This is a genomic window from Streptomyces sp. CB02056 (assembly GCF_001905545.1).
Taxonomy (GTDB): domain Bacteria; phylum Actinomycetota; class Actinomycetes; order Streptomycetales; family Streptomycetaceae; genus Kitasatospora.
Map to the genome: position 1 here is coordinate 1 of NZ_LIPD01000018.1, position 57671 is coordinate 57671.

51 protein-coding genes (1 of these 51 running past the window's edge) are annotated in these 57671 nt (G+C 73.1%); 16 read left to right on the forward strand and 35 right to left on the reverse strand.

The features are described 5' to 3' along the window. Positions 1-426: 426 nt before the first annotated feature. The 3 genes from AMK13_RS35030 to AMK13_RS35040 form a co-directional block, all read right to left on the reverse strand. Positions 427-1230 carry a DUF3710 domain-containing protein gene (locus AMK13_RS35030; protein ID WP_049657098.1) on the reverse strand — a complete coding sequence of 268 codons (804 nt, stop codon included), beginning with the start codon at positions 1228-1230 and terminating at the stop codon, positions 427-429. 69 nt (positions 1231-1299) lie between these two features. Then, positions 1300-1767, reverse strand: a complete 468-nt coding sequence (gene dut / locus AMK13_RS35035) for a dUTP diphosphatase (RefSeq protein ID WP_049657091.1) — start codon at positions 1765-1767, stop codon at positions 1300-1302. Further along, positions 1764-2342: a PaaI family thioesterase gene (locus tag AMK13_RS35040; protein ID WP_049657100.1), complete on the reverse strand. Its 579-nt coding sequence runs from the start codon at positions 2340-2342 to the stop codon at positions 1764-1766. Before AMK13_RS35040 ends, dut begins: the two co-directional genes overlap by 4 nt. Positions 2343-2476: 134 nt before the next feature. Here AMK13_RS35040 and AMK13_RS35045 point away from each other — a divergent pair, with 134 nt between their 5' ends. Further along, positions 2477-2926, forward strand: coding sequence for a DUF3093 domain-containing protein (locus tag AMK13_RS35045; protein WP_049657093.1), 450 nt, complete (start codon positions 2477-2479; stop codon positions 2924-2926). 269 nt (positions 2927-3195) lie between these two features. Here AMK13_RS35045 and AMK13_RS35050 read toward each other — a convergent pair whose 3' ends face one another. The 4 genes from AMK13_RS35050 to AMK13_RS35065 form a co-directional block, all read right to left on the reverse strand. Beyond that, complete coding sequence (locus tag AMK13_RS35050) at positions 3196-3495, reverse strand: DUF4193 domain-containing protein (protein WP_030285479.1); 300 nt, start codon at positions 3493-3495, stop codon at positions 3196-3198. Positions 3496-3967: 472 nt separating this feature from the next. Next, positions 3968-4951 carry an acyl-ACP desaturase gene (locus AMK13_RS35055; protein WP_074005648.1) on the reverse strand — a complete coding sequence of 328 codons (984 nt, stop codon included), beginning with the start codon at positions 4949-4951 and terminating at the stop codon, positions 3968-3970. A gap of 229 nt (positions 4952-5180) precedes the next feature. Continuing rightward, positions 5181-6479, reverse strand: a complete 1299-nt coding sequence (locus AMK13_RS35060) for a sensor histidine kinase (RefSeq protein ID WP_074005649.1) — start codon at positions 6477-6479, stop codon at positions 5181-5183. Positions 6480-6552: 73 nt separating this feature from the next. Next, positions 6553-7206, reverse strand: coding sequence for a response regulator transcription factor (locus AMK13_RS35065; RefSeq protein ID WP_049657097.1), 654 nt, complete (start codon positions 7204-7206; stop codon positions 6553-6555). A gap of 444 nt (positions 7207-7650) precedes the next feature. Here AMK13_RS35065 and AMK13_RS35070 point away from each other — a divergent pair, with 444 nt between their 5' ends. After that, on the forward strand, positions 7651-7836 hold the full coding sequence (locus AMK13_RS35070) for a hypothetical protein (protein WP_030057688.1): 186 nt from the start codon (positions 7651-7653) through the stop codon (positions 7834-7836). 188 nt (positions 7837-8024) lie between these two features. On the opposite strand, the gene AMK13_RS35075 is transcribed toward AMK13_RS35070, so the two are convergent. Both AMK13_RS35075 and AMK13_RS35080 read right to left on the reverse strand, forming a co-directional pair. Beyond that, the gene (locus AMK13_RS35075; protein WP_079272792.1) at positions 8025-8843 is read right to left on the reverse strand and encodes an inositol monophosphatase family protein; all 819 of its coding nucleotides are present in this window, start codon (positions 8841-8843) and stop codon (positions 8025-8027) included. 78 nt (positions 8844-8921) lie between these two features. Continuing rightward, a complete protein-coding gene (locus AMK13_RS35080; protein ID WP_074005650.1) occupies positions 8922-10064 on the reverse strand; it encodes a ferrochelatase in 1143 nt (380 codons plus the stop codon). A 131-nt stretch (positions 10065-10195) separates the two neighbouring features. On the opposite strand from AMK13_RS35080, the gene AMK13_RS35085 reads away from it, so the two are divergent. After that, positions 10196-11464, forward strand: coding sequence for an MFS transporter (locus tag AMK13_RS35085; RefSeq protein ID WP_074005651.1), 1269 nt, complete (start codon positions 10196-10198; stop codon positions 11462-11464). A gap of 103 nt (positions 11465-11567) precedes the next feature. Then, on the forward strand, positions 11568-12890 hold the full coding sequence (locus AMK13_RS35090) for a D-arabinono-1,4-lactone oxidase (RefSeq protein ID WP_074005652.1): 1323 nt from the start codon (positions 11568-11570) through the stop codon (positions 12888-12890). On the opposite strand, the gene AMK13_RS35095 is transcribed toward AMK13_RS35090, so the two are convergent. Then, positions 12887-13768 carry a hypothetical protein gene (locus tag AMK13_RS35095; protein ID WP_074005653.1) on the reverse strand — a complete coding sequence of 294 codons (882 nt, stop codon included), beginning with the start codon at positions 13766-13768 and terminating at the stop codon, positions 12887-12889. The genes AMK13_RS35090 and AMK13_RS35095 overlap by 4 nt on opposite strands. 517 nt (positions 13769-14285) lie before the next feature. On the opposite strand from AMK13_RS35095, the gene sepH reads away from it, so the two are divergent. Then, positions 14286-15368 (forward strand): septation protein SepH, encoded by a 1083-nt coding sequence (gene sepH / locus AMK13_RS35100; RefSeq protein ID WP_074005654.1) that lies wholly within the window; start codon positions 14286-14288, stop codon positions 15366-15368. A gap of 56 nt (positions 15369-15424) precedes the next feature. Here sepH and AMK13_RS35105 read toward each other — a convergent pair whose 3' ends face one another. Further along, positions 15425-16303 carry a sulfurtransferase gene (locus AMK13_RS35105; RefSeq protein ID WP_107418948.1) on the reverse strand — a complete coding sequence of 293 codons (879 nt, stop codon included), beginning with the start codon at positions 16301-16303 and terminating at the stop codon, positions 15425-15427. A gap of 251 nt (positions 16304-16554) precedes the next feature. Between AMK13_RS35105 and AMK13_RS35110 the strand changes: the two genes are divergently transcribed. Continuing rightward, positions 16555-17298: a VOC family protein gene (locus AMK13_RS35110; RefSeq protein ID WP_338016380.1), complete on the forward strand. Its 744-nt coding sequence runs from the start codon at positions 16555-16557 to the stop codon at positions 17296-17298. 11 nt (positions 17299-17309) lie between these two features. On the opposite strand, the gene AMK13_RS35115 is transcribed toward AMK13_RS35110, so the two are convergent. The 4 genes from AMK13_RS35115 to AMK13_RS35130 all read right to left on the reverse strand — a co-directional run bounded on the left by AMK13_RS35115 (position 17310) and on the right by AMK13_RS35130 (position 22767). Then, positions 17310-17966 carry a thymidine kinase gene (locus tag AMK13_RS35115; protein WP_074005657.1) on the reverse strand — a complete coding sequence of 219 codons (657 nt, stop codon included), beginning with the start codon at positions 17964-17966 and terminating at the stop codon, positions 17310-17312. Between the two features lie 61 nt (positions 17967-18027). After that, positions 18028-19215: an alkaline phosphatase family protein gene (locus tag AMK13_RS35120; protein ID WP_074005658.1), complete on the reverse strand. Its 1188-nt coding sequence runs from the start codon at positions 19213-19215 to the stop codon at positions 18028-18030. Positions 19216-19259: 44 nt separating this feature from the next. Continuing rightward, positions 19260-19859 (reverse strand): DUF5998 family protein, encoded by a 600-nt coding sequence (locus AMK13_RS35125; RefSeq protein ID WP_049653318.1) that lies wholly within the window; start codon positions 19857-19859, stop codon positions 19260-19262. A gap of 91 nt (positions 19860-19950) precedes the next feature. After that, complete coding sequence (locus tag AMK13_RS35130; protein WP_241853168.1) at positions 19951-22767, reverse strand: bifunctional acetate--CoA ligase family protein/GNAT family N-acetyltransferase; 2817 nt, start codon at positions 22765-22767, stop codon at positions 19951-19953. Between the two features lie 227 nt (positions 22768-22994). On the opposite strand from AMK13_RS35130, the gene AMK13_RS35135 reads away from it, so the two are divergent. Next, positions 22995-23276: an HPr family phosphocarrier protein gene (locus AMK13_RS35135; protein ID WP_049653316.1), complete on the forward strand. Its 282-nt coding sequence runs from the start codon at positions 22995-22997 to the stop codon at positions 23274-23276. 88 nt (positions 23277-23364) lie between these two features. On the opposite strand, the gene AMK13_RS35140 is transcribed toward AMK13_RS35135, so the two are convergent. From AMK13_RS35140 to AMK13_RS35150, 3 genes are all read right to left on the reverse strand, one after another. Then, the gene (locus AMK13_RS35140) at positions 23365-24558 is read right to left on the reverse strand and encodes an RtcB family protein (protein WP_074005660.1); all 1194 of its coding nucleotides are present in this window, start codon (positions 24556-24558) and stop codon (positions 23365-23367) included. Positions 24559-24879: 321 nt separating this feature from the next. After that, positions 24880-26244 (reverse strand): M16 family metallopeptidase, encoded by a 1365-nt coding sequence (locus tag AMK13_RS35145; RefSeq protein WP_074005706.1) that lies wholly within the window; start codon positions 26242-26244, stop codon positions 24880-24882. Positions 26245-26264: 20 nt separating this feature from the next. After that, positions 26265-27614, reverse strand: coding sequence for a M16 family metallopeptidase (locus tag AMK13_RS35150; RefSeq protein WP_074005661.1), 1350 nt, complete (start codon positions 27612-27614; stop codon positions 26265-26267). Between the two features lie 297 nt (positions 27615-27911). On the opposite strand from AMK13_RS35150, the gene AMK13_RS35155 reads away from it, so the two are divergent. From AMK13_RS35155 to AMK13_RS35180, 6 genes are all read left to right on the forward strand, one after another. Further along, positions 27912-30362, forward strand: coding sequence for a DNA gyrase/topoisomerase IV subunit A (locus AMK13_RS35155; RefSeq protein WP_074005662.1), 2451 nt, complete (start codon positions 27912-27914; stop codon positions 30360-30362). A 189-nt stretch (positions 30363-30551) separates the two neighbouring features. After that, complete coding sequence (locus tag AMK13_RS35160) at positions 30552-30857, forward strand: type VII secretion target (protein WP_107418945.1); 306 nt, start codon at positions 30552-30554, stop codon at positions 30855-30857. Positions 30858-30864: 7 nt separating this feature from the next. Beyond that, a complete protein-coding gene (locus AMK13_RS35165; RefSeq protein ID WP_074005664.1) occupies positions 30865-32115 on the forward strand; it encodes a hypothetical protein in 1251 nt (416 codons plus the stop codon). 12 nt (positions 32116-32127) lie between these two features. Next, positions 32128-33186 (forward strand): hypothetical protein, encoded by a 1059-nt coding sequence (locus AMK13_RS35170; RefSeq protein WP_074005665.1) that lies wholly within the window; start codon positions 32128-32130, stop codon positions 33184-33186. Positions 33187-33205: 19 nt separating this feature from the next. Next, positions 33206-33943, forward strand: coding sequence for a hypothetical protein (locus AMK13_RS35175; RefSeq protein WP_074005666.1), 738 nt, complete (start codon positions 33206-33208; stop codon positions 33941-33943). A gap of 38 nt (positions 33944-33981) precedes the next feature. Next, on the forward strand, positions 33982-34884 hold the full coding sequence (locus AMK13_RS35180; protein ID WP_049650779.1) for a sucrase ferredoxin: 903 nt from the start codon (positions 33982-33984) through the stop codon (positions 34882-34884). A 57-nt stretch (positions 34885-34941) separates the two neighbouring features. Here the strand turns inward: AMK13_RS35180 and AMK13_RS35185 are convergent, their stop codons facing one another. The 3 genes from AMK13_RS35185 to AMK13_RS35195 are packed head-to-tail and all read right to left on the reverse strand — an operon-like array spanning position 34942 to position 37755. Beyond that, the gene (locus AMK13_RS35185) at positions 34942-36003 is read right to left on the reverse strand and encodes an ABC transporter substrate-binding protein (RefSeq protein ID WP_074005667.1); all 1062 of its coding nucleotides are present in this window, start codon (positions 36001-36003) and stop codon (positions 34942-34944) included. 35 nt (positions 36004-36038) lie between these two features. Then, entirely contained in the window at positions 36039-36956 is a 918-nt protein-coding gene (locus AMK13_RS35190) for an ABC transporter permease (RefSeq protein ID WP_369808280.1), read from the reverse strand. Next, positions 36946-37755, reverse strand: coding sequence for an ABC transporter ATP-binding protein (locus tag AMK13_RS35195; protein ID WP_049650781.1), 810 nt, complete (start codon positions 37753-37755; stop codon positions 36946-36948). The genes AMK13_RS35190 and AMK13_RS35195 overlap by 11 nt, the downstream gene beginning before the upstream one ends. Before the next feature lie 269 nt (positions 37756-38024). On the opposite strand from AMK13_RS35195, the gene AMK13_RS35200 reads away from it, so the two are divergent. Together AMK13_RS35200 and AMK13_RS35205 are read left to right on the forward strand one after the other, a co-directional pair. Beyond that, the gene (locus tag AMK13_RS35200) at positions 38025-39620 is read left to right on the forward strand and encodes a sensor histidine kinase (protein ID WP_074005668.1); all 1596 of its coding nucleotides are present in this window, start codon (positions 38025-38027) and stop codon (positions 39618-39620) included. Beyond that, positions 39620-40306, forward strand: a complete 687-nt coding sequence (locus tag AMK13_RS35205; protein ID WP_074005669.1) for a response regulator — start codon at positions 39620-39622, stop codon at positions 40304-40306. The genes AMK13_RS35200 and AMK13_RS35205 overlap by 1 nt, the downstream gene beginning before the upstream one ends. A gap of 95 nt (positions 40307-40401) precedes the next feature. Here the strand turns inward: AMK13_RS35205 and AMK13_RS35210 are convergent, their stop codons facing one another. The 6 genes from AMK13_RS35210 to AMK13_RS35235 form a co-directional block, all read right to left on the reverse strand. Beyond that, entirely contained in the window at positions 40402-42183 is a 1782-nt protein-coding gene (locus AMK13_RS35210; protein ID WP_234348313.1) for a solute symporter family protein, read from the reverse strand. Continuing rightward, positions 42180-42629 (reverse strand): DUF485 domain-containing protein, encoded by a 450-nt coding sequence (locus AMK13_RS35215; protein ID WP_181970691.1) that lies wholly within the window; start codon positions 42627-42629, stop codon positions 42180-42182. Before AMK13_RS35215 ends, AMK13_RS35210 begins: the two co-directional genes overlap by 4 nt. Positions 42630-42949: 320 nt before the next feature. Next, the gene (locus AMK13_RS35220; RefSeq protein WP_049650785.1) at positions 42950-43642 is read right to left on the reverse strand and encodes a response regulator; all 693 of its coding nucleotides are present in this window, start codon (positions 43640-43642) and stop codon (positions 42950-42952) included. Then, positions 43639-44814, reverse strand: coding sequence for a sensor histidine kinase (locus tag AMK13_RS35225; RefSeq protein ID WP_074005707.1), 1176 nt, complete (start codon positions 44812-44814; stop codon positions 43639-43641). Before AMK13_RS35225 ends, AMK13_RS35220 begins: the two co-directional genes overlap by 4 nt. Before the next feature lie 30 nt (positions 44815-44844). Beyond that, entirely contained in the window at positions 44845-45330 is a 486-nt protein-coding gene (locus AMK13_RS35230) for a CcdC protein domain-containing protein (RefSeq protein WP_049650786.1), read from the reverse strand. 155 nt (positions 45331-45485) lie between these two features. Continuing rightward, positions 45486-47597, reverse strand: a complete 2112-nt coding sequence (locus AMK13_RS35235) for a DNA gyrase/topoisomerase IV subunit B (RefSeq protein ID WP_049650787.1) — start codon at positions 47595-47597, stop codon at positions 45486-45488. Positions 47598-48135: 538 nt separating this feature from the next. Between AMK13_RS35235 and AMK13_RS35240 the strand changes: the two genes are divergently transcribed. Then, complete coding sequence (locus AMK13_RS35240; RefSeq protein ID WP_049650788.1) at positions 48136-48369, forward strand: DUF7455 domain-containing protein; 234 nt, start codon at positions 48136-48138, stop codon at positions 48367-48369. Positions 48370-48680: 311 nt separating this feature from the next. On the opposite strand, the gene AMK13_RS35245 is transcribed toward AMK13_RS35240, so the two are convergent. The 8 genes from AMK13_RS35245 to AMK13_RS35280 all read right to left on the reverse strand — a co-directional run. Further along, positions 48681-49481, reverse strand: a complete 801-nt coding sequence (locus AMK13_RS35245; protein WP_049650795.1) for a S1 family peptidase — start codon at positions 49479-49481, stop codon at positions 48681-48683. Between the two features lie 301 nt (positions 49482-49782). Next, positions 49783-51435: an RNA polymerase sigma factor gene (locus AMK13_RS35250; RefSeq protein WP_074005670.1), complete on the reverse strand. Its 1653-nt coding sequence runs from the start codon at positions 51433-51435 to the stop codon at positions 49783-49785. Positions 51436-52050: 615 nt separating this feature from the next. Continuing rightward, positions 52051-52983, reverse strand: coding sequence for a FadR/GntR family transcriptional regulator (locus AMK13_RS35255; RefSeq protein WP_074005671.1), 933 nt, complete (start codon positions 52981-52983; stop codon positions 52051-52053). A gap of 189 nt (positions 52984-53172) precedes the next feature. Then, complete coding sequence (locus AMK13_RS35260; protein ID WP_074005672.1) at positions 53173-54078, reverse strand: hypothetical protein; 906 nt, start codon at positions 54076-54078, stop codon at positions 53173-53175. A 3-nt stretch (positions 54079-54081) separates the two neighbouring features. Beyond that, on the reverse strand, positions 54082-55698 hold the full coding sequence (locus AMK13_RS35265; protein WP_074005673.1) for an ATP-binding cassette domain-containing protein: 1617 nt from the start codon (positions 55696-55698) through the stop codon (positions 54082-54084). 337 nt (positions 55699-56035) lie between these two features. Next, positions 56036-56314, reverse strand: a complete 279-nt coding sequence (locus AMK13_RS35270) for a hypothetical protein (RefSeq protein WP_074005674.1) — start codon at positions 56312-56314, stop codon at positions 56036-56038. Between the two features lie 207 nt (positions 56315-56521). Next, positions 56522-57280 (reverse strand): NUDIX hydrolase, encoded by a 759-nt coding sequence (locus AMK13_RS35275; RefSeq protein WP_074005708.1) that lies wholly within the window; start codon positions 57278-57280, stop codon positions 56522-56524. A gap of 191 nt (positions 57281-57471) precedes the next feature. Next, positions 57472-57671, reverse strand: the final stretch of a protein-coding gene (locus AMK13_RS35280) for an amylo-alpha-1,6-glucosidase (protein WP_241853172.1). The gene runs 1927 nt beyond the window's last position; only the last 200 of its 2127 coding nucleotides appear in the window; the start codon falls outside the window, past its right edge — the gene reads right to left on this strand; it ends in the stop codon at positions 57472-57474.

Below are 57671 nucleotides of genomic sequence, written 5' to 3' on the forward strand. Positions count from 1 at the left end.
ACACCCGCGTTGAGCGGCACGGCAACCACCGGAATAGGGCGGCCCCGCGCACTGCGTCCTCGCTAGTGTTTGTTTCAAAAGGAATCTCCAACCCCAGGAAACCCTGAGGCCGGGGATGTCAACATATCTGGCGTTGACTTTTGGCACGCTGTTGAGTTCTCAAGGAACGGACGCTTCCTTCGGACCGCCTTCCAGCGGACCCTCCGGGCTTCGTTCTTTCGTGTTTCCAGCTTATCAGATGTTTTCCGCTCCGTTTTCCGGAGTTTCATTCATCGGATTCACTTTCCGCTTTGCCGCCCCGGTCTCCCGCGGCGACTCCGGAACTGTACGGGCACCGGCACGTCACATGCAAATCGCCCCTGCCCGGGCTCCCGGGCAGGGGCGATCAGTGCCGATCAGGGCCGGCCGGAGCCGGCCCGAGCCGGGTCAGCGAACCTCGGTGATCTCCGGGCCGCGCGCGAACGGGTCGAGCGCGGTACCGCCGAAGCGGTTCTCGCCCTCACCGGCGGCGGCGGTCGCCCCGCCACCGTCGGCGACCATCTGGGCGTCCTCGGGAAGCTTCAGGACGATCGGGTCGCGGGGAGCCATCGGGGACTCGCCGCGCACGACGACCGTCTGCCGGAAGACCTGCTCCAGGATCCCGGCCATCTCCGGCTGCACGGCGGCCTGGCCCGAGATCACGCCGCGCAGGAACCAGCGCGGACCGTCGCAGCCGACGAACCGCACCAGCTGCACGCCCTGGGTGCCGTCCGGCAGCTGCACGGGGACCCGGGCGCGGAGGTGCCAGCCGAGCGGGCCCTCCTCCTCCTCGATGAGGCCGCCCTGCGAGGTGATGCCGTTGGCGATCTCCTCCCGGACCTCCCCCCAGATGCCCTCCGACTTCGGGGCCGCGAAGGCCTGGAGCTGGATGGCGCTGTTTCCGAGCACAAGGGTTGCCGCCACGATCGCGTCACCGGCGACCTCGACGCGCAGCTCCATGCCCTCGACGCCGGGGACCAGCAGACCCCCGAGGTCGACGCGCCCCTCCTCGGGGTTCTCCAGCTCGGAGTGGTCCCACGGACCGTCCGGCCGGGGGGCCGGCGGCAGGCCGACCCTGTCGGCCGGGTCCAGCTCGGTCACGTTCTCGCTCTCGGCGGAACCTTCGACGTCATCGGCCGTCTCGTCGGCGCTGATGGCGTCGTCGGCGAGCTGCTCGACAGCGTCCTCGCTCTTCTGGCGACGACGGAACACGGTCACTGCCCTTCCCGGTCCAAGACCGATGCGAATGCCTGCTCGGCTTCCTGCGAGGCCGCGGGCATGCTAGACCGCGGCATGGCCGCCGGTCGACCCGAACCCGCCCTCGGCGCGTGCCGACCCAGGCAGCTCCTCCACCTCGTGGAAACGGGCCTTCTCGACCTGCTGGATCACCAGCTGGGCGATTCGGTCCCCTCGGCGGAAGCTGACCCCCTCGCGCGGGTCCAGATTGACGACGATCACCTTGATCTCTCCACGGTACCCGGCATCGACCGTCCCCGGGGCGTTCACGAGGGCAACACCGCAACGAGCTGCCAGGCCCGACCGGGGGTGGACGAAGGCCGCGTAGCCGTCCGGCAGGGCGATGGCGATGCCGGTGGGCAGCATGACCCGCTCGCCGGGGGCCAGCTCCGCGTCGACGGTGGTGCGCAGGTCGGCACCGGCGTCCCCGGGCTGCGCGTAGGCGGGCAGCGGCAGCTCGGGGTCGATGCGCTTGATCAGGACGTCCAGCTGCGGGCGGGGGGTGTCGCTCAAGGGTTCACCTCAAAGGCTCGTGCGCGCTTCATCAGATCCGGGTCGTCGAGGACCTTCTCGATGTCCTCGGGACGACCGTGCGTGGTGAAGTGTTCCAGCTTTACCTGGATGAAGAGGGCCTGGGACCGGACGGCGACCGGCCCGTCCGGTCCGCCGATCCGCGCCTCCGCGGCGCTGTAGATCTTGCGGCCGTGCACGCCGGTGATCCAGGCGCGCAGGTGCAGCACCGAGTCGACGGGCACCGGGCTGAGGAAGTCGGTCTCCAGCCGGCCGGTCACGGCGGGGGCGTGCAGCAGCCAGTTGAGCGTGCCGAGGGTCTCGTCCATGGCGGTGGTCAGCAGGCCGCCGTGGGCCAGGCCGGGGCCGCCCTGGTGGGCGTCGCGGACGGCGAACTCGGCGGTGACGTCGAGTCCCTCGCCGGCGACCGCGTCGATCCGCAGGCCGCCGGGGTGCTGCGGGCCGCAGCCGAAGCAGTGCTCGTAGTGGGAGCCGAGCCGGGTGCCGGGGGCGGGCGCCTGGGGGTGGCGCTCCGGCAGGACGGCGTCCGGCGGCGGGGTGGTCGGGGACGGCGGTATGGCGGGCGCCGGCCGGTCGGTGGGGGTGCTGGGGGCTGTCGTACCGGTCACGGGGCCCCAGCCTACCCAGGGGTAGCGGGCCTCCGGTGGGGGTGGCGTCCCGGGCCGGACGTCAGGGCGACCACAATGGAGGCATGTACGACGAACGCCTCACGGTGCCGCGCTCCTGGTGGCTGCTCCCGATCGCGCTGGGTCTCACGTTCGCGCTGATCCTGATCCGGGTCAGCGGTCCGGCCGCGCTGATCGGACTGGTGGTCGGCATCGCCGCCGGCGCGGTCGCGATCAGCAGCTACGGCTCGGCCCGCATCCGCGTGGTCCAGGGCTCCCTGGTGGCCGGCCCGGCCCGGATCCCGGTGGACGCGCTCGGCGACGCGCAGGCGCTGAGCCCCGCCGAGGCGGCGGCCTGGCGCGGCCGGAAGGCCGATCCGCGCGCCTTCATGCTGCTGCGCAGCTACGTCCCGACGGCGCTGCGGGTCGAGGTGACCGATCCGACCGACCCGACGCCGTACCTCTACCTGTCGACCCGCTCGCCGATGAAGCTGGCGGAGGCGCTGGAGGACGCCCGGCGCGGCGCCCGCACCTGAGGCGGACCGGGCCGGGCCGCGAGGCGGTCGGGCCCGGACACGAGCCGGACGGAAGAGGCCGGACAAACGGAGAGGGACGGTTCCGCTGCTGCGGGACCGTCCCTACGACTTTGTCCTGACCGGTCGACCGGCCGACTCCGTCCTCCCGGGCCCGTCCAGACGGACGGTGCCCGGACCTGCCGTCCGGCCCCGCTGCCCGGGGCCGGAAGGAGCGGTGTACCGGTCCCGCGGGCGCAGCCGCGGGCACCGGGTCCTGTCCGCCGCGGTGCTCAGGCGCCGCAGTCCCGGCAGATCGGGTTGCCGTTCTTCTCGCTGTAGAGCTGGCTGCGGTGGTGCACGAGGAAGCAGCTCATGCAGGTGAACTCGTCCGCCTGCTTCGGCAGGACACGGACGGCGAGCTCCTCGTTCGAGAGGTCGGCACCGGGGAGCTCCATGCCCTCGGCGGCGTCGAACTCGTCGACGTCGACAGAGCTGCCGCCCTTGTCGTTCCGCCGAGCCTTGAGCTCCTCGATGCTGTCTTCGTTGAGCTCGTCGTCGGTCTTGCGTGGGGTGTCGTAGTCGGTTGCCATTTTTCGCTCTCCCCCTCCGGGTTGTGCGGTGTGTGCGGTATCTCCAGCGCACGTAACGCATGGGAGGTCGGTCTTGTGCCCGACCCGAGGCGGAGATTTTGCCTTACTTCAAGCCCTGTTACTCAATCGACACTCAGCCCGGGCTCCATCGGGGTGATCCCCAGGGCTGTGGAAGGCCTCACGCTGGGCCATCACCAGCCTTCCGGGGACCCGGTAAACCGACCACGCACAGTGAGCACAATCGGTGTGGATGTCTGGGGAATCCCTTGTCCATCAGGGATGCCGACCGATTCCGCGGACCGACCGGTGACCGGAATCCGGTCACGGACGGCGATCGACACCCCTGATCAGGTGATCACTCTCCGGGGTTGCCCGGAATCGTGGAGCGACACGGTGTGAGCTTGGTCACGTTCAGAATCATCCAGGGCAAACCGCGGGAAATCCACCCACTCCGACCGCTCGGTCCAGCATCTCAGCCGGCGTTCTTCCGGGCCTCCCGGCGTGCCAGCAGGGCCGCCTGGCGCTCCTCGAACTTCCGGGCCTGGCCGTCCAGCCCGTCGAGGAAGACGCCCAGCTCGTTCTGCGCCAGCAGGCCCTCCGGGCCGAGCCCGCCGATCTCCATCACCTTGAGGTGGCGCAGCACCGGCTGGAGCACGTCGTCGTGGTGGATGCGCAGGTTGTACACCCCGCCGAGGGCGATCTGCGCGGCGGCGCGCTCGAAGCCGGGGATGCCGTGGCCGGGCATCCGGAAGTCGGTGACCACGTCGGCGACGGCCCGCATGGCCTGGTCCGGGGCGATCTCCAGGGCGGCCTTCAGCAGGTTCCGGTAGAAGACCATGTGCAGGTTCTCGTCGTTGGCGATCTTCGCCAGCAGCTGCTCGCACAGCGGGTCGCCGGCGTACCTGCCGGTGTTGCGGTGCGCGATGCGGGTGGCGAGCTCCTGGAAGGCCACGTACGCGACGGAGTGCAGCATGCTGTGCGCGTTGTCGGACTCGAAGCCCTCCGACATGTGGCTCATCCGGGCCCGCTCCAGCTCCACCGGGTCGACCGCGCGGGTGGCGAGCAGGTAGTCGCGAATGGCTATTCCGTGCCGGCCCTCCTCGGCCGTCCAGCGGTGCACCCAGGTGCCCCAGGCGCCCTCGCGGCCGAACATGGTCGCGATCTCGTGGTGGTAGCTGGGCAGGTTGTCCTCGGTCAGCAGGTTGACCACCAGCGACACCCGGCCGACCGGGGTCACCTTGGAGTGCTCCAGCGACCAGGCCTCGCCGCCCAGCACGCCGTCGAAGTCGCGGCCCTGGCTCCACGGGACGAACTCGTGCGGCATCCACTCCTTCGCCACGCCCAGGTGGCGGTTGAGCTCCTTCTCGACGACCTCTTCGAGGGCGAGGATCAGCCGCGCGTCGGTCCAGCCGCTCGCGACGAGCGGGGAGCTGCTCTGCACAGGGGCGATGGTCACGGTGGTGCTCCTGAGGGGACGGCACGCGCTGGGACGGGCGCGCTGGACGGGGACACGTCGTGGACCCGTCGGCGGGGCGCCGACGGACTCACCTACGGTTGCGTAGGTTACGACACCGTAAGTTGCTCGGGCCGGAAAAGACAAGCCGCCCCCGCCAGGCCTTATGTCGTCTTGACGGGCCTGGCGGGGGCGGCTGGAAACGGTCGCCCGTGGAAGGGGCGTTCGACCCTTACGGCGAGGGGATGCGGACCCTCATGGTGAGGCCGCCGCCGGCGCGCGGCGTGGCCTCGATGGTGCCGCCGTGGGCGCGCACCACCGAGCGGACGATGGACAGGCCGAGCCCGACCCCCTTGTCGCTGCGGGTGCGGTCGGCGCCCTTGACCCGGCGGAACGGCTCGAAGATGTGCTCCAGCTCGTACCCGGGCACCACCGGGCCGGTGTTGGAGACCACCAGCTCGCCGCCGCCGGGCACCGCGGTGGTGGCCAGCTCGACCCAGCCGCCCGGGGTGTTGTACCGGACGGCGTTCTGCAGCAGGTTGAGCGCGAGCCGCTCCAGCAGCACGCCGTTGCCGGCGGCCATCGCCGGATCGAGCTTCGAACGCAGCTCGACCTCGCGCTTGTCGGCCTCGCCCCGGGTCTGCTCCAGCGCCCGGGTGGCCACCTCGGACAGCTCCACCGGGCGCCGGTCGGTCAGCTCGTTCTCGCTGCGGGCGAGCAGCAGCAGGCCCTCGACGAGCTGCTCGCTGCGCTCGTTGGTGGCCAGCAGGGTCCTCCCCAGCTGCTGGAGGTCGGAGGAGGTCGCCGGGTCGGAGAGCTGGACCTCCAGCAGGGTGCGGTTGATCGCCAGCGGGGTGCGCAGCTCGTGCGAGGCGTTGGCGACGAAGCGGCGCTGGGAGTCGAAGGAGCGGTCCAGCCGGTCCAGCATGCCGTCGAAGGTGTCGGCGAGCTCCTTGAGCTCGTCGTCCGGGCCGTCCAGCTCGATCCGGCGGTGCAGGTCGGAGGAGGCCACGTCGCGGGCGGTGCGGGTGATCCGGCCGAGCGGGCGCAGGACCCGGCCGGCCATCGCGTAGCCCGCCGCGAAGGCGATCACGGCGAGGCAGAGCAGCATGGTCAGCGACTTGCGCAGCAGGGTGTTGAGCGCGGAGTCGGAGCGCGCCAGGAAGTCGGCGGCCTGCAACTGGTTGTAGCTCGTGCTGTTCATCGTGGAGTGGACGCCGTCCGGGCCGGTGACCTGGATGCTGCCGTCGAAGACCAGGTTGCGCGGTGCCAGGTACGAGACGGCGTCCTGGAAGAACACGTACATCAGCAGCAGCAGCACCACGCCGGCCATCAGGAACATCCCGCCGTAGAGCAGGGTGAGGCGCATCCGGATGGTGGGGCGGAAGGGGAACCAGGCGAGCATGCCGTCGCCGGGGACGTAGGGCCCGGGGCGGTGGACGCGCGGCGGGGTCAGGGGCTTCGGCGGGACGGCACGCGGGCCGCCGGCGGGCGCGCCGGAGGCCCCGCCGGCCGGGGGCGGGGTGGTCATGATGGTCCTCTCGGGGCGTCCGCCGGGGCGGGCGCTTACGGCGGGGAGTCTCGGGGTGGGCGGACTCCGGTCGTCAGATCCGGTAGCCGGAGCCCGGCACGGTGACGATCACCGGCGGGTCCCCGAGCTTGCGGCGCAGCGTCATCACGGTGACGCGCACGACGTTGGTGAACGGGTCGGTGTGCTCGTCCCAGGCCTTCTCCAGGAGCTGCTCGGCGGAGACGACGGCACCGCCGGCCCGCATCAGCACCTCCAGGACGGCGAACTCCTTGGGGGCGAGCTGGACGGTGCGCCCGTCGCGGATCACCTCGCGCCGGCCGGGGTCGACCGAGATGCCGGCCCGTTCCAGCACCGGGGGCAGCGGGATGGTCGCGCGGCGGCCCAGCGCCCTTACCCGGGCGACGAGTTCGCTGAAGGCGAACGGCTTCGGAAGGTAGTCGTCCGCGCCGATCTCCAGGCCCTCGACCCGGTCGCTGATGTCGCCGGAGGCGGTCAGCATGATCACCCGGGTGGCCAGGCCCTGCTCGACCACCTTGCGGCAGACGTCGTCCCCGTGGACCAGCGGAAGATCGCGGTCCAGGACGACGACGTCGTAGTCGTTGACCGCGATGCGCTGGAGCGCGGCCTCCCCGTCGTACACAACGTCGACGGCCATCGCCTCGCGGCGCAGACCGGTCGCGACGGCCTCTGCAAGCAGCTGCTCGTCCTCGACGACGAGAACCCGCACGGTCGTTGTCCCTTCTCCAGGCCGGCCCCGGAAGCGGACGCACGGCTCCGACGGTGCCTCCATCCTGCCTGGTCGAGCGGTAAAGCAGCGATAAGCTGCCCCTCGGGCACGGAACCCGGGTCCGCGGCGGTCACTGTTCGCATCCGCACCACTCCGCTTGGACTGTGACACGGGCAACTTTCTCGCGCCGAAAGGTTTCCCCGCCCTGGGGGCGGGGAGGACAGCTGCACACCCGCGATCTGGCTGACGGCCGATCGCACCCACCCGCCGTGCGTTCATCCGCGCCGGCCCTGGGGCTGGGACATCACCGGGAGCGGCCGAAGGGCCGTCTCCGCACCCGTCCGGACTGCCACCACCTTCCGGCCTGGGTGCTTTCACCGGCTGGACCTTCCCCGGGGCGGAGAGCGCACGACCGTGCACGTCCGACACAGTAAGGGGGCCCGTATGGACGCCTTCAAGGCCGGAATCCTGCAGCGCATAGCCAACGCCGAGCAGGACCTGCACCGCGCGATCGAGGCCGGGGACGAGTTCCTCGCCGAGGTGGAGCAGTCCGAGCTGGACGACCTCCGCCGACTCGCCGCCGAGCACGGCGTGGACACGGTGCTGGAGCGCCACCGCACCGCTGCCTGACCCGTCCGGCACACCGACCCGTCGCCGGACCTCCGGCACCAGCGGCCCTACGGGGGCCGTGCGAAACCCAGGCCCTGGCATCCCCCGTATGTCAGGGCTCTTCGCATGCCCGGGGGCCTTCGCCCCGGGCCCGTCGCACGTCCGGGCCGTCCCGCCGCCGGGTTCCGGCGGCGGGACGGCGGAACCGGTCAGTCCGCCCAGGCACGCAGCGCGGCCAGCCGCTCCTGGAGCGGCTGGTACACGCCCGGAGCGGCGGCCACGGTCAGCTCGCCGTCCGGCCCGTGCCCGGGCCGGCCGCCGACCAGGGCGCCGGCCTCGGTGGCGATCAGGCAGCCGGCCGCCCGGTCCCAGGGGGCCAGGCCGCGCTCGTAGTAGCCGTCCAGCCGCCCGGCGGCGACGTCGCACAGGTCCACCGCGGCCGCCCCGCCCCGGCGGATGTCCCGCACCTCCGGCATCAGCGCCAGCAGCACCTCGGCCTGCCGGACCCGCACCGGCTGGACGTAGTTGAAGCCGGTGGCGATCAGCGCCTGGCCCCAGGGCGGGGCCGGGCGGGCCGAGAGCGGGCGGCCGTCGAGGCGGGCGCCGCGGCCCAGGACGGCGTGGAACAGCTCGCCGCGGGCCGGCGCGTACACCACGCCGACGACCGCCCGGCCGTCCACCTCGGCGGCCACGCTGACCGCCCAGGAAGGCAGCCCGTAAAGGTAGTTGACCGTTCCGTCGAGCGGGTCCACGACCCAGCGGACCCCGCTGGTGCCCGGCCGCTCGGCGCCCTCCTCGCCCAGGTAGCCGTCCTCGGGGCGGCGGTCGGTGATCAGCTCCAGGACGAGCTTCTCGGAGGCGAGGTCCATCTCGGTGACCACGTCGACCGGACTGCTCTTGGTACCGGCCACGCCGAGGTCGGCCGGGCGGCCGTCGCGCAGCAGGGCGCCGGCCTGCCGGGCCGCGTCCAGGGCGACCTCCAGCAGGTCGTCGAGGAGGCCGTCGTCGGGCAGGGCGGGGGTGGGCACGGGGGTTCTCCTCCGGGGCGACGGGACGAGCGGGACGGGCAGGACGGGCGGGACGGGTGGAGCGGGCGGGACGGGCGGTCAGCGCTCGGCGACGGCCGGGCGCGGGGCCCGCGGGTTGGGGCAGCAGGCCACCGCGCACACGTCGTGGCTGGGGCCGAGGGCGCCCAGGGCGCAGCGGGTCGCCGGCTCGCCGCGCTCGGTGGCGGCGCGCTCCAGGACGAGCTCGCGCACGGCGGCGGTGAACCGGGGGTCGGCGCCGACGGTGGCGGCGCGGGAGACCGGCAGGCCGATCTCCGCGGCCTTGGCGACGGCCTCGGTGTCGAGGTCGTACTTGACCTCCATGTGGTCGGAGACGAAGCCGATCGGGACCATCACCACGGCGGGCGCGCCGTCGGCGTGCTGGGCCTCCAGGTGGTCGCAGATGTCGGGTTCCAGCCACGGGATGTGCGGGGCCCCGCTGCGGCTCTGGTACACCAGCTCCCACGGCCGGTCGGCCACGCCGGTGCGCTCGGCCAGCGCGGCGGCGATCAGCCGGGCCACGTCCAGGTGCTGGGCGACGTACGCGCCGCCGGGCTCGCCGCGGGCCGGGTCGTCCGGGGCGCCGGAGGACTCGGCCATGGAGTGCGGGATGGAGTGGGTGGTGAACGCCAGCCGGGCGCCGGCGCGGACGGCCTCGGGCAGCTCGTCCAGGGCGGCCAGGGCGGCGTCGACCATCGGCTCGACGAAGCCCGGGTGGTTGTAGAAGTGCCGCAGCTTGTCGACCCGCAGGGCGGGCCCGCCCTCCTCGGCGAGCGCGGCCAGCGCGTCGGCCAGGTTCTCCCGGTACTGGCGGCAGCCCGAGTAGCCGGCGTACGCGCTGGTGGCGAGCACGGCGATCCGGCGGTGCCCGTCGGCGGCCAGCTCCCGCAGGGTGTCGACCAGGTAGGGCGCCCAGTTCCGGTTGCCCCAGTAGACCGGGAGGTCCAGCCCGTGCTCGGCGAAGTCCTCGCGCAGCGCGGCGAGCAGCTCGCGGTTCTGCCCGTTGATCGGGCTGACCCCGCCGAACATGAAGTAGTGCTTGCCCACCTCCTTCAGCCGCTCCTTGGGGATGCCGCGGCCGCGGGTGACGTTCTCCAGGAACGGGACGACGTCCTCGGGGCCCTCGGGCCCGCCGAAGGACAGCAGCAGCAAGGCGTCGTACGGGGCGGCGCCGGACGGGGAGGGTTTGCGCGCGTCGGACATGGAACCGATCCTGCCACTGAGGGACCGGGCACCGTCGCCGGGGCCGCGCGAGTGCCCGGAAAATACCGTTTGCCAACGTACGTAAGCTGTGTTTGCCAGCCTTGTTCCTTACTCCCCCGCCCGGAGCTCCCGTGCTGTCCAGCTACCGCCAGATATTCGCCTCCCCCGGCACTCTGGCCTTCTCCACCACCGGCTTCGTCTCCCGACTGCCGATCTCCATGACCGGGATCGGCATCGTGACCATGCTGTCCCAGCTCCGGGGCTCCTACGGGGTCGCCGGCCTGGTCTCGGCCTGCCTCGCGGTCTCCGCCGCGATCCTCGGCCCGCAGGTCTCCCGGCTGGTGGACCGGCACGGCCAGCGCAGGATCATCGTCCCCGCCATGGCGCTCACCATCGTCGCCGTCACCGGCCTGCTGCTCTGCGCCCGGCTGGAGGCCCCGGACTGGACGCTGTTCGTCTTCGCCGCCGGCATGGGCGTGATGCCGAGCACCGGCGCGATGGTCCGCGCCCGCTGGGCCCACCTCTACCGCGAGGACACCGGCAAGCTGCACACCGCCTACTCCTTCGAGGCCGTGGTCGACGAGGTCTGCTTCATCGTCGGCCCGATCCTCTCCATCGGCCTCGCCACCTCCGTCTTCCCCGAGGCCGGCGTGCTGCTCGCCGGGATCTTCCTCGCCGTCGGCGTCCTGCTGTTCGCCGGGCAGCGCTCCACCGAGCCGCCGGTCCATCCGGCCGCCCGGCAGGAGGGCGGCTCGGTCATCCTCAACCGCGGCCTCCAGACGCTGATCCTGACCTTCGTCGCCACCGGCGCGATCTTCGGCTCGGTCGAGGTGGTCACCGTCGCCTACGCCGAGGCCCAGGGCCACAAGTCGATCTCCAGTGTGATCCTCGCCCTGTGGGCGCTCGGATCCTGCCTGGCCGGGGTCGTCTTCGGCACCCTCAAGCTCACCGGCTCGATGGCGGTCCGCTTCCTCGTCGGCGTCCTGTTCATGGCCGTCAGCATGGTGCCGCTGCTGCTGGTCGCCCACGCGGTGCACGGCATCGGCGGGCTGGTCGTGGTCGGAGCCGCGCTGCTGGTCGCCGGCATCGCCATCTCCCCCACCCTGATCACCGCGATGGCCCTGGTCGAGCGGCTCGTCCCGGCCGCCCAGCTGACCGAGGGCATGACCTGGACCACCACCGGCCTGGCCCTCGGCGTCGCGGCCGGCTCCTCGGCCGGCGGCTGGGTGATCGACGCCTCCGGCGCCGCCGCGGGCTACTGGGTGCCGCTGGCCGCCGGCCTGCTCGGAGTGGTCGCCGCCCTCGCCGGCCTCGGCCGGCTGCGCGCCGGCCTGACCGCCGAAGCCGGCGCCGGGACGGCCGCCGAAGGGGCCGGACGGACCGTAGACGCCGAACGGTGAACTGACTAGCCTCGCCCTACCCACGGGGCTACCCATGGGTAGGGCGGCTGCGCCGCCCCGGACCGCGCCGAACCCGTTCGGCCACGGAGCAGGAGGCAGCGCAATGCCCCAGGCCAGTACCGCGACCCCCACCCGGTGGACCAACTGGGCCGGCAACCAGAGCGCCCGGCCCGCCCGGGCCGCCGCCCCCGGCACCGTGGAGGAGCTGGCCAGGGAGATCCAGCGGGCCGCCGAACAGGGCCGCACCGTCAAGGCCGTCGGATCCGGCCACTCCTTCACCTCGATCGCCTCCGCCGACGACGGCGTCCAGATCCGCCCGCACGCGCTCACCGCCGTCCGCGAGATCGACCGCGAGGCCGGCACCATCACCGTCGAATCCGGCCTCCCGCTGCACCGGCTCAACCGCGTCCTCGCCACCGAGGGCCTCTCGCTGACCAACATGGGCGACATCGAGGTCCAGACCGTGGCCGGCGCCACCAGCACCGGCACCCACGGCACCGGCCGCGACTCCGGCTCGCTGGCCGCCCAGATCCGCGCGCTGGAGATCGTCCTCGCCGACGGCACCGTCCGGCACTGCTCCCCCACCGAGAACCCCCGGCTCTTCCAGGGCGCCCGGCTCGGCCTCGGCGCCCTCGGCGTGATCACCGCGCTCACCTTCGGCGTCGAACCGGCCTTCCTGCTCACCGCGCACGAGCAGCCGATGGGCTTCGACGAGGTGCTGGAGCGCCTGGACGACCTCACCGCCGTCAACGAGCACTTCGAGTTCTACTGGTTCCCGCACACCGACCGCTGCTCCACCAAGCGCAACAACCGCAGCCAGGGGCCGGCCGCCCCGCTGCCCCGGTTCAAGGAGTGGCTGGAGGACGACTTCCTCTCCAACACCGTCTGGGAGGGGGCTTGCCGGGTCGGCCGGCGCTTCCCCGGCTCGATCCCCTCGATCGCCTCGCTGGCCAGCCGGGCCTGGTCCGAGCGCAGCTTCACCGACACCGCGTACAAGGTGTTCACCAGCCCGCGCAAGGTCCGCTTCGTGGAGATGGAGTACGCGGTGCCGCGCGCGGCCGTCGGCGAGGTGCTGCGCGAGCTGAAGTCCCTGGTCGAGCGCTCCGACTGGAAGGTCGGCTTCCCGGTCGAGGTGCGCTTCGCCCCCGCCGACGACCTCTGGCTCTCCACCGCCTCCGGCCGGGACAGCGCCTACATCGCCGTCCACCTCTACCGGGGCACCGCCGACCAGGGCTACTTCACCGGCGTGGAACAGCTGATGACCGCCCATCAGGGACGGCCCCACTGGGGCAAGCTGCACACCCGCGACGCCGCCTACCTGGCCGACGTCTACCCGCACTTCGGCGACTTCACCGCACTGCGCGACGAGGTCGACCCGCGGCGGCTGTTCGGCAACGACTACCTGCGCCGGGTGCTGGGCGACTAGGGCGTCGCCGCGTTGTTCCCGTCGGCCGGCGGCGGGGCCACCGGCGCCTTCGCCGGTTCGTTCGCCGGGGCGCTGTTCGGCGCCGTCGGCTGCGGGGTCGCTCCGCCGGTGGGCTTCCCGCCGCCCGCCGACGGGGAGGCGCCGGCCGACGGGGTCGCGGTCGGGCCGGCCGAGGGCGAGCCCGTCCCCGCGCCGGTGCTCGGCGTGTCGACCGGCTCCCGGCCCGGCCGGGTGGTCGACGGGGCGGAGGCGCCGCCGGAGGGCGCGTTGTCCTGCCCCTGCTTCCCGTTCCCGCCCGGGGACGGCCGCTCCGGCGGGGCGTCCTGTTGCCGGGAGGACTTGGGCGCCACCGAGCCGCCGAAGGACGTGCCGTTGCCGGACTCGCCCTTGACCGTCGCCGACACCGGCTGCCCGGTGGCCAGTTCGAACACCACGATCGGCGTCATCGCCAGCACGAAGACCAGCCCGGACACCGCCGCGTACGTCTTCCAGCCCCACCGGCGACGCGCCCGGACCACCTGCGGCTCGTTCCACTCCGAGGTGATCACCGGCGGCTGCACCCGCGTCTGCGGCAGCTCGGACTCGACCGGCACCTGGCGCAGGGTGTTGGCGGCCTGGTTCGGCCCCCGGTCCACCGCCTCGCGCAGCTGCTCGCCGGTCCGCTTGAAGATGTGCTGGAACACCGCGCCGCCGGTGGTGGCCCCGATGCTCACCACGGCGGCGCCCAGGATCGTGCCGTACACCCCCAGTTCGGAGGCCAGCAGCGCACCCACCACCGTGGCCAGCGCACTCGCCGCGACCTGAGCCACACTCAGATCGATGCGCCTGCGCTCCTCCTTGGCCTTGCCGCCCTCCTCGGCGGGGCTCCGCTCCGGCATCAACATCCCTCGGTCCCTACGGCTGTTCTTCGTACAAGGCTCTCCATCTTGCCCAAAGAAGGACACAAGGGACGAAAATGCGGTTCTCGGCGCCCGGATTGTGTGAAGATGATCACCGTCCGTCCGGCGGTGGTCCGCCATCGGGGGAGCACGCTCTTGAGATTCCCGTGAATCGCGGGAGACTTGAGCGGCGAGCCGCCCCTGTGGATGCCACGAATGGAGTACTGTTCGTAAAGCCCGAGCCTTGGGTCGACTTGTCGACTGCGCCCCCACCGGCAGCTTGACAAGGAGACACGGACCGGGCACGCACGGCGACGCCCGTCCCGGATCGTCGCGTTCACTGCGCGTGCGAGGACGGCCGGGACACCCAGGCGCGACGTCAACCGATGGCGTGGCAAAAAGGCAACCGTGCCACAGCGGCGTGCGCGGGCGTAAGCCCGACACGCCGGGGAACTCAGCAAGGTTGTGGCCAGTCGCGAGTGGGCAGGCCACACTCAGTACGGGAGCAGCGACGCAGGTGACGTCGGCAGGCACCACCCGGGAGGTAACCGTGCCCGAACTGCGGGTTGTGGCCGTCAGCAACGACGGCACACGGCTGGTGCTCAAGGCTGCCGACAGCACGGAGTACACCCTTCCCATCGACGAACGGCTACGCGCCGCCATCCGTGGCGACCGGCCGCGCCTCGGCCAGATCGAGATCGAGGTCGAGAGCCACCTCCGCCCCCGGGACATCCAGGCGCGGATACGAGCCGGTGCCTCCGCGGAGGAGGTCGCCCAGGCCGCCGGGATCTCCGTCGACCGCGTCCGCCGCTTCGAGGGCCCGGTGCTCGCCGAGCGCGCCTTCATGGCCGAGCGCGCCCGCAAGACCGCCATCCGCCGCAACGGCGAGTCCCCCGGCCCGCAGCTCGGCGAGGCCGTCGCCGAGCGGCTCGCGCTGCGCGGCGCCGAGAAGGAGACCGAGCGCTGGGACTCCTGGCGGCGCGACGACGGCACCTGGGAGGTCATCCTCTCCTACCGGGCCGACGGCGAGGGCCGCAGCGCCTCCTGGACGTACGACCCGCCCCGGCGCCTGGTCCAGCCCAACGACGACGAGGCCCGCGCGCTGATCGGCGAGAACGTCGAGCGCGAGGAGGAGTCGGTCTTCCCGTTCATCCCGCGGATCGCCCGGCTCCCCCAGGACCGGCCGCCCCGCCCGATGATCGACCGGCCCTCGGCCGACCGCATCATGTCGTCCCGCGAGGTCCGCGAGTCGCGGGAGGCCACCGCCGACGCCCGGGACTCGCTGACCAGCCTGCTCGACGTGGTCCCCGCCTTCCGCGGCGACCTCGCCGTCGGCGCCCCCGCCCCGATCGAGCCGGTGCCCGCCGAGGTCGCCGAGGAGACCGAGGAGTCGGCCGCGGCAGCCGCCGCCCCGGCGGTCGGCGCGGGCTCGGCCTACGCCGACATCCTGATGCCGCGCGCCGTCGCCCCGCACCGCGAGCGCCTGGTCGGCACCACCGACCGGCAGGCCGAGGCGGACGGCGTCCGGCCCGGTCGCCGGGCCACCGTGCCCAGCTGGGACGAGATCGTCTTCGGCAGCCGGCGCAAGAAGCAGGAGTAGCGACGCCGAAGGGGCGGGAGGCCCGGCCTCCCGCCCCTTCGGCATGCCCGGGGAGATCAGCCCGGCTGGTCGGTGACCGCCACCGGCCGCGCCCCGTCGCTCGACCACTCGCTCCACGAACCCGGGTACAGCGCGGCCGGCAGGCCCGCCACCTCCAGCGCCAGGACCTGGTGCGCCGCCGTCACGCCCGAGCCGCAGTACACCGCCGTCTCCCGCTCCCCCGCGCCCAGCCCACGGAACCGGGCGGCCAGCTCGGCGGCCGGCCGGAACCGGCCGTCCGGGCCCACGTTGTCGGCCGTCGGCGCCGAGACCGCGCCCGGGATGTGCCCGGCCCGCGGGTCCACCGGCTCGGTCTCGCCCCGGTAGCGCTCCCCGGACCGGGCGTCCAGCAGCAGGCCGCGGCGGGCCCAGGCCGCGGCGCCGTCCCCGTCCACCGTCGGCAGCTGCCCCGGCACCGGCTTGAAGTCGCCCTCGCCGGACTCCGGCAGCTCGGCCGTCACCGGCAGCCCGGCCGCCTGCCAGGCCGCGAAGCCGCCGTCCAGCACCCGGACGTCCCGGTGCCCGGCCCAGCGCAGCAGCCACCAGGCCCGGGCCGCCGCCATCGAGGCCGCGCCGTCGTACACCACGACCGGGCGCCCCGCGCTCACCCCGAAGCGGCGCATCGCCGCGCCGAACTCCTCCGGGTCCGGCAGCGGGTGGCGCCCGCCCCGGCCGGGGGCGCCGGGCGGGGCCGCCAGGTCCCGGTCCAGCTCCACGAAGTGGGCGCCGGGCAGGTGGCCGGCCCGGTACTCCTCGGCCGCGGTCGGGCCGCCCGGTGCGGCACCGACCAGCTGGTAGCGCACGTCCAGCAGCACCGGCGGCAGCGCGGAGGCCAGCGCCTCCCGCAGCCCGGCCGCGGAGATCAGCGGGGAACCGTCGTTGTAGGTGGTGGTCATGGCGGCCATTGTCGCGCAGCGCCGCCCCGGCGGCGGGTGATCGGGATTCCCGCCGCCCCCGGACCCGACGGAATCCGACGCGAATCCGGCGGGAAACCGCGGGACACGCCCGACCCGTCGCTCTTTGTGGGGTCTTTGCCGGACTTTCCGCGCGGCCCGAGGGTTGGGCGCCCGCCAGGGTGGAAGCATCACCCTCGCGCGCGAGGATTTCCGTGCGCCAACCACCCACGAGGAGGCCCGCATTGCCCGCGGTGGAACTCCGACTGGCCCAGGGCACGCCCTGCTGGGTCAGCCTGCTGACCGACGACCTGCCCGGCGCCCGCGCCTTCTACGGCGCCCTGCTCGGCTGGACGTACACGCCCGGGCCCGGCCAGCTCGGCGACTACGTCCGGGCCGAGCTCGACGGGGCACCGGTGGCCGGCCTCGGCGTCTCCACCGCCACCGGCTTCCCGGTGCAGTGGACCACCTACTTCGCCGTGGACGACGCCGACCGCACCGCCCAACTGGTCCGCGAGTGCGGCGGAACCGTCGCCGTCGGGCCGCTCCAGGCCGAGCGCGCCGGGCGGATGGCCATCGCCGCCGACGTCTCCGGCGCGGTCTTCGGCCTCTGGCAGGGCGAGGAGCACCTCGGCCGGGAGGCCGGCCGCGAACCGGGCGCCCCGGCCTGGGCCGAACTGCTCACCCCCGACGCGGAGGGCGCCGCCGGCTTCTACTCCACCATCCTCGACCGCCCGGTCCGCTCCGGCCCGGAGGAGACCGCGCTGCTGGTGAACGGGCGGCCGGTCGCCGGCATCCGGCACCGCGCCGAGCTGCGCGGCCACCCGCCGCGCTGGCGCACCCACTTCGTGGTCCGCGACGCCGAACTGACCGCCCGGCACACCCTCGGACTCGGCGGCCGGGTCCTGGTCGAACCGCACGACACCGCCCGCGGCCGCGCCGCCCGGCTGGCCGACCCGCAGGGCGGGCACTTCTCCGTCCTGGAGGTGCTTCCCTAGGGCCCCGGCTCTCAGGCCTGCTGCTCCTCGAAGGGCAGCACGTCCGGGGAGAGCACCGAGGCGTGCGCCGTCGCGGCGGTCAGCCGGCGGCGGTGGTGGCGGCGGCACAGCACCTCGTAGCCGACCTCGTCCCGGTCCACCGAGATGTCGCCGATCACCACCTGGGCGCCCTCGACCACCATCACCCCGCCGACCGTCCGGGCGTTGTGGGTGGCCCGCGCGCCGCACCAGCAGAGCGCCTCGACCTGGAGCACCTCCACCCGGTCGGCCAGCTCGATCAGCCGCTGCGAGCCCGGGAACAGCCGGGTGCGGAAGTCGGTGGTGATCCCGAAGGTGTAGACGTCGATGTCCAGTTCGTCCACCACCCGGGCCAGCTGGTCGACCTGCTCGGCGGCGAAGAACTGGGCCTCGTCGCAGATCAGGTAGTCCACCCGGCCGCCGGCCGACAGCCGGTGCACCACGTGCGCGTGGAAGTCGAAGTCGTCCGTCACCTCGACCGCGTCGGCGCGCAGGCCCAGCCGGCTGGAGATCGTCGCCGCGCCCGCCCGGTCGTTGCGGGTGAGGATCACGCCCTGCCGGCCGCGCGCGGTGTGGTTGTGGTCCATCTGCAGCGCCAGCGTCGACTTGCCGCAGTCCATCGTGCCCGAGAAGAACACCAGTTCAGCCATGGGTGGAGCAAGGGCCTTTCACATCAAGGGAATTCGGGCGCAGAAGAGTCGATCGAGCGGCTCAGCCGCGGACTTCGAGCAGCGGCACGAACTGCTCGACCGGGGTCATCGAACCGTGCAGACCGATCATCGCGGACTCGCCGGGCTCGTTGCGGGAGGCGGTGATCGCGATGTCGTCGCGCGCCGCGGCGACCACGTCGCCGATCCGCGCGTACACCCGCTCGTCCACGGCCGGGCCGAACCAGCCCGCCGCGATCGCCTGGTCCCGGGTGGCCACCCACATCCGGTCGCCCAGCACCTCGCTCCAGACCGCGTGCACGTCGGCCGCGGCCCCCGGCACCGCGTACACGTGCCGGGCCCGGCCCTCGCCGCCGAGCAGGGCGACGCCGGCGCCCAGCTCCCAGTCCTCGTCGAAGTCGATCCGGTCCTCCGGGGCGATGTCGATCATGCCGTGGTCGGCCGTCACGTACATCGCCGAACGCGGCGGCAGCTGCGCGGCCAGCCGGCGGGCCAGCCGGTCCACCGCGTCCAGCGTCATCCGCCACTCGTCCGAGTCCACGCCGAAGCGGTGGCCCGCGCCGTCCAGCTCGCTGACGTACGTGTACACCAGCGCCCGGTCGTGCTCGGCCAGCCAGGAGGCCGCCAGGTCCATCCGCTCCTCGCCCGTGGTGCGGCCGAGGAAGGTGCCGCCGGACAGCGCCACCCTGGTCAGCGGGGTCTGGGCGAACAGCGGGGAGGAGACCTGCGCGGTCGCCACCCCGGCCTGGTGGGTGCGCTCGAAGACCGTCGGGTACGGCTGCCAGGCGTGCGGCTCGGTCGGCGGCTGCCAGCGCAGCTGGTTCATCAGGTAGCCGGCGCCCGGCACCGCCACCGTGTACCCGGCCAGGCCGTGCAGGCCCGGCGGCGTACCGGTGCCGACCGAGGCCAGCGAGGTCGCCGTGGTGGACGGGAAGCCCGCGGTCAGCGGACGGCCGCGGCCCCCCATCGAGCTCCCGGCCAGCGAGGACAGGAACGGCGCGTACTCGGGGTGGCGCAGCAGCAGCTCCCAGCCCAGGCCGTCCACCAGGAACACCACCACCCGGTCCGCCGGGGCGATCGGGAGCGTCGCGGTGAACCCGGGGACGCCCAGCCCCGCCGCCACCGAGGGCAGCAGGTCGCACAGCGAACCACTGCCGTACGGGGGCGCGGGGGCCGTGGCCGGGTCAAGGATCTCGAAGGCGTCGTAGCCGTCGGCAGGAACGAAGGACATGGAACCGGATTCGTAGCGGTGCGGTCGGTCGGAAGCGGCGGAACTCAGACCCGCGGGCCGGTGCTGATCGTCGCGTCGGACAGCGCCCGGGCGAACACCAGCGCCTGGGACACCGTCTCCGGGCCGTCGCCGGCCTCGCTCACCCGCAGGGAGAGGTCGTCGGCCGTGGCCGAGCCGGTGTAGCCGTGGTCGGCCTCGCAGTTCGGGTCCGAACAGCCGGCCGGCTCCAGGTCCAGGCGCTGCACCGCGCCCCAGCCGATCGTCAGCACCACCTCGCGCGGCAGGGTGCCCGGGGTGTACGTCTCCGGGTTCGCCACCATCCGGCTCACCACCACCGAACCGATCCGGTCCAGCCGGACGCTCTCCGTCGAGGTCGTCGCGAACGGCACCGCCGGGCTGCCCTCGGCCCCGGACTGCTCGTCCGTGTGGCTCACCACGAACCGGGTCGGGGTGAGGACCAGCACCGTGACGTGCCGCCGCACCTCGTTGGCGTCGAAGGTCGTCTCCTGGTGCACCAGGTAGGAGCTGATCGGCTCCGGGCCCACCGCGGACTCGACCGCCTCGGACACCAGGGCCGGGTAGTAGCCGCTGCGCTCGATAGCCGAGCGCAGGTCCTGAGTGGTGGTGGTACCGGTCTTCGCCATATCTCCATCCTGGCATGGTCCGCCGACGAAGCGGGCGGCACGGCGCCGAGCTTCGGACAACAGCGCCCGGGCAGGGCGCAACCAAGGAAGGTTACAGCGTGCTCATCGCGCGCGGGCCCAGATCGCTGCGGACCGGCAGCGGCGCCACCCGCACCCGCGCCCCCAGGATCGCCAGTCCGTGCGGGGCCACGACCACCGGTTCGAGATCCACCGAGGCGATCTCCGGCACGTCGTCCACCAGCTGCGACACCCGTAGCAGCAGTTCCTCCAGCGCGTCGGTGTCCACCGACTCGGCGCCGCGCCAGCCGAACAGCAGCGGCGCCGCCCGCACCTCCCGGATCAGCCCGGCGACGTCCTGGTCGGTGGCCGGAACCAGTCGGTGCGCGGTGTCGCCCAGCAGTTCGGCCGGGGCGCCGGCCAGGCCGAAGGAGAGGATCGCGCCGACCGCCGGGTCCACCGTGGCGGCGATCACGGTGTCCACGCCGCGCGGCGCCATCCGCTGGACCACCAGCTCGGCCTGCGCGGCGCCGCCGAGCAGCGCGTCCAGCTCGCGGTGGGCGCGGCGCAGGCCCGCCTCGTCGGTCAGGTCCAGCCGGACGCTGCCCAGGTCGGGGCGGTGGCGCAGGTGCGGGGCGGTCGCCTTGAGGGCCACCGGGTAGCCGAGCGCCGCGGCGGCCGCGACGGCGGCCTCCTCGTCCGGGGCCGCCCGCACCGGCGAGACGTCGATCCCGTAGCGGGCCAGCAGCTCCTGCGCCTCGGCCTCGGACAGGGTGATCCGGGCGCCGCCGGGCTGGGTGCGTGCGGCGACGGCGGCCCGGGTGCTCAGCGCCGCCTCCACCAGCCGGCGGGCGCCGGGCTCGTCGATCCGGTCCAGCTCGGGGACGCGCGCCGTCTCCTCCGCCGCGGCCGTGCGGCGGCGCCACTGCGCGTAGTGCACGGCGTGGGCGAGGGCGTGCACAGCCCGCTCGGGCGCCGCGTACGCGGGGATGCCGCCGGGGCGCAGCCGGACCGGCAGGTCGGTCAGCGCCAGGTGGGTGAGCACCAGCGGCTTGCCCAGCTCCCGGGCGCGGCCACCGGCTTCGAGCAGCGCGGCGGCGATCTCCGGGTCGTCCGAGCCCATCGCGGGGTCGTCCTCGCCGGTCAGCCGGCCGCCCATGAAGGCGTGGGCGGAGGTGCCGATCGGCGGGATGGCGACGGCGATCACCGCGTCCACGGCCGGATCGGCGAGCGCGACGTCCAGGGCGATCCGGAAGTTCTCGCCGGTCGCGGCGGTGGTGAGGTCGACGGGCGTGCACGGGCGCAGGCCGGCGCTCAGCAGGGCGTCGTAGGTGAGCAGGCCGAGCGAGTCGGAGTTGCCGACCACCGCGACCCGGTTCCCCGGCGGCAGCGGCTGCTGGGCCAGCAGCTCGCCGGTGTCGTACAGCTCGGTGATGGTCGACACCCGGATGACGCCCGCCTGCTCGAACAGCGCGTCCACGGTGGCGTCGCGCAGGCCGGTGGCGGTGGCGGGGACGGCGTGGCCGGGCGGCAGGCTGCCGGTGTGCCGGGCGCCCTTGACCACCACGACCGGCTTGACGGCGGCCAGCCGGCGGGCGATCCGGGTGAACTTGCGCGGGTTGCCGAAGGACTCCAGGTACAGCAGCACCACCTGGGTGGCCTCGTCCTCGGCCCAGTACTGGAGGAAGTCGTTGCCGGAGACGTCGGAACGGTTGCCGACCGAGGCGAAGGAGGAGACGCCGAGGCCGCGCTTGTGGGAGGCCTCCAGCAGGGCCACGCCGATCGCGCCGGACTGGCAGAAGATCCCGAAGCCGCCGCGGCCGGGCAGGCGCGGGGCGAGCGAGGCGTTCAGCGGGCGCCCGGGGTCGGTGTTGATCAGGCCGAAGGCGTTCGGGCCGATCACCCGCATGCCGGCCGCGCGGGCCTGGCGGACCAGCGCGCGCTGCCGGTCCCGGCCCTCCGGGCCGGTCTCCGCGTAGCCGGCGGTGACCACCACCAGGCCCTGCACCCCGTGGGCGCCGCACTCGGCGACGGCGGCCGGGACGGCGCCCTCGGGGACGGCGATCACCGCGAGGTCCACCGGCCCTGGAATGTCCAGAATCGAACGGTGGACCGGGACGCCGTCCAGCTCGGTGCCGGGCGCGGCGTTGCGGTTCACCGCGTACACCGGGCGGTCGGCCGGGGCCTCGTCCCCCAGCAGGTCGCGCAGGATGGCCCGGCCGACGGTCTGCGGGGTGCGGGAGACCCCGATCACCGCCACCGAGCGCGGGGTGAGCAGGCGCTGCACCGAGCGCGCCTCGGCGCGGTGCTCGCGGGCGCGCATCACGGCGAGCGAGCGGTCGGTCTGCTCCAGGTCGAACTCCAGGTGCACCACGCCGTCGGCGAAGCTGCGGTGCTGGGTGTAGCCGGCGTCCGTGAAGACCTTCACCATCTTCCGGTTCTCCGGCAGCACTTCGGCCTGGAAGCGGCGGATGCCGCGCTCCTGCGCGACCGCCGCGATGTGCTCCAGCAGGGCGGAGGCCACGCCGCGGCCCTGGTGGGCGTCCTGCACCAGGAAGGCCACCTCGGCGTCGGTGCCGGTCTCGGAGGGGCGCCCCTCCGCGTCGATCCGGTCGTACCGGACGGTGGCGATGAAGCGGTCCCGGACCACCACCGCGAGGCCCACCCGGTTCACGAAGTCGTGGTGGGTGAAGCGGCGGACGTCCTTGTCGGAGAGCCGCGGATAGGGGGCGAAGAACCGGAAGTACTTGGACTGGTCCGACACCTGCCCGTAGAACTCCACGAGCCGTCCGGCGTCGTCGGGGGTGATCGGCCGGATCCGGGCCGTACCTCCGTCACGCAGCAGGATGTCCGCTTCCCAGTGCTGCGGATAGTCGGGTTGCGCGGGCTTCGCCACCGCGGGGTCTTCCACATTCGTCAGGTTATCCGGCGGCGAGCCGAATGGCGCCGGGCGCGTGCTCACGGCAGGGTGGACAGGGCCGTCGACCGGGGTTTATGCCCCGAAAAGAAACAATCACAAGTCCTGAACGCTGCGGTTCCCAGGGGCCGCCTGCGTGCAACACTGGTCTAGACAACATGGCCGTTTCCCCCCGCTCACCGAGCACGGCCGTGACCAGCTTCACCGGAAAGGCACGTCTCATGGCTGAGCGCCGCGTCACCATCGGTTGGGCCGAGGGCCTGCACGCCCGTCCCGCCTCCGTCTTCGTCCGGGCCGTCACGGCCACCGGCGTGCCGATCACCATCGCCAAGCCGGGCGGCAACCCGGTCAACGCCGCCTCCATGCTCGGCCTCCTCGGCCTGGGCGCCCAGGGCGGCGACGAGGTCATCCTCGCCTCCGACGCCGAGAACGCCGACGACGCGCTCGACCGCCTCGCCAAGCTCGTCTCCGAGGGCCTCGACGAGCTCCCCGCCGCGGCCTGAGCCTCGCAGCACGCACCCGATCGGGGTGCCGCCGGATTCCGGCGGCACCCCGATCGGCTTTCCGGCCGCCGTGCTCCGGCCGGCCTGGTCAGCCCTTGACGCAGACGACCTGCTTGAGGTGCGCGACCACCTCGACGAGGTCCTTCTGCTGCTCGATGACCTTCTCGATGTTCTTGTAGGCGCCCGGGATCTCGTCCACCACGCCGCCGTCCTTGCGGCACTCCACGCCCTTGGTCTGCTCGACCAGGTCCTGGGTGGTGAACCGCTTCTTCGCGGCGTTGCGGCTCATCTTGCGGCCGGCGCCGTGCGAGGCCGAGTTGAACGACGACGCGTTGCCCAGGCCGCGGACGATGTAGGAACCCGTCCCCATCGAGCCGGGGATGATCCCGAGATCGCCGGAGCCGGCCCGGATCGCGCCCTTGCGGGTCACCAGCAGGTCGACGCCGTCGTACCGCTCCTCCGACACGTAGTTGTGGTGGCAGCTGATGACCTCGTCGAAGGTCACCCCGGCCTTGGTGAACTCCCGACGGACGACGTCCTGGAAGAGCGCCATCATCAGCGCGCGGTTGAGCTTCGCGTACTCCTGGGCCCAGAACAGGTCCTGCCGGTAGGCACCCATCTCCGGGGTCTTCGCGAGGAAGACCGCGAGGTCCTGGTCGATCAGGCCCTGGTTGTGCGGCAGCGAGCGGGCGACGCCCATGTGGTGCTCGGCCAGCTCCTTGCCGATGTTGCGCGATCCGGAGTGCAGCATCAGCCAGACCGCATCAGTCGTATCAACGCACAGTTCTATGAAGTGATTTCCTCCGCCGAGCGTCGCCATCTGCTGCATCGCCCGCCCGCGCCGCCACTTGACGTCCTCCGCGATGCCGTCGAAGCGCTGCCAGAAGTCGTCCCAGCCCGCCGTGCGGAAGCCGTGCAGCTTGGACGGGTCCACCGGGTCGCTGTGCAGGCCGCGGCCGACCGGGATGGCCCGCTCGATCTCGCGGCGCAGGCCGGAGAGGTCGTCCGGGAGGTCCTCGGCGGTGAGCGAGGTCTTCACCGCGCTCATCCCGCAGCCGATGTCGACGCCGACGGCCGCCGGGCAGACCGCGTCCTTCATGGCGATGACGGAGCCGACCGTCGCGCCCTTGCCCAGGTGGACGTCGGGCATCACGGCGAGGCCGTGCAGCCAGGGCAGCGAGCTGATGTTGCGCAGCTGCTGGAGGGCCTGGCCCTCGACGGTGGCCGGGTCGGTCCACATCCGGATCGGGACGCGGACGCCGGGTACCTCGGTGTACGACATGGGTGAACGACCTCCAGGGGTCGGGTGGTTCGGGGAAGGTGGTGCCGCGCGAGGAATCCCGGCGCGGCTCGGGGAAGTTCAGGGGGGTGGGGCTCAGGCGCCCGGGGCGACGGTGCAGGGGGAATACGGCCTCGGGGAGCGTCGTATGGCTTGCTCGACCCGCATGGTGACCGCCTCCCTTCCTTCGTCGCATTTCGCACGTGCTGTGCGTCGGGGAACATCTATCCACGGAACGGGCGCGGCCCGCAACGGATTTAAAAACGCGTCCGGCCCGGCGGAGCGGATGCTCCACCGGGCCGGAGGGTGTTCCGGGAGGGGCCGTCAGCTGACGACGGTGACCTCGCCGATGCCGAGCGCCCGCACGTCGTCGGCGATCACGGCGGCGTCGCCGACCAGGACGGTGACCAGGCGGTCCGGCGGGAAGGCCGCGACGACCGCCTCGGTGGCGGCGGCGGTGGGCAGTTCGGCGAGCTGCCGGTAGACCTCGGCCTGGTAGTCGTCCGGCAGGTACTGCTCGACCTGGTCGGCCAGGGTGCCGGCGACCGAGCCCGCGGTCTCGTACTTCAGCGGGGCGACGCCGACCAGGAACTGCACGGCCTCGTCGCGCTCGGCGTCGGTGAGGCCCTCGGCGGCGAGGGTGCGCAGGATGACCCAGGTGTCGGCCAGCGCGGGGGCGGTGGAGGCGGTGTCCACCGAGCCGCTGATGGCGAGCATGGCGCGCCCGCTGCCGTCGGCGGCCGAGCGCAGCGGCTGGGCGAAGGCGCGCACGCCGTAGGTGTAGCCCTTCTCCTCGCGCAGGACGCGGTCGAGGCGGGAGGTGAGGGTGCCGCCGAGGCAGTAGGTGCCGAGGGTCTGGGCGGCCCAGACCGGGTCGTGGCGGTCGGGTCCGATCCGGCCGATGAGCAGCTGGGTCTGGACGGAGCCGGGGCGGTCCACGATGACGACGCGGCCGTGGTCGTCGCCGGTGACCGGGGCGTGGACGGACGGCTCGGCGGCCGTTCCGGTCCAGGTGCCGAGGGTGCTCTCCAGCAGCGCGGGCAGGTCGACGCCGGTGAGGTCGCCGACCACCACGACGGTGCTGGTCGCGGGGCGCACGTGGCCGTCGTAGAAGGCCTTGACGGCGGCGCGGTCGATCGACTTGACGGTGTCGGCGGTGCCGGCGCGGGGCCGGGAGAGCCGGTCGGCGGCGTCGAAGAGCTCGGCGTACAGGGCCTTGGCGGCGCGCCGGGCGGGGTTGGCCTGCTCGTGGACGATCTCGTCCAGGCGGTTGGCGACCAGCCGCTCGATCTCCGCCTCGGGCAGGGCCGGGGCGCGCAGGGCGTCGGCGAGCAGGGACAGGCCGCGCTGGAGCCGGGAGGCGGGGACCTCCAGGGAGATCCGGATGCACGGGTGGTCGGCGTGCGTGTCGAGGGTGGCGCCGGCGCGCTCCAGCTCGGCGGCGTACTCCTCGGCGCTGAGGGTGTCGGTGCCCTCGCTGAAGGCGCGGGCGAGGATGCCGGCGACGCCGTCGAGGCCCTCGGGCTCGGCGGCGAGCGGGACGTCGAGCAGGACCTCGACGGCGACCAGCTGCTGGCCGGGCCGGTGGCAGTGCAGGACGGTGATGCCGTTGCCGAGGGCGGCCCGCTCGGGGGCGGGGAAGTCCCAGGGGCTGGGCGTGCCCGGCCGGGGCTGCGGGTGGAAGGTCATGGCGGGGACGTAGTCGGTGCTCATACGGCGGCACCCTCCTCTTCGGAAGCGGCGTCGGAGTCGGCGTCGGTCTCGGCGGCGGCGGTCGGCTCGTAGGCGAGGACGGCCCGGTTGTCGGGGTGGAGCCGGGCCTTGGCGATGGCCTGGACCTCCTCGGCGGTGACGTCGAGGACCTTGGGGAGGGCGTCGTTGAGCAGCTCCGGGTCGCCGAACAGGACGGCGTAGCGGCACAGTTCGTCGGCCCGGCCGGCGACGGTGGTGAGCCGGTCGAGCCACTCGCGCTCGATCTGGGCCTGGGCGCGTTCGAGCTCCTCGGCGGTGGGGCCCTCGGCGGCGAAGCGGGCGAGCTCCTCGTCGACGGCGGTGCCGATCTGCTCGATGGTGGCGTCGCCGGAGGTCTTGACGTCGAGCCAGCCGAGGCTGGGGGCGCCGGCCAGCCGCAGCAGGCCGAAGCCGGCGGCGACGGCGGTGCGGTCGCGGCGGACCAGCCGGTTGTAGAGGCGGCTGGACTCGCCGCTGCCGAGGATGGTGAGGGCGAGGTCGGCGGCGTCGGCCTCGCGGGTGCCGTCGTGCGGAAGGCGGTAGGCGGCCATCAGGGCGCGGGAGGGGACGTCCTCGTGGACGTCCTCGCGGATCTCGCGGCCGATCGTCTCGGGGAGCTCGCCCGAGCGCGGGGGCTGCTTGCCGTCGTGCGCGGGGATGGAGCCGAAGTACTTCTCGACCCAGGCGACGGTCTGCTCGGGGTCAATGTCGCCGACGATCGAGAGGACCGCGTTGTTGGGCGCGTAGTACGTCCGGAAGAACGTCCGGGCGTCCTCCAGGGTGGCCGCGTCGAGGTCGGCCATGGAGCCGATCGGGGTGTGGTGGTACGGGTGGCCGTCGGGGAAGGAGAGCGCGGTGAGCTTCTCGAAGGCGGTGCCGTACGGGACGTTGTCGTAGCGCTGGCGGCGCTCGTTCTTGACGACGTCGCGCTGGTTCTCCATGGACGTCTCGTCGAGCGCGGCGAGCAGCGAGCCCATCCGGTCGGCCTCCAGCCAGAGCGCGAGCTCCAGCTGGTGGGCGGGCATGGTCTCGAAGTAGTTGGTGCGCTCGAAGCTGGTGGTGCCGTTGAGCGAGCCGCCGGCGCCCTGGACGAGCTCGAAGTGCCCGTTGTTGGTGACGTTGGCCGAGCCCTGGAACATCAGGTGCTCGAAGAGGTGGGCGAGGCCGGTGCGGCCCTTGACCTCGTGCCGGGAGCCCACGTCGTACCAGAGGCAGACGGCGGCGACCGGGGTCAGGTGGTCCTCGGAGAGGACTACGCGCAGGCCGTTGGCCAGGCGGTGCTCGGTGATGGCGATGCCTCGGCTGGAGGCGGGGGCCGGGTTGGCCATGCGCTCGGGTCCTTCCCGTCGTCGATGTCGGGGGTTCGTGTGGCGTCCCCCATTGTGGTGCAACGTGCGGGAGCCGTGTTCGTGTCCGCGCGGACGGGGCCGTTCGCCAGGGGCGGAAGAGGGCCGCTGACCGGGAGTGTCGGCCCGAGGGTCCACAATGGGGGCGCCGCGCCCTGTCGACGGCGCCCGGTTGACGGGTCCGGCGGCGGGACGGTGCGGAGACGAGCGACGACCGCCCCCCGGCGTTCGGCGACCGACCGAGACACAGCCAGCGACACGTAAGGGAGCCCCGCCGCGATGGCCCGCCGCAGTTCGCAGACCCCGCCGCCCGGAGACTTCGAGGAGCGGATCCTCGACGTCGACGTCGTGGACGAGATGCAGGGCTCCTTCCTGGAGTACGCCTACTCGGTGATCTACTCGCGTGCACTGCCCGACGCGCGGGACGGCCTGAAGCCGGTGCACCGCCGGATCCTGTACCAGGCCAACGAGATGGGCCTGCGCCCGGAGCGCGCGCACGTGAAGTGCGCCCGCGTGGTGGGCGAGGTGATGGGCCGGCTGCACCCGCACGGCGACCAGTCGATCTACGACTCGGTGGTGCGCATGGCGCAGCCGTTCTCGATGCGGCTGCCGCTGATCGACGGGCACGGCAACTTCGGTTCGCTGGGCAACGACGACCCGCCGGCCGCGATGCGCTACACCGAGTCGCGGCTGACGGCCGCCTCGATGGCGATGGTGGAGTCGATCCACGAGGACACCGTCGACTTCGGCCCCAACTACGACGGCAGCGAGCAGGAGCCGCTGGCGCTGCCGGCCGCGTTCCCCAACCTGCTGGTGAACGGCGCGACGGGCATCGCGGTCGGCATGGCGACGAACATGCCGCCGCACAACCTGTCCGAGGTGGTGGCTGCGGCCCGTCACCTGATCAAGCACCCGAACGCGGACCTGGACACGCTGATGCGGTTCGTGCCCGGTCCGGACCTGCCGACCGGCGGGCGGATCGTGGGCCTGTCGGGCATCCGGGACGCGTACGAGTCGGGCCGCGGCACGTTCAAGATCCGGGCGACGACGACGGTGGAGGCGGTGACGGCCCGCCGCAAGGGCATCGTGGTCACCGAGCTGCCGTACAACGTCGGCCCGGAGAAGGTCATCTCGAAGATCAAGGACCTGGTCAACGCGAAGAAGCTCCAGGGCATCGCGGACGTCAAGGACCTGACCGACCGCGAGCACGGGCTGCGGCTGGTCATCGAGGTGAAGAACGGCTTCGTGCCGGAGGCGCTGCTGGAGCAGCTGTACAAGCTGACGCCGCTGGAGGAGACCTTCGGCATCAACAACGTGGCGCTGGTGGACGGGCAGCCGCTGACGCTGGGGCTCAAGGAGCTGCTGGAGGTCTACGTCGACCACCGCTTCACCGTGGTGCGCCGGCGCAGCGACTTCCGCCGCCGCAAGCGCGAGGAGCGGCTGCACCTGGTCGAGGGCCTGCTGGTGGCGCTGCTCGACATCGACGAGGTCATCGCGATCATCCGGTCGAGTGACAACGCCCAGCAGGCGAAGGAACGCCTGATGGAGCACTTCTCGCTGTCGGAGACGCAGACCGCGTACATCCTGGACACCCCGCTGCGGCGGCTGACCCGCTTCGACCGGGTCGAGCTGGAGCAGGAGAAGGAGAAGCTGACCTCCGAGATCGCGGACCTGACCGAGATCCTGGAGTCGGACACCAAGCTGCGCAGCGTGGTGTCGTCCGAACTGGGCGCGGTGTCCAAGCAGTTCGGCACCGAGCGGCGCACGGTGCTACTGGAGGCGGGGGCGGTGCCCTCGGCCGCGCTGGCGGTGCCGCTGGAGGTCGCGGACGACCCGTGCCGGGTGCTGCTGTCGTCGACGGGCCTGCTGGCGCGGACGGCGGACGGCGAGCCGTTCGAGGAGTCGGAGAAGCGGGCGAAGCACGACGTGATCGTCTCGGCGGTGCACGCGACGGCACGGGCGGACGTCGGCGTGGTCACGTCCGCGGGCCGGGTCCTGCGACTGCCGGTGATCGACCTTCCGGCGCTGCCGCCGACACCGTCGCCGACGCTGGCGGGCGGGGCCGCGGTGGGCGAGTTCCTGCGGCTGGAGGACGGGGAGCGGGCGCTGGCGCTGACCACCCTGGACGAGTCCTCGCCGGGGCTGGCGCTGGGCACGCTGCAGGGCGTGGTGAAGCGGGTGGTGCCGGAGTGGCCGGCGAACAAGGACGAGTTCGAGGTGATCGCCCTCAAGGAGGGTGACGAGCTGGTGGGCGCGGTCGAACTGCGCACCGGCGAGGAGGACCTGGTCTTCATCGCCTCCGACGCCCAGCTGCTGCGCTACCCGGCGGGCCAGGTGCGTCCGCAGGGCCGCCCGGCGGGCGGCATGGCGGGCATCAAGCTGTCGGACGGCACGCGGGTGCTGTCCTTCACGGCGGTGGACCCGGCGGCGGACGCGGTGGTGGTCTCGGTGGCCACGGCCACGGGCACGCTCTCCGACGGCGAGCAGACCAGCTGGAAGGTCACCCCGTTCGAGCAGTACCCGCGCAAGGGCCGCGCCACCGGCGGCGTGCGCTGCCAGCGCTTCCTGCGCGGCGAGGACGCCCTGGCCTTCGCCTGGGCCGGCGCCGCCCCGGCCCGCGCCGCCACCGCCAAGGGCGCCCCGGTCGACCTGCCCGAGCGCGACCCGCGCCGCGACGGCTCCGGCACCCCGGTCACCACCCCGATCGCGGTGGTCGCCGGCCCGGCGTAGCGGCTCCCGCCCGAGCGGAGGGGCACCGGACATCGTCCGGTGCCCCTCCGCTTTTTCGTGCCCGCCCGGCCGGGATTGCGGAACGGCGATCTCCAATTCCCGGTCATGGCCTGAACTTTGCCCTCCCATGGGTTAGGTTCACCGAACAGGTGCTCCACACCGCGTCACAATCCTTGGGGGGATGGGGAGTTGACCGATCAATTCAAGATCGACATGGACCGGATGAGAACGGTGTCCAAGCAACTCGACGAATGCGCCAAGCGCATGAAGACGGTCGCCAAGAGCCTGGAGAACGCCGGGATCGCCCGCCAGACCGGCAACGCGTGGCTCGACTCGGCATGCCTGGGCTTCGAACGCCACTGGCACGGAGCGATGGGTCGGATGGGCAAGCTGGCCCACAACCTCCACGAGGGCCTGGACGAATCACTCAAGGCCTACACGGACAACGAACAGGGCGTCGCGAAGGCCTACAGCGCAGCCGGCAGCAGGGACTGACTCCACCATGGGTGACAAGAACTGGCCGGGCCTCGGCTTCTGCCCGGCCCCGGGGGACCTGGCGGGCATCGCCAAGATGTACGCGGACGTCGACGCCGTAGCCCGGGAACTGGAAGAACTGCGGAGCGCACTCGCCGGCATCGGCTCCGACGGCGGCGCCTGGGAGGGCGAGGCGGCCCGCAAGTTCGCCGACAAGCTGGGCCAACTGCCCAAGTACCTCACCCAGGGCCACGAGTCGATGGCCGCCTGCTCGCGGGCCCTCAAGGCCTGGCACACCCAGCTCTCCGGCATGATCACCACCGGCCGCACGATGGAGGCCGAAGCCGTCGAGCTGCGCACGCGGCTGGCCGACACGGACGGCCAGGTCACCTCCCTCGGCAACACCCTGAAGGGCTACGCGCAGAACGGCGGGCAGACCGCCGACAACGTGATCAACCGCGCCCAGGCGCAGTTCGACGCGGCCCGGGAGGCCAGCACCCGCTGCCACCACCAGCTCGACGAGGTCATCAAGCGCGCCCACAAGCAGCTGGAGGACCACCGGCACAAGGCCGAGGCCGCCGCCAAGGCGATCGTGGAGGCGTCCCGTCACCACCCGCCGGACCCGGGCCTGTTCAAGCGGATGCTGGACAACGTGAAAAAGGCCTGGAACAAGTCGTTGGACTTCCTGTCCGACCATGCCGACATCCTGTCCATGATCTCGGCCGGACTGACGATCGCCGCGCTGTTCACCCCGTTCGGTCCGGTGCTGGTCGCCGGGGCCGTGCTGACGAGCGCGGGCGCGCTGAGCGGGCACGGCATCGCCAAGCTCCGTGGCAAGGACGTGTCGTGGATGACCCTCGGGCTGGACTCGTTGGGCTTGATCCCCGGCTACGGGCTGGTCAAGGGCTTCGCCACCGCCGCCAAGGGAACCCGGGCCGCGAACGCCGGCGGCAGCGCGCTCGCCATGGCCAGGCTTCCGATGTCGACCAAGGCCGTCACCACGTGGATACCCAAAGGCGCGAGCTGGCTCAGCCAGTCGGAAAGGGCGCCCAATGTCGCCCGCGTCTTCTCGGACAAGGTCGCGTCCCGCTTGTCGGCGCTCGATCCCGCGAAGGTCACGGCCAGTGCGAAGGCGGCCTCGATCGTCTACGGCGCGTACAAGCAAGTGGACAAAGCGATCGAGAGAAGGGCGGCGGCGCAGCCCGTCGTGCTTCCCGGGCCGCTCGCGAGGCCCGCAGTCCGGCCGGCGTCCGCCCCGTTCCTGAACGCCGTCGGCTGAGAGGAGAGACCCATGGCCAAGGACCTCCATGCCACGCTCCCCGTCGAGGGCGGACGGATCGCCTCGGTGCCCGAGGTGGCCGAGGCCGCGCGACGGGCCGAAACGCTCTACGGAATCAACCTGCTGCACGACTACGTGGCCCGCGATGTGGTGACCAAGCACCTGCGGATGCGGAACCAGCAGGACTGGTACTCCGAACTGGCCGGCCTGTTCATCATCGGGGGAATCGCGGGTGCCGTGTTCTTCGGCGCATCGATGAGTTCGCCGGCCGAGGGACGACAGGTGGCCGGCCTGGTGGCGGCCGTCCTTGCGATCCCCGTCGGCATCTGGATCGGGATCCGCGGCATGTCCTGGGAGGCGGAGAAGAAGACCGCCTCCGTGCACTTCACCACGTACGTGGGCCTGTTGAACCGGGCACGGGGAGCCGGTCTGACGGTCACGATCCCCCCCGAGTGGGGAGTCGCCGCCGAGCGGGCCTCGTGGGAGGAAGGCGCGACCGCTCCACCACAGCCGCCGGCCGCCCGGGGCACGTCCTCCACCAGTCCGGCTCCCCCGCAGCCGGCCGCGACACAGCCGACCTCGTGGTGGCCGGCCGACGCCGTGATCGACCCGAAGTTCCCGGTACTGCCGACCGCAGCACTCGCGCGCCACTGGGCCCTGGCCGGCCGGGCCCGCGAACTCAGTGCTCCGCACGGCGTCGACTTCCTGGACGAACAGGCGGTCCGGGGACTGCTCACCGCCGTGCAGCGGTCCCGCCGGTGGATCAGCCTCTGGGGCAGGACGTTCCTCCTCACCGTGGTCGCCGGCATGGTCGTCGCTCCCATGGGCATGGACCCCGCCGGTGCCGAGTACCGCCGACAGCTCGTCTCCCTGGGGACGGGCCTGATCGCCATCGGCTTGCTCGCTGCAGTCCCCGCGCTGAAGGAGCTCTGGACCTGGCGCCGCTCCGGCCTGCGCGAGCGTGCCGACGCCTACCTCGACCTGCTGATCGAGGCCCGTACGTACGGCGTCCCGGTCCCCGTCCCGCCGTCCTGGCTGGACATCCGCAACCGCATCCGCAAGCCCGCATGACCTCAGTGGAAGGCTCCCGATGTCCGGCACTCCGACAGCCGACCGCCCCGATCCCGCTGAGGACGCACCACTCCAGATCCGCTTCATCGTCCCGCCCGCCTTCCACCAGGTACCCGTGTTCGGCACCGAGGAACAGGTGGCGGAGGAGCTCTGGGAAATGGTCTGCGAGGTCCTGGCCGCCCGGTCCGAGGAGGACCGGGCCGCCTGGGCCATGATGCTGGCCGGGCTGATCCCGTCGATGGCCGAGGCCGGGGTGATCCACGCCGGGATGTGCCTGGTGGACGTGGGCGGCCGTCCGAGCATGGCCACGATCACCGCCTCGCTGTGCCCGTTGGAGGGCACCGACTACCCCGGCGCGGTGGACTTCCTGCTCACCCGGCTTGCCCTGTCCCGTCCGGAGGCGGAGGTGACGGCGGTCGAGCTGCCGGCCGGGCGGGCCGTCGCGGTGATCGACGCGGTGGCGACCGCGGTGGACGACGGGTCGACCCCGCTCGACGGCCTGGCGGTCCCGCTCGTCGACGGGGTGCTGACCACCTCGGTGATCCAGGTGCACCTGCCGCTGCCGAACGAGTCGCAGCTGCTCTCGCTGGAGCTGAGCACCCCGTGCCCGGAGGACTGGGTGCTGTACTCGGAGCTGTTCGCGGACGTCGTCCGCAGCATCCACCTGGAGTTCGCCGACCTCCCGACCGTCTCCGAGCCGATGTACGACACGGTGGACGAGGAGGTCGCGCAGCGGGTGAAGGCCGCCTTCGGGTGATCGAGTGAGGGTGATCAGCTGAGGGTAGCCTTGCCGGCGTGAGCACTTGTGCGACCGTGTCGCGTGAACTTTCGGAGCCGCTGGCCGCGACGGCGGCGGTGGCGAGCACCTGGCTGCTGGTGGAGCAGAACGGTCCGTGGGGCGCGAAGGCGCTGGGCGAGAGCCATCTGGACGCGGCGGTGGGGCGGGCGCTGGAGGCGGCCGCGGCCGGGACGGGCGTGCGGGTGGCGCTGATCCGGCGGCCCGGGCGGCACGCCGACTGCCTGCCGACCCCGCGCCACGAGGTGCTCGTGGCGCACACGGTGCCGGGCCGCGACTGGGTGCGCCGGGCGGCGGTGGCGGATCCGGCGGAGCTGCTGGGCCTGGACTTCGCGGCGCTGGGCGCCGGGGACCACACCGGCTTCGGTGCGGAGCACGTCGGCGGCCCGGTGGCCCTGGTGTGCACCAACGGGCGGCGGGACCGCTGCTGCGCGCTGCTGGGCCGTCCGCTCGCGGCGGAGCTGGCGGCGGCCGGGCACAGCGAGGTGTGGGAGGTCACCCACCTGGGCGGGCACCGCTTCTCCCCCACGATGCTGGTGCTGCCGTACGGCTACGCGTACGGGCGGCTGACGCCGGAGACCGCCAAGGAGGTGCTGGCGGCGACGGCGGCCGGGCACACGGTGCCGGAGTGGTCGCGCGGCTGTTCGGGCTGGGAGCGTCCGGGCCAGGCGGCCGAGCACGCGGTGCGGCTGGCGACCGGCGAGACCGGGGTGGACGCGTTGACGCTCGTCCAGCGGCCGGACGGTGAGCGCCGCTGGCTGGTGACGGTGCTGCACCGGGACGGCCGGTCCTGGGAGGTGGACGTGATCGAGACGGTGAGCGAGCCGGCGCGTCCGGAGAGCTGCGGCAAGGCGGCGGGGACGCCGTCGCGGATGGACGTGCTGTCCGTACGAGGGCTCTGACGCACAGCGGCCCCGCGCCCGTGGGGGTGGGCGCGGGACCGCTGTCGGCGGCGGGGTTCAGCCGGCGGCCTTGGCGACGAACTCCGTGGTGTAGGTCTTCGCCAGGTCGATCGACCCCTCCTTGCCCTTCACGTCCGGGTGGAACGCGGCGAGCACCGAGAGCACCGTCTTCGGCCCGTCGGCCGGCATCACGCCGTCCGTGGTGAACATCGGCAGCGTCGCCTTGATCGCCGCCGCGTACTGCTCGGCGCCGCCCTGGGCGTAGTCGGCGGGCATCTTCGCGGCGATCTCCTCGGGGCTGTGGGTGGACATCCACGTGAGGGTCTTCACGAAGGCGTTGGCGAGCTTCTGGGTGGTGTCCTTGTTCTTCTCCACCCAGTCGGTGTTCATGTACAGCGACGAGGACGGGTAGAGCCCGCCGAGCGCCTCGCGCGAGCCCTCGGGGGTGCGCATGTCGTAGAGGACCTTGCCGAGGCCCTTGTCCAGGACGGCGGCGACGGTCGGGTCGGTGGTCATCCCGGCGTCGATGCTGCCCTGCTGGAGCGCGGCGATGAAGGTCTGGCCGGCGCCGACCGCGATCGGGCTGAACTCGCTGACGGCGGTGCCGTTCTTGACCGCGAGGTACTTGGTGAGGAAGTCGGTCGAGGAGCCGAGGCTGGTGACGCCGAGCTTCTTCCCCTTGAAGTCGGCGCCGGACCTGATCGCGTCGGCCTGCTTGCTGGAGACCACCTCGACCTCGCCGGGCGCCTGGGCGAACTGCACCACGGACTCGACCTTCTTGCCCTTGGCCTGGAGGTCGATGGTGTGGTCGTAGAAGCCGACGGCGCCCTGGACGTCCCCGGCGAGCAGCGCGGTGGTGGCGTTGACGCCGGCCGGTTCGGTCATCAGCTCGACGTTGACGCCGGCCTCGGCGAAGTAGCCGAGCCGCTGGGTGAGCATCGCGGGCAGGTAGATGACCTTGTCCAGGCCACCGACCATGATCTTGACCTTGGGTCCGTCGACCTGCTGCCCGGCGGGGGCGGCGACCGCGCCGTGTCCGGCGGTGGCGGCGTCGTTGGCGCAGGCGGAGAGCGGGAGGAGCAGGAGGGCGGCGAGGGCGGCGGCAGCCGTTCTGCGCATGGGTAGGGGCCTCTCTTCGTACGGGCGGGGGAGGTTCAGCGGCCGTCGCCCGCGTCGGCGGGCTTCCAGCGGAACAGCTTCTTCTCGGCGAAGGTCAGCAGCCCCTCGGTGAGCAGCGCGACGACGGCGAGGATGGTCATGGCCGCGTACACACCGGCCGCGTTGAAGGTGCCCTGGGCGGCCGCGACGAGCAGGCCGAGGCCCTTGGTGGCGCCGATGTACTCGCCGACGATGGCGCCGATCAGCGCGAAGCCGAAGCTGACGTGCAGGCTGGTGAAGATCCAGGTGGTGGCGGCGGGGATGACCACCTGGAGGGTGACCCTGCGGTTGTCGGCGCCCAGGATGCGGGCGTTGGCGACGAGGTTGCGGTCCACCTCGCGGGCGCCCTGGAAGGCGTTGAAGAACACCGGGAAGAACACCAGCACCACCGCGGAGGCGACCTTGGAGGCCGGGCCGAGGCCGAACCAGATCAGGAAGATCGGCGCGAGCACGATCCGCGGGATCGCGTTGAGCACCTTGATGTACGGCCCGAACACGTCGGCCAGGAAGCGGATCCGGCCGAGCGCGATGCCCAGCAGCACGCCGCCGATGACGCCGATCACCCAGCCGGCGAGGGCCTCGTACAGGGTGTAGCCGATCTGCTCGCCGAGCGAGCCCTGCGCGGTGCCGTGGGTGACCCACTGCCAGATCTGGTCCCAGATCCTCGACGGCTGGGAGAAGTTGAACGGGTCGATGACGTCGGTGCGGGCGCAGACCTCCCAGAGCCCGAGGAAGGCGAGCAGCACCGCGACCCGGGCGCCGTAGACGACCAACCGGCGGTTGCGGGCGGCCCGTTCGCGGGCCTCGGTCCTCGTCGTGACGGCCGGGGGCTTCCCGGCGCCGGCCGGCGCGGCTCCCGGCGCGGCTCCCGACACGGACTCGGGCACGGAATCGGACGCGGTCTCAAGCGGCACGACCCGCTCCTCTCTCCCGGGTGATGCGCACCTCTTCGCCGAGCGAGGCCCAGATCTCGCGGTACAGCTCGACGAACCTCGGTTCCAGCCGGACGGCCTCCACGGTGCGCGGGCGCGGCAGGTCGACGGTGAAGACCTCCTTGACGGTGGCCGGTCCGGCCGTCATGACGACGACCCGGTCGGCGAGCGCGATGGCCTCGTCCAGGTCGTGGGTGACGAAGACGACCGACGAGCCGGTACCGGCCCACAGCTCCAGCAGCTGGTCCGACATCAGGGCCCGGGTCTGCACGTCCAGGGCCGAGAACGGCTCGTCCATCAGCAGGATCGCCGGGTCGTTGACGAAGGTCTGGGCGAGCGCGACGCGCTTGCGCATGCCACCGGACAGCTGGTGCGGGTAGCGGTCCTCGAAGGCGGCCAGGCCGACCCGGCCGAGCCAGTCCCGGGCCCGTTCCCTGGCCTCGGCGGCGGGCACGCCGCGGAAGCGCGGGCCGGCCATCACGTTGGACAGGACGGTGCGCCAGGGGAAGACGGCGTCCTGCTGGAAGACGAACCCGACCTTGGGGTCGATCCCGCGCACGGGCTCGCCGTACACCCGGACCTCGCCCTCGGTGGGCTCCTCCAGGCCGCTGACCAGGGTCAGCGTGGTGGACTTGCCGCAGCCGGTGGGGCCGACGACGGCGACGAACTCGCCCTGGGCGACGGTCAGATCGAGATCGCGGACGGCGGTGTGCAACGCCCCCGAGGGGGTGCGGAAGCGTTTGGTCGCGCCGGTCAGCTCGATCGCCGGGGTCTCGGTCATGCATTCCTCCCGGTTCTGTGCTTGCCCCGGAAAGGTAGGAGCGGGCCCGGCCCCGGCGGGAGCCTTCTTCGCGTAGTGCGACTTCTCCGCATAGAGGGGTGTTCTGCTCGTTTTGCTTGCGCTACAACTGCGGGGACGCGGCTGACAGAAACAGCGCGGAAACATAGGGTGTCCCGACCCACCCCACCGGAGGCACCCCCACCCCGCCCCCGCTCCCATCCCCGCTCCCGGACATCCGATTCCCCCGCAGCCGCCGAGAGGAGGCCCGGATGAAGCTCGCCCGCCGGCCCCGCCGGGTCTTCGCCCAACTGCTGCTGAGCCAGACCGTCGTCACCGTCGGTGTCACCGCCGTGACCGCCGGGCTGTTCCTGGCCCCGGTCAGCAGCGAGCTGGACCACGACGCGATGCAGCGGGCGCTGTCGATCGCCCAGGCCACCGCCACCGACGAGAACATCGCCCGGGCCGCCGCCGGCCGCGACGTGGTGGCCGCGCAGCGCAACGCCGAGCAGATCCGGCTGGCCACCGGCGCCAGCTTCGTCGTGGTCACCGACCTGGACGGCATCCGGCTCTCGCACACCGACCCGGGCCGGATCGGCCAGCGGGTCAGCACCGACCCGGAGCCCGCCCTCAGCGGCCGCAGCGTCACCGCCATCCAGCAGGGCACCCTGGGCCGCACCGCCCGGGGCAAGGTGCCGCTGCGGATGGCGGACGGCCGGATCGTCGGCGAGGTCTCGGTCGGCATCAGCGACGACTCGATCCGCCGCCGGCTGCTGAAGATGCTCACCGGCATCCTGCTGTGCGCGGGCGCCGGCCTCGCCGCCGGGACGCTCGCCACCCTCCTCCTGGCCCGCCGCCTCAAGCGCCGCACCCACAACATCGCGCTGGCCGACATCTCCGCGCTGCTGGTGGAGCGGGAGGCGATGCTGCACGGCATCCGCGAGGGCATGGTGGCGCTGGACGAGCACGGCCGGATCCGGCTGGCCAACGACGAGGCGATCCGGCTGCTCGGCCTGCCCGAGGACTGCGCCGGCCGCCCGATCGGCGCGGTGCTGCCGCCGGGCCGGCTGGCGGACGTGCTCGCCGGGCGGATCGCCGGCGCCGACCTGCCGGCCGTACGGGACGACCGGGTGCTGGTGGTCAACCGGACGGCCACGCCCGAGGGCGGCGCCGTGGTGACCCTGCGGGACCGCACCGAGCTGGAGTCGCTGGTCCGCGAGCTGGACACCACCCGCAGCCTGACCGAGGCACTGCGGGCCCAGGACCACGAGCACGCCAACCGGATGCACACCCTGCTGGGCCTGCTGGAACTGGGCCGCCACGAACAGGCGGTGGCGTTCATCTCGGAGCAGTCCGGCTCGCACGCGGTGGTCGCGGCGCGGATCGCCGAGCAGGTGCAGGACCCGCACGTGGCGGCGCTGCTGGCGGGCAAGAGCGCGGTGGCGGGCGAGCGCGGGGTGCGGCTGGCGCTGGCCCCGGCGGCGCACCTGCCGGACGCCGTGGTGGACGCCCGGGCGCTGGTGACGGTGCTCGGCAACCTGATCGACAACGCGGTGGACGCGCTGGCCGCGGGCGGCGGGGGCCGGGTGGAGGTGAGCCTGGCGGCGGCCGGCCCGACGCTGCTGCTGCAGGTCGCGGACAGCGGCCCGGGCGTGCCGGAGGAGCTGCGCGAGCAGGTCTTCGAAGAGGGGTGGAGCAGCAAGGACGCGCCCGCGCACCGTCCGCGCGGGCTGGGGCTGGCGATGGTGCGGCGGCTGGTCGAACGGACCGGCGGCCGGATCGTGCTCGACACCGGGCCGCTCGGCGGCGCCCGGTTCACCGTCGAGCTGCCCGAGGCCCTGCTCACCACCCAGCTCGTGGAGGCGTGATGATCGACGTACTCGTGGTGGACGACGACTTCCGGGTCGCGGACGTGCACGCCGCCTACGTGGCCAAGGTCCCCGGCTTCCGGGTGACCGGCACCGCGCACTCGGCCGGGGAGGCACTGGCCGCCCTGGAGCGCCGACCGGTGGACCTGCTGCTGCTCGACCACCACCTGCCGGACGAGACCGGCCTGGCCCTGGTGCGCCGGCTGCGGGAACGCCAGGTGGCCTGCGACGTGATGATGGTGACGGCCGCCCGGGACGTGTCGACGGTGCACGCCGCGATGCAGCACGGCGCGCTCCAGTACCTGGTCAAGCCGTTCACCTTCGCCGGGCTGCGGGAGAAGCTGGTGGCGTACGCGCAGCTGCGGCACGCGCTCGCCGCCCCGGCCCGGGAGGCCGGCCAGGACGAGGTGGACCGGCTGTTCGCGACCCTGCGCAGCGCCGCCGCCCCGGCCGGGCCGCTTCCCAAGGGCCACTCGGCGCCCACCACCGACCTGGTGATGGGCGTCCTGCGCCGGGCCGGCCGGCCGCTCTCCGCCCAGGAGGTCGCCGACGCCACCGGGCTGAGCCGCTCCACCGCGCAGCGCTACCTCAAGCAGCTGGAGCGGGACAACCGGCTGCGGCTGACCCTGCGGTACGGCGACACCGGCCGCCCGGAGCACCGCTACGGCCTGGCAGCCCGGGCGTAGCCGCTCCGGTCAGGGCCGATGACCGCCGGACCGGGCCCGGACAGGGGGGAACCCCGGCGGCCCCAGGCCCGCCGGGGTTCCCCGGGCGCGACGGCTCAGGCCGCGCCCGCACCGGTGAGAGCACGTACCTCCAGCTCGGCGAACCGGTCCGGGTCAGCGGGCTCGGACGAGGTGACCGTCCCGAGCCACCCGGCGAGGAAGCCGAGCGGGATGGAGACGAGGCCCGGGTTCTCCAGCGGGAACCAGTGGAAGTCGAGGCCGGGGAAGAGCGCCTCGTGGGAGCCGGACACCACCGGCGAGAAGAACACCAGCACGATCGCCGGGACCAGCCCGCCGTACACCGCCCAGACCGCGCCGCGGGCGGTGAACCGCGACCAGAACAGGCTGTACAGCAGCACCGGCAGGTTCGACGAGGCCGCGACGGCGAAGGCCAGGCCGACCAGGAAGGCGACGTTCAGCTGCTGGGCGAAGAGGCTGATCACGATCGCCGTCGCACCGATCCCGGCGGCGGCGAACCGGGCGACCACCACCTCCTGCTGCTCGCTGATCCCGGACACCGACTCCTCCGACCGGGAGGCCGGGACGGTCTCGCCCCGACGACGGCGGCCGCGACCGTTCTTCGCCTGCTCGCGGGCGGGCCGGGCGCGCCAGGCGCCGGCCCAGACGTCGTGGGCGAAGGCCGCCGAGGAGGCCAGGGTGAGCCCGGCGACCACGGCGAGGATGGTGGCGAAGGCGATCGCCGAGATCAGGGCGAACAGCACCACCCCGCCGGTGCTGCCGTTGCCGCCGCCGAGCACCAGGGCGAGCAGCGGAACGGCGGTGTTCCCGGCCGAGTTGGCGTGCCGCACCTCGGCCGAGCCGATCAGCGCGGTGGCGCCGAGGCCGAGCACGATGGCCATCAGGTAGAAGCTGCCGACCAGGCCGATCGCCCACATCGTGGAGCGGCGGGCGGCCCGCGCGGTGGGCACCGTGTAGAAGCGGGACAGGATGTGCGGCAGGCCCGCGGTGCCGAGCACCAGGGCGAGGCCGAGGCTGACGAAGTCCAGCCGGCTGGTGAGGCTGCCGCCGTACTTGAGCCCGGGCTCCAGGTAGCGGTGCCCGGCACCGCTGTGGTCGGCGGCCTGGCGCATCAGCTCGCCGAGGTCCCCGTGGAAGCGGACCACCAGCAGCACCGTCAGCAGCACCGAACCGCCGGTCAGTAGGAAGGCCTTGATGATCTGGATCCAGGTGGTGGCCCGCATCCCGCCGATGGTGACGTAGACGATCATCAGGGCGCCGACCGCGATGATGGTCCAGGTGCGGGCGTGCGGGCTGCCGGTGCCGAGCAGCAGGGCGACCAGCGAACCGGCGCCGACCATCTGGGCCACCAGGTAGAGCAGGGTGACCACGACGCTGGCGCCGCCGGCCGCGGCGCGCACCTTGCGGCGGCGCAGCCGCAGCGCGAGCACGTCGGCGAGGGTGTACCGGCCGGCGTTGCGGACGAGCTCGGCGACCAGCATCAGCACGACCAGCCAGGCGACCAGGAAGCCGATGCTGTAGAGCACGCCGTCGTAGCCGTAGAGCGCGATCAGCCCGGCGACGCCCAGGAAGGAGGCCGCGGACAGGTAGTCGCCGGAGAGCGCGAAGCCGTTCTGCAGCGGGGTGAAGTCGCGGCCGCCGGCGAAGAAGTCCTCGGCGGCGTTGCCCTGGCGGCCGACCCAGAGGGTGACCCCCAGGGTGACCAGGACGACGACGGCGAACAGCGCGATGGCGAGCGAGTGGTGGTCGCCGGTGGGGGCGACCGGGGGCGGGGTGGCGGTCGACACCACGGTCCGCGCGGCGGTCCTCACGGCGGCCACGGCCGCGTCGGTGGGCACGGTGGCCATCAGGGTCGTCATCGCAGCTGGTCCTGGGTGTCCCAGCGCAGGCCCAGGGCGGCGCGGTCGCGCTTGGTCCGGGCGTTGCGGGCGTAGAGCCAGGCGAGCAGGAAGGTCGAGGCGAACTGCAGAAGTCCCAGCAGCCAGGCCACGTTGAGCGGGCCGGCCACCGCGCGGCGCATCAGGTCGGGGGCACCGGCCTGGGCGGCGACATACAGCAGGTACCAGGCGAGGAAGCCGCCGGTGATGGGGAAGACGAAGGTCCGGTAGCTGCGGCGGATCTGCCGGAAGGCCGCGCTGGCCTGGACCTCCCGGTAGACCTCGGTCCGGTCGGCGACCGGTTCCTCGTCCCGTGGCGCGAGGGACCCGAGGGGTGCGTGCGGTGCGGCCGGGGCCGCTTGGTCGACGGGGGTGCTCTGGGCGAACGGCTCGACGGCGGGCCCGTGGATCGGTGCGCCGACGGCCACAGGCTCGCCGACTGCCTCTGCCGACCGGTCCGGACGGGTGTGCTCCGTACGGATGGGGCCCGACTGCGCCGGTACCGCCGACCGGCGGTGCGCAGCCGATGGCTCGGCGGGCTCAACGGGGGTGCCGGCGGCCGGAGCGGCCCACCAGTCGAATCGCTGCCCCTGGCCGGGGCTGCTCGTCTGCTGCTGTGGCACTGATGCTCCTGGACGGCCGGATGTTCTGACCCGAACCATGATGGCGGCCCTAGGACAACGCCTCTGACCATCGCAGATACGTTCACTCGATGAGGTGATCGATCATCCGACAGACACTCATCGGACTACTGCTGCGTCCCGGTGATTCCGTGTCGGAAGGCGTAGGCGACCGCCTGAGCCCGGTCCCGTACCGCGGTCTTGGCGAACAGATTGTTGATGTGGGTCTTCACGGTGGCCTGGCTGACGAACAGCCGTTGGGCGATCTCCGCGTTGGACAGCCCCTGGGCGATCAGCGCCAGCACCTCGGCCTCCCGGACGGTCAGCCCGTCGGGCAGCTCCCCCGGGCGGCCGACCGGCGGCCCGGCGGCCGGCCCGGAGCCGCCGGGCTGCTCCGAAAGCCTTTCCAGCAACCGGAGTTGGATCTGCGGGGAGAGTCCGGCGGCGCCCGAGCGGACGTCCGCGATGGCCCGGGCGATCTCCTCACCGCCGGCGTCCTTGGTGAGGTAGCCGCGCGCCCCGGCCTGGAGCGCCGGGAACAGCGATTCGTCGTCGGCGTAGGTGGTGAGCACCACCACCTCGGTCTCCGGGTGCGCCGTGCGGATCCGCCTCGTCGCCTCGACGCCGTCGCAGCGCGGCATCCGCAGATCCATCAGCACCACGTCCGGGTGATGGCGCTCCACCAGGGCGACGGCCTCCTCCCCGTCCCCCGCCGCACCGACCACCTCGATACCGGGCAGCAGCCCCAGCAGCATCACGATGCCCTCGCGCACCACCGTCTGATCGTCCGCGACCAGCACCCTGATCGCCGGTTCCGTCATGCCGGCACCCGCAGCAGCACGCGCCACCCTCCGTCCTCCGGGCCCGCCAGCAGCGTGCCGCCGAGCAGTTCCGCGCGTTCGCGCATCCCCAGCAGACCGTACCCGCTGCCGCTGGCCGCCAGCTCCCCCGACGCCGGCTCGGCCGCGGACGGGCCGCGCGGCGGCCGGGTGTTGCGCACCTCCAGCTCCACCACGCCGTCCAGGTAGCGCAGTTCGACGGCGCAGCGGGCGCCGGACGCGTGCTTGCGGACGTTGGTCACCGCCTCCTGCGCGGTGCGCCGCACCGCGAGGGCGGCCTCGGCGGCGAGCGGCCGGGGCGTGCCAGTGACGGTGAGGGCGGCCCGCTCCCGTCCGGTCAGCTCCACCAGGAACTCCCCGACCGGGGTGAACTCCCCGCGCAGCGCGGACAGTGCCTGCCGGGTCTCGGCCAGCCCGTCCTGCGCCATCCGCCGGGCGGCGACGACCCGTTCGCGGACCTGCTCGCGGTCCGTCCCGGCGTCCAGCATCAGCCGCGCCGCCTCCAGGTGGACGAGCTGCGCGGAGAGGCTGTGGGCGAGCACGTCGTGGATCTCCCGGGCGATCCTGGCCCGTTCGGCGAGCGCCGCGCTCTCCGCCTCGGCGGCCCGGGCGGCCCGCTCCTGGGCGAGCAGCAGGCGGGCGGTGCCGCGGGCCTCGATGTCCAGCCGCAGCAGGAAGCCGACCAGGACGGACCCTCCGATGGTGGCGGCGATGCTGAGCCAGCTCGCCGGGGAGGCCGCCGTGTACGAGCCCAGCGCGACCGCCGCGGCGCACAGCGCGGGCGCGGGCGGCAACCGGATCAGGGCCGTCACGGCCAGCCCGATCCAGAGGAAATCGGCCAGCGTGTAGGCCAGCCCCTGGTTGGCGAGCCAGCCCGCGCCGACCAGGCCTGCGGCCAGCAGGTACGAGGCCGCCGGGCGCTGCTCCCGGGAGGCCCGCAGGTACCCCGCGCTGAGAGCGAAGGCCGCGGCCAGCCCGGCCGCCGCGGCGGCCGCGGCCCAGCCGGTGTACCGGCCCCCGGAGAAGGTCCCCCAGCCGACGACGACCACCAGGACGGTCCGGCCGAACACGGTGAGGACCCGCCGCGGCTGGCTCTCGTCCTCCCGGCCGATCCCTTCCCGGGACGGCCAGCGGGTCCAGTACCACCCGGCCACGGGGGCCTCCTCGATGCTCACGGCGGCGGGTCAGCGCAGTCCGGCGGCGGTCCGCGCGGGCTCCAGCGTGCGGGCCCTCCAGTTCACCACGACGGAGCGGACCAGCAGCAGGACCGCCATGCCCAGCAGCAGCGTGCTGCCCGCCTGGTGGACGTGCAGGGCCGAGCCGACCGCGTACAGGCCGATCCGGATGGCGATCATCCCGCACCAGGCGGCCACGGTGGCCTTGGTGCCCTTGACCAGGACGCCGCCGTCGGGGGCCCGCCAGATCCGTACGGTCCAGCCCCAGACCGTGCCCATCGCGAGCACGGCGACGAGGCCGGCGACCAGCAGCGTGGCGGAGACCGCGGTGTGCTGGTGGTCGACGAGCTGCGGGTCGCGCAGCGCGAGCGCGCCCAGGACCAGCGGCAGCAGCCAGAACCGGCGCTCGGTGTCCAGCCGCTGGACGCGCATCTGGCGCTGGACCACCAGGACCACCACCGCGATGACCACGAGGATGTTGGCGATGGAACTCATCGGATTCTCCGTCCCGAGGAGAGGCTTCTTGCTGACCTCTCCGACGCTACGGATCCGCCGCTTCCCGCTGATCGGAGCCGGGGTGGAGCACGGGTGGAACCGGCGGCGCGAGGGCCCTCCACCCGTGGGTGGAGGGCCCTCGCGTCCGGCCGGGATCAGGCGTCGATGCGGGAGCGGTCCAGGGTGGCCGCCGAATCCACGATGAACTCCTTGCGCGGGGCGACGTCGTTGCCCATCAGCAGGTCGAAGATCCGCTCGGCCTGCTCCAGGTCGCCCAGGTTGATCCGGCGCAGCGTGCGGTGGCGCGGGTCCATGGTGGTCTCGGCCAGCTGGTCGGCGTCCATCTCGCCGAGGCCCTTGTAGCGCTGCACCGGCTCCTTCCAGCGCTGGTTCTTGCGCTGGAACTCCAGCAGCGTGGAGCGCAGTTCGGCGTCGGAGTAGGTGTAGTGGTACTTCTCCTGGCCGCGCTTGGGGCTGGTGAGCTCGATCCGGTGCAGCGGCGGCACGGCGGCGAAGACCCGGCCCTGCTCGACCATCGGCCGCATGTAGCGGTGGAACAGGGTGAGCAGCAGGGTGCGGATGTGCGAGCCGTCGACGTCGGCGTCGGCCATGAAGATGACCCGGCCGTAGCGGGCCTGGTCGATGTCGAAGGTGCGGCCGGAGCCGGCCCCTATCACCTGGATGATCGCGGCGCACTCGGCGTTCTTGAGCATGTCGCTCACGGACGCCTTCTGCACGTTGAGGATCTTGCCGCGGATCGGCAGCAGCGCCTGGAACTCGGAGTTGCGGGCGAGCTTGGCGGTGCCGAGCGCGGAGTCCCCCTCGACGATGAACAGTTCGCTGCGGTCGACGTCGTCGCTGCGGCAGTCGGCCAGCTTGGCGGGCAGCGAGCTGGTCTCCAGCGCGGTCTTGCGGCGCTGGGCCTCCTTGTGCTGCCGGGCGGCGACCCGGGTGCGGGCGGCCGCGACGACCTTGTCCAGCACGGCCCGGGCCTGGAGCTTCTGGTCCTTCTTGGCCGAGGTGAGGAAGGCCTTGAGCTCCTTGGCGACGACGGCGGCGACGATCCGGTTGGCCGCCGAGGTGCCGAGCACCTCCTTGGTCTGGCCCTCGAACTGCGGCTCGGCGAGCCGGACGGTGACGACGGCGGTGAGGCCCTCGGTGGCGTCGTCCTTGGTGATGTCGTCCTCGGCGACGCGCAGCAGCTTGCTCGCGCGCAGCGCCTCGTTGACCGTCTTGGCCAGCGAACGCTCGAAGCCGGTGATGTGGGTGCCGCCCTTGGGGGTGGCGATGATGTTGACGAAGGAGCGCAGGGTGGTGTCGTAGCCGGCGCCCCAGCGCAGCGCGATGTCCACGCCGAGGTGGCGGGTGACCTCGGTGGGGGTCATGTGGCCGAGGTCGTCCAGGACCGGCACGGTCTCCTTGAAGGTGCCCTCGCCGCGCAGCCGCAGCACGTCGCAGACCGGCTTGTCGGGGGCCAGGAACTCGCAGAACTCGGCGATGCCGCCGTCGTAGCGGAAGACCGTCTCGTCGATCTGCTCGCTCTCGGTGAGCCGCTCGTCACGCACCACGATGGTCAGGCCGGGGACCAGGAAGGCGGTCTGCCGGGCGCGGCTGTGCAGCGTCTCCAGGGAGAGCTTGGCGTCCTTGAGGAAGATCTGCCGGTCGGCCCAGTAGCGGATCCGGGTGCCGGTGCGGGTCTTCGGCACCTTGCGGGTCCTGGTCAGGCCGTTGCCGGCCTCGAAGGGCGCGTCCGGGCTGGTCTCGGTGAAGATGCCGGGGGTGCCGCGGCGGAAGCTGATCGCGTGGGTGTGCCCGCTGCGGTCGACCTCGACGTCGAGGCGGGCGGAGAGCGCGTTGACGACCGAGGCGCCGACGCCGTGCAGGCCGCCGGAGGCCGCGTAGGAGCCGCCGCCGAACTTGCCGCCGGCGTGCAGCTTGGTCATCACGACCTCGACGCCGGACAGCCCGGTCTTGGGCTCGACGTCGACCGGGATGCCGCGCCCGTTGTCCCGGACCTCGACCGAGGAGTCAGGGTGCAGCACGACGTCGATGCGGTCGCAGTAGCCGCCGAGCGCCTCGTCGACGGAGTTGTCGATGATCTCCCAGAGGCAGTGCATCAGACCGCGGCTGTCGGTCGAGCCGATGTACATGCCGGGGCGCTTGCGGACCGCCTCCAGGCCCTCCAGGACGAGCAGGTGCCGCGCGGTGTAGTTGGAACCGTCGTCGCCGGCCAGCAGCGCGGACGGCACGGTCGTTTCGGCACTCACGCGGCACTCTCCTCGGTGAAGATCTGTCTCATCGGTCACATCCGGACGCATCCGGACCAAACGCCAGTGCAGCACGCCGCACCGACACCCGTCGCCCTGCGTGCCCGAACCCGTGCGCCGGGTGCACAGCACGACGGACCGGCCCCGCGCAGCTTGTACGCGCTGCGCGAACAAGCACCGCACCCGGGTGTGGGCCCCGGGGGCGCCATCTCCTCCCGGTACCACCGGTCCTGGCGGATCGTGGGGCCCGGCGCAGGCTCCGGAACTGCCGTTATGCAGGCTACCGGGGCCCGGGACGGGGCTTATGCTCCAACCCGGCAGAGGATTATGCTACGCGGACCTCGCACCCGATCCCGATCGGGCGTTCGAGCGAAGGGCGGATCCCGGAATCCGGCACGCATGAACCACCGGCGCCCGGGGCACGTCCTCATCAACACAGCAGAATCCTCAGAGAAGAAAAGCCACGAGCGGGAACGTTTTCGGCCTGGTTGGATGTTGACCCTGGTACGACAGCTCGTCGAGCTAGAGAAGAGGCGACGTGACTACTGTTCTGACCCCTGCGAGCCCGCTCACCGCGGCTGACCGCTGCGACCGCTGCGGCGCCCAGGCCTACCTGCGCGTCGTACTCGCCAGCGGCGGAGAGCTGCTCTTCTGCGCCCACCACGGCCGGAAGTTCGAGCCCGAGCTCAAGAAGATCGCCGTGGAGATACAGGACGAGAGCGGCCGTCTCACCACCGCGACCACCGTGACGGCCACCGACGACGAGCGCTGATACAGGGCGCCACCAACAGCAGCCGGCCTCGAGCTGTGTCCGGTCGCGCACCACGCGCGACCGGTGAGCCGGGCGACGGACCCCTTCGGGGGCCGGTCGCCCGGCTCTGCTGTACCCCGGGCCGCCCTCCTGACCCCCGCCGTTGCCCCGGGCCGTGGCCCCGGCGGCGTCCGACGCGGCGTCAGAACCCGGTGCCGGCACGTGACCGGCCGCTCACCCGCCGCGACGTCCGCGGCACCGGAGGCGCCTCGCCCGCGGCTGCCCCGGACGTTCGCGGGCGTTCACCGGTGGTCGCGGGTGGTCGCGGGTGGTCACAGCACCGAGCGCACCGCGTCCGCGACCGAGGACACCCTGGTGTAGACGCCCGGGTGGGCCGCCTCGGCGCAGCCCGTCCCCCAGGAGACCAGGCCCACCAGCCGGCCGTCGACGATCATCGGGCCGCCGCTGTCGCCCTGGCAGGCGTCCTTGCCGCCCCTCTCCTCGCCCGCGCAGACCATGCCCCGGGCGTCGAACCTCCCATCCTGCCCGCCCGGATAGGCCTGCGCACAGACCTGGTCCGGCACGACCGGCACGGACACCCCGCGCAGCACGGGCGAGTAGTCGCCCCGCCCCGTGGTGTCACCCCAGCCGTACACCTGGGTCGTGGTCCCGGCCGCGTACGGTTCGGTCTCGCCCTGGCCGACCAGCTCGACCACCGGCAGGGCGCCCTGGGACTCGGCGAGGGTGAGCACCGCGACGTCGTTCATGTTGGCGGCGAAGGAGTAGTCGGGGTGGATCCAGACCGACCGCACCGCCACCTCCCGGCCGGACGTGCCGCGCATGTCGTCCCGGCCGACGATCACCTTCAGGCCCGGCCGGTCCACCCGACCCCTGGCCTCGTCGTAGAAGCAGTGCGCGGCCGTCACCACCTTGGTCGGGGTGACCAGCGCACCCCCGCAGAACTGGCCGGAACGGCCGCTGCCGAACTGCTGGCGGCTGGACAGCGCCACGATCCACGGGTGGTCCGCGGTGCTCACCGCGCTGCCGCCGACCACCCGGCGCTGCGCCTCGGCCGGCGCCGCGGTACCGAGGGCGACCAGCGGGACGGGAACGGCGGCGAGCAGCGCCAGCACGGCGGCCCTGCGGCGGCGGCCCGCCCGGTCGGCGGCCGGGTCGGCGGGGTCCGCCGGGAACGGGGCGGGCGTCGGCAGGTCTGTGCGGTCCGGCTCGGTCGGCACCGTGACTCCAGGAGGCTCGGAAGCGGGCAACCGGCACAGCGTAGGTGACCGGCTACACGGCGCGACCGCTTCCCGCCGCGCCGCCACCCGGACGAGGGACAACCACCACCCGTACGCTGACGCGCCCGGGCCCGGACAGCCGCGAAGGCCCGGAGCCGTGCGGCTCCGGGCCTTCGCGTGGAACGACTGCCGTCGATCAGTCCAGGTAGTCGCGCAGCACCTGGGAGCGCGACGGGTGGCGCAGCTTCGACATGGTCTTCGACTCGATCTGGCGGATGCGCTCACGGGTGACCCCGTACACCTTGCCGATCTCGTCCAGCGTCTTCGGCTGGCCGTCGGTCAGGCCGAAGCGCATCGAGACCACGCCCGCCTCGCGCTCGGACAGGGTGTCCAGCACCGAGTGCAGCTGCTCCTGGAGCAGGGTGAAGGAGACCGCGTCGGCCGGGACGACCGCCTCGGAGTCCTCGATCAGGTCACCGAACTCGCTGTCGCCGTCCTCGCCCAGCGGGGTGTGCAGCGAGATCGGCTCACGACCGTACTTCTGGACCTCGATGACCTTCTCGGGGGTCATGTCGAGTTCCTTGGCCAGCTCCTCCGGGGTGGGCTCGCGGCCCAGGTCCTGGAGCATCTGGCGCTGGACGCGGGCCAGCTTGTTGATGACCTCGACCATGTGCACCGGGATGCGGATGGTGCGGGCCTGGTCGGCCATGGCGCGGGTGATCGCCTGGCGGATCCACCAGGTGGCGTAGGTCGAGAACTTGTAGCCCTTGGTGTAGTCGAACTTCTCGACCGCACGGATCAGACCGAGGTTGCCCTCCTGGATCAGGTCCAGGAAGAGCATGCCGCGACCGGTGTAGCGCTTGGCCAGCGAGACCACGAGGCGGAGGTTGGCCTCCAGCAGGTGGTTCTTGGCCCGGCGGCCGTCCTCGGCGATGATCTCCAGCTCGCGCTTGAGCTTCGGGGCGAGCTTGTCGGCGGCCGAGAGCTTGTCCTCGGCGAACAGGCCGGCCTCGATGCGCTTGGCGAGCTCGACCTCCTGCTCGGCGTTGAGCAGCGGGACCTTGCCGATCTGCTTCAGGTAGTCCTTGACCGGGTCGGCGGTGGCACCGGCGACGGCGACCTGCTGGGCCGGCGCGTCGTCCTCGTCGTCGTCGGAGAGGACGAAGCCCTCCGACTCCTCCTCCGGAGCGGTGCCCTCGGCCTCGGTCTTGTCGCCGGGCAGCGCGACGTCCTCGAGCAGCTCCTCCTCGCCGAGCAGCTCCTCGTCGCCCTTGGCGGTCTTGCCGGCGGCGGTCTTCTTGGCAGCGGTCTTCTTGGCCGGCGCGGCGGTCTTCTTGGCCGCGGCCTTCTTGGCCGGCGCGGCCTTCTTCGCGGGAGCCGCCTTCAGCTCGGAGCCGACCGCGGTCCTCCCCTCGGCGGTGATCTCGGCGGAGACGGTGGGAGCCGGGGCCGTGGCGGCCGCGACGGCCGGAGCCGCGACGGGAGCGCCGGGGGCGATCCGCACGGGCGGCTTGGTCGGGGCCGACGAGGCGGCCGGGGTCCGGGTGGTGACAGCCTTGGTGGCGGTGCGCTTGGTGGGGCTCTTGGCAGCAACGCTCTTGCGCTTGGCGCCGGCCGGTTCGGCCGCGCTGACCATGAGGTCCACCCCCTCCTCAATCAGCACCTGGTTGAGGCTGCGCATGACGTTCTTCCACTTGGTGACCGGGATCTGGTCCGCCTCGAACGCCTGGCGCACGTCGTCACCGGCGATCTGCCCCTGGGCCTTGCCCCGCTCGATGAGCGCCAGCAGAGCCGCGGACTCGGCGATCTCGGGGGGAAGCGAACGGGATGTGCTGGCCGACACGAACAACCTCTCGGACGATGAGTGGATCTCGAACCCGTACCGGCCGCCCGAGCGGGCGGGGAAGGAGATCGCGCGTCGGACGCGCGGTGTCGATTCCGACCGACTCGGGCTTGAGGACTGGGTTTGCAGGACGGCAGCAGCGCCGCGGACCAACACAGCATTCTGACATGTTGGAGTATTCCGGAGCTGCTTCCGCTCAGGACACATCGCTGCTACTCGTCAAGTGTTACGCATGGCCTTCGTGTCGCGGGTCACACCGACCCGGCGCCCGCAACTCGGGGCCGCTTCCATCATCGCGCACTCGCGAGGTGAACTGTTGTCATGGACAAGCCGCGAAATGGGCTCACCTTTCGCCGGCCTGCTCTCCCGGGCCCGGCGACCCCTCCCGGGCGCGGCCGGCTCGCCCGGCTTCTCCCCGGCTCCCCGGCTCCCCCGGCTCCGGCTTCCCCCGGCTTCCCCGTCCTTCTCCCGCCCCCGGCGTTCCCCACGTTCTCCCGGCTCCGGTCGACCCGAGGGTGACGGCATGCGGAGGCCCCCCGGCTGCGCCGCACGATGCGACCGGAGGGCCCTGGCGGAGCGGACCGCCGCCAGCCGGCGCCTCCGCTCGTGGAAACAGCCCGTTCAGTGCTCCCTGGGCGCGGGGACGGACGGCTCGACCTCGGGATGGACGGTGAGCAGCGCCCGCATCGCGACCTCGCCCGCGGTGCCGTCGCCGGCGCCCAGCGCGTCCACCAGCCGGGCGTGCAGGCCGACCGAGGACTCGGAGGGCCGCTCGCAGGAGATCGCCGGGCCGCCCGAGACCTGCAGCGCGCAGGCGACGATCCCGGACAGGTGCTCCAGCATCCGGTTGCCGGCCATCTGGAGGATCAGGCCGTGCAGCTCGGCGTCGGCCCGGGTGTACGTGGAGAGGTCGGCCTGGGAGGCGGCGTGGCCCATGATCTCGACCAGCTCGGCCAGGCGCTGCTGGACGTCCTCCCGGCCGTGGCCGGCGGCGAGCCGGGCGGCCAGCGGCTCGATCGCCCAGCGGAGCTCGAACAGCTCCCGGCGCTGCTCGTCCCGCTGCGGACCGAAGGCGCGCCACTCGATGATGTCCGGGTCCAGCAGGTTCCAGTCGCCGACCGGACGGACCCGGGTGCCGACGTTCGGCCGGGCGCTGACCAGGCCCTTGGCCTCCAGCACGCGCAGCGACTCGCGGACGACGGTCCGGGAGACCTCGAACCGCTGGCCGATCTCCTCGGGCACCAGCGGGCGGTCGGCACCGAGATCGCCGGAGACGATCATCTGGCCGAGCTGCTGGACCAGCTGGCCGTGCAGACCGCGGCCGCGGCTGCTGGTGGTCTTGCGGCCGACCCGGCCGATGTCGGACTCGGCGCCCTCCCAGCGGGGCGCCGGCGGGGTCGGCCGGTCGGCGTACGAGAAGCGATCCAGGTCGCCGGGACCGTGGATGGGCCCATCGGCGGAACGGGCGGGGGTCATGGTGGGGTGCGCAAGGGTACTCACGCCTCCTTTGTCGGCGATCCGCAGGCGTGGCTTGAGAATTCTCGTGAAAAGCACACGAAAGGGTGATCGACCGTGACTGGATAATTGACTTCTTATCAGGAAGAACCGCGCATTACGGTCACTGCTGGTCGATCTTGGTAGCCACGGGCAGGGCCGCACCCCGGGGGCTTCCGCAGGACCGGACAGGGCCGCCCACGGGTGCGGCGCCGCGTGGGAGTCCCTGCGCGATGCGCAGCCACGGGCCTACAGGGCGCGGCGGCGGGCCTGGACCAGCAGGGCGGCGAGCAGCAGGAGCCCCGCGGGGGCCGCGACCGCGGCGAGCAGCGCCGGATCGGTCAGCGCCGCGCTCCCGGCCACCGCCTCGTGCGCACCGCCGTACACCCAGCCGTAGGCCCACTCGATCCCGGACTGGAACGGCAGCAGCTCGGCCGCCCGGGTCGGCCACGGCCTGCCGGTGTGACGCAGCAGCAGGGCGACGCCGGACTCCAGCAGCGGCGGCAGCGCGCACAGCAACAGCACCCCGGCCGCGGCGCTGCGGGTCAGCGAGGCCGTCAGCACCCCGGTCCAGGCCGCCACCACGGTGAGCAGGACGAAGGCCAGCAGGGCGGCGGGCACCCCGTGACCGGCCGTCAGGCCGAGCGGGGAGAACACGCCCGGCAGGTCGGACAGCCCGGACAGCCCGGCGCCGGTCACCGCCGCGGACACCCGGTCCGACAGCGCGGCCGGGTCCGCCCAGGCCGCCACGGTGACGCCGTCCGGCAGCGCGAGGTGCACGGCCAGCGTGTCGAGCAGCAGGGTGGCCAGCGCCAACAGGGCCGCCACCGGCCCGATCACCAGCAGCTTGGCCAGCAGCAGTCGCACCCGGCGCGGGTACGACACCTGCGAGGCCGGCAGCCCCGGGTGGCGCACCTCGTGCCCGTACGAGAGCGCGCCCAGCACCCCGGCGCCGAGCGCCGCGAAGGGCAGCGGGACCAACGGGACGGCGGCGGTCAGCAGCCGCACCCCGGCCGGGGCGGCCAGTGGACCGTCCGGGGACTGGTCCGCCAGGACGGCGGCCACGACGGCGTCGCCGAGCAGCACGGCGGCGAGCAGCAGCCAGGTGGAACGCAGGCCGCGCAGGCGGCGCAGCTCGTAGGCCAGGACACGCACGGTTCACTCGCTCCGGTGGTCGTCGGGGGTGGCGGGGGCAGGGGCTGCGGGGATGGCGGGGGCCGTGGGGGCGGCGGGGGGCTGGGCGGTGGAGACCCGGACGACGCTCGTGCCCGAGACGGGGCGACGGAGGCGGACGGTGTCGTCGGTGAGCAGGTCGTCGGCGCTCACCCGGCGGCCCGGCGGCCGGACCCGGGCGGACGGCTGCGGCAGGGCCGGGGCCGGGTCGTCGCGGAAGAGCCGGTCGACGGCGACGGTGGGCGCGGGGGCGGGCTTGGCGGGGGCGTCGGACCCGGCCTCCGCGGTCGGCTCCGGCCGACGGCCGACGGGCCCGGGGCGGCGGCCCGCCGAACCGAGGACGGGGAGCGCGGCGGCGATTGCCACGGCGGGCAGGGCGCGGGTGGGCAGGGAGCCGTCCTCCCGGCGGCGGGGGGCGTTGCGCTTCGGGGCGGTGGCGGCACGGGGGACGGGGGCGGAGGCTTCGGGGACGGAGGCTTCGGGGGCGGAGACGGTGGCCGGTTCGGCCGGAGTCGTCACGGCTCCGACCGGGGTGGGCTCGGCGGCCGGTTCGGGGATCCGCTCCGCGGCCGACTGCGGGCCTGACTCTGACTTCGGTTCCAGGTTCGGTGCCGGGTCCGGTTCCGGGTTCGGTTGCTCGGCCGGCTCCGGGCTCGGCCCCGCCCCGGGTTCCGGGTGGAGGCGGAGGTGGCCGGAGCGGCCCGAGCCGGCCGGCAGGACGACCCGCGGCGCCGGCTGCTCGACCACCCGGTCCGCCAACTCGTGCAACAGGATCCCGTGGCGGTAGGCGAGTTCGCCGATCTCGGTGCGGTCGATGCCGGCCACCGCGAGGCCCACGCTGCCGTCCCGTCGGACGTCCGCGCCCTGGCTGACCAGCAGGTCCGCCAGCCGCGCCATCTGCGGCCCCCGGACGGCCACTTCGGGGCTGAGCCTGGTCCGCCGGAACTCCGCGACCGGCTGGTCGGCCACCAGTCGACCGCGGTCCAGGGTGACCACCCGGTCCGCGAGCTGCGAGGCCTCCTGCGGCGTGCGGGTGGTCACCAGGACCGTTCCGCCGGCGGCCCCGAAGGAGCGCAGGAAGGAGTGGAACCACTCGACGTTGCGCGGTGACAGACCGTCGGCGGGCCCGTCCAGCAGCAGCGCGCCGGGGTCGCCGAGCAGGGCGGCGGCCAGGGCCAGGCGGCGGTGCATGCCGGGCGAGAAGGTGCGCAGCCGCTGCCCGGCGACGGCGGCCAGCCGGGTCTGCTCCAGCAGTTCGTCGGCCCGCCGGGCCGGGACGCCGACGGCCGCGGCGAGCATCCGCAGGTGGCTGCGCGCCTTGCGGCCCGGATGTCCGGCCACCGCGGCCTCCCCGGTGCCGGGCAGCAGCACCCCCACCTCGCGCTCGGGGTGGCGCAGCCGACGGTAGCGGCGGCCGTCGAAGAGCGTGACACCCTGGCCGCGTTCGAGTTCGAGCATCAGCCGCAGGGCGGTGGACTTGCCCGCCCCCTCGGCGCCGAGCAGCGCGGTCACCGTGCCGGGCCGGGCATCGAAGGTCAGGTCGAGCACTGCGGGCGGAGCGCCCTTGCGGTAGACCTTGGTCAGTCCGGTGATCTGGATCATCGCTGGCTGCTCCCGTGCCCTCGGCCGAGCTGTTCGACGCGGAGCACCCCTGACGGGCGGGCATGCACCCGCGCGGCTCCGCGCCAGCACATTAGGGGGCGGCGACGGCTATTCCGGGCATTACGGGAACGGCACGGGCCCGCCGGCTGCCCACCTCACCCGATCAGGGGACAATCCGATCCTGCGATTCACGGTCGACCGGTCCGTTCCGGGTCCCGGCGGAGTCGGTTGCTTCGGTGACTTCGGCAGCTCCGGTGGCCTCGGTGGTGCCGGTGGTGTCGGCAGCTTCGGTGGTGCCGGACGGGCGGGGCTCCGTGTCCGATGAGGGGTGCGGCTCCTACCGGGAAGGCCAGGGCGGTGGCGGGAGCTGCTCACCGCCGCACTCCGCGTGGAAGTCGTCGACGGCGGCCTGGCCCTCGACCCCGATCTCGCCCAACCGCTCCCGCTCGGCGGCCAGCCGTTCCTCGACGGCGGCGATCGACTCGGGCGCCGCGTGCTCGGCCTGCAGCTCGGCCAGTTCCTTCTCCGTTGCGGTGGTGGTCCTGTCCAGGCTCCGGTAGTCCGCCGCCAGCCCCTCGATGAGGATTCGCTGGTTGGCGCAGTCCTTGATGGCCATCGCGGGACTCCCTGGGCCGGAGGCCTCCGGCCCGGGCGGTCGGAGCGTCCACCGACACTCTGCGCCGACGCCCCCGGGTCCGCAGCCAGACCAGGCCATTCGGCTACCCGATGCCGCGCAACGGCGGGTCGGTACCGGGTCCGGGCGGACCTGGCGCAGGGCTTGGCGGAGGGCTGGGGACAGGACCGGGCACAGGGCCCGCGGGGGTCAGGACTCCGGGCGGAGCATGGGCGGGTTGAGGACGGTCGCACCGCCGGCGGTGAACAGCTGGGCCGGGCGACCGCCCTGACGGGTCGTCGTGCCGCCCGAGGGCAGCAGGAAGCCGGGGGTACCGGTGACCTTGCGGTGGAAGTTCCGCGGGTCCAGCACCACGCCCCAGACCGCCTCGTAGACCCGGCGCAGCTCACCGACGGTGAACTCGGCCGGGCAGAAAGCGGTGGCGAGGGAGGAGTACTCGATCTTGGAGCGGGCGCGTTCCACACCGTCGGCGAGGATCAGGCCGTGGTCGAAGGCGAGCGGGACGCCGTCGGCCGGGTTCTCCCCGAGGAGTTCGCCGACCGGGGCCCAGCGGGCGCCGCTGGCGTCGCCGCCGGCCCGGGGCGTCGGCAGGTCGGGGGCGAGCACCAGGTAGGCGACGCTGACCACGCGCATCCGGGGATCGCGCTGCGGGTGGCCGTAGGTGGCGAGCTGCTCGAGGTGGGCGCCGGCCGCACCGGGGCCGACCGCGTCCTGGCCGGGGGCGGTGTGGGCGCGCAGGCCGGTCTCCTCGGCCAGCTCACGGGAGGCGGCCTCGGCCAGGCCCTCGTCCGGGCGGACGAAGCCGCCGGGCAGCGCCCAGTACCCCTGGAACGGCGGCTCGCCTCGTCTGACCAGCAGGGCGCAGAGCGAGTGGTCGCGCACCGTCAGCACCACGAGGTCAACCGTGACAGCGAACGGGGGGAAGGCCGACGGATCGTAGCGCGACATGGCGACGATCATAGTCGTCTCTCTGACGATAAGCACAGGCCCGTGCGTGGCCGCTCCTGGCCGGTGGCCCCCGCCCGGCCCGGCGCGGTTCGTGTACGGGCCGGGCGGGGCCGGGAGCGGACGGGACCGGTGCCGGTGACCCGGTGTCACCGACACCGGGCCCGGACGGGCGGTGGCGGGCGGCGGCGGGCTCAGCGGGCGACGAGTTGCAGGTCCTCGGACGCCTCCTCCACCATCGCCACGCCGATCCGGCTCACCCGGACGGAGAAGGGCTCGCCCGCCACCCGCAGACCGGTCAGTTCCAGCTCGCCGAGCGGTGCGGTGCTGGCCGGGCGGACCAGCACCCGGCCGCCCGGGACGTCGGGCCGGACCCCGGCGAGGGCGAACACCG

Coding starts and splice junctions, on each gene's coding strand:
- AMK13_RS35045 (WP_049657093.1), top strand. CDS start 2,477: ATGTACGACGAACGCCTCACGGTGCCGCGCTCCTGGTGGCTGCTCCCG.
- AMK13_RS35050 (WP_030285479.1), bottom strand. CDS start 3,495: ATGGCAACCGACTACGACACCCCACGCAAGACCGACGACGAGCTCAAC.
- AMK13_RS35060 (WP_074005649.1), bottom strand. CDS start 6,479: ATGACCACCCCGCCCCCGGCCGGCGGGGCCTCCGGCGCGCCCGCCGGC.
- AMK13_RS35070 (WP_030057688.1), top strand. CDS start 7,651: ATGGACGCCTTCAAGGCCGGAATCCTGCAGCGCATAGCCAACGCCGAG.
- AMK13_RS35080 (WP_074005650.1), bottom strand. CDS start 10,064: ATGTCCGACGCGCGCAAACCCTCCCCGTCCGGCGCCGCCCCGTACGAC.
- AMK13_RS35090 (WP_074005652.1), top strand. CDS start 11,568: ATGCCCCAGGCCAGTACCGCGACCCCCACCCGGTGGACCAACTGGGCC.
- AMK13_RS35095 (WP_074005653.1), bottom strand. CDS start 13,768: ATGCCGGAGCGGAGCCCCGCCGAGGAGGGCGGCAAGGCCAAGGAGGAG.
- AMK13_RS35105 (WP_107418948.1), bottom strand. CDS start 16,303: ATGACCACCACCTACAACGACGGTTCCCCGCTGATCTCCGCGGCCGGG.
- AMK13_RS35115 (WP_074005657.1), bottom strand. CDS start 17,966: ATGGCTGAACTGGTGTTCTTCTCGGGCACGATGGACTGCGGCAAGTCG.
- AMK13_RS35120 (WP_074005658.1), bottom strand. CDS start 19,215: ATGTCCTTCGTTCCTGCCGACGGCTACGACGCCTTCGAGATCCTTGAC.
- AMK13_RS35125 (WP_049653318.1), bottom strand. CDS start 19,859: ATGGCGAAGACCGGTACCACCACCACTCAGGACCTGCGCTCGGCTATC.
- AMK13_RS35135 (WP_049653316.1), top strand. CDS start 22,995: ATGGCTGAGCGCCGCGTCACCATCGGTTGGGCCGAGGGCCTGCACGCC.
- AMK13_RS35140 (WP_074005660.1), bottom strand. CDS start 24,558: ATGTCGTACACCGAGGTACCCGGCGTCCGCGTCCCGATCCGGATGTGG.
- AMK13_RS35145 (WP_074005706.1), bottom strand. CDS start 26,244: ATGACCTTCCACCCGCAGCCCCGGCCGGGCACGCCCAGCCCCTGGGAC.
- AMK13_RS35150 (WP_074005661.1), bottom strand. CDS start 27,614: ATGGCCAACCCGGCCCCCGCCTCCAGCCGAGGCATCGCCATCACCGAG.
- AMK13_RS35155 (WP_074005662.1), top strand. CDS start 27,912: ATGGCCCGCCGCAGTTCGCAGACCCCGCCGCCCGGAGACTTCGAGGAG.
- AMK13_RS35165 (WP_074005664.1), top strand. CDS start 30,865: ATGGGTGACAAGAACTGGCCGGGCCTCGGCTTCTGCCCGGCCCCGGGG.
- AMK13_RS35170 (WP_074005665.1), top strand. CDS start 32,128: ATGGCCAAGGACCTCCATGCCACGCTCCCCGTCGAGGGCGGACGGATC.
- AMK13_RS35175 (WP_074005666.1), top strand. CDS start 33,206: ATGTCCGGCACTCCGACAGCCGACCGCCCCGATCCCGCTGAGGACGCA.
- AMK13_RS35185 (WP_074005667.1), bottom strand. CDS start 36,003: ATGCGCAGAACGGCTGCCGCCGCCCTCGCCGCCCTCCTGCTCCTCCCG.
- AMK13_RS35195 (WP_049650781.1), bottom strand. CDS start 37,755: ATGACCGAGACCCCGGCGATCGAGCTGACCGGCGCGACCAAACGCTTC.
- AMK13_RS35200 (WP_074005668.1), top strand. CDS start 38,025: ATGAAGCTCGCCCGCCGGCCCCGCCGGGTCTTCGCCCAACTGCTGCTG.
- AMK13_RS35205 (WP_074005669.1), top strand. CDS start 39,620: ATGATCGACGTACTCGTGGTGGACGACGACTTCCGGGTCGCGGACGTG.
- AMK13_RS35210 (WP_234348313.1), bottom strand. CDS start 42,183: ATGACGACCCTGATGGCCACCGTGCCCACCGACGCGGCCGTGGCCGCC.
- AMK13_RS35220 (WP_049650785.1), bottom strand. CDS start 43,642: ATGACGGAACCGGCGATCAGGGTGCTGGTCGCGGACGATCAGACGGTG.
- AMK13_RS35230 (WP_049650786.1), bottom strand. CDS start 45,330: ATGAGTTCCATCGCCAACATCCTCGTGGTCATCGCGGTGGTGGTCCTG.
- AMK13_RS35265 (WP_074005673.1), bottom strand. CDS start 55,698: ATGATCCAGATCACCGGACTGACCAAGGTCTACCGCAAGGGCGCTCCG.
- AMK13_RS35270 (WP_074005674.1), bottom strand. CDS start 56,314: ATGGCCATCAAGGACTGCGCCAACCAGCGAATCCTCATCGAGGGGCTG.
- AMK13_RS35275 (WP_074005708.1), bottom strand. CDS start 57,280: ATGTCGCGCTACGATCCGTCGGCCTTCCCCCCGTTCGCTGTCACGGTT.